This is a genomic window from Nonomuraea sp. NPDC049637, from assembly GCF_040675235.1.
Lineage (GTDB): Bacteria > Actinomycetota > Actinomycetes > Streptosporangiales > Streptosporangiaceae > Nonomuraea.
In genome coordinates this window covers 1-57,671 of the sequence record NZ_JBFAOM010000051.1, presented here as the reverse complement: position 1 = coordinate 57,671, position 57,671 = coordinate 1, and the positions used below count along the sequence as shown (strand labels likewise).

Annotated in this window: 38 protein-coding genes and 4 pseudogenes (1 of these 42 running past the window's edge); 20 read left to right on the top strand and 22 right to left on the bottom strand. The window is 71.8% G+C overall.

The genetic code is table 11. The features are described from left to right. A protein-coding gene (locus AB0J71_RS42235) for a tetratricopeptide repeat protein (protein ID WP_364419736.1) crosses the window boundary here: on the bottom strand, nt 1–3,304 show its 5' portion. 110 nt of this gene lie to the left of the window's left edge; 3,304 of the gene's 3,414 nt are visible here — the first part of the coding sequence; its start codon is at nt 3,302–3,304; its stop codon lies beyond the left edge, outside the window. Between the two features lie 146 nt (nt 3,305–3,450). Between AB0J71_RS42235 and AB0J71_RS42230 the strand changes: the two genes are divergently transcribed. Continuing rightward, the gene (locus AB0J71_RS42230; RefSeq protein WP_364419734.1) at nt 3,451–4,596 is read left to right on the top strand and encodes a helix-turn-helix domain-containing protein; all 1,146 of its coding nucleotides are present in this window, start codon (nt 3,451–3,453) and stop codon (nt 4,594–4,596) included. Here the strand turns inward: AB0J71_RS42230 and AB0J71_RS42225 are convergent. Further along, nucleotides 4,502–8,947: a LamG domain-containing protein gene (locus AB0J71_RS42225; RefSeq protein WP_364419732.1), complete on the bottom strand. Its 4,446-nt coding sequence runs from the start codon at nt 8,945–8,947 to the stop codon at nt 4,502–4,504. The genes AB0J71_RS42230 and AB0J71_RS42225 overlap by 95 nt on opposite strands. 236 nt (nt 8,948–9,183) lie before the next feature. Here AB0J71_RS42225 and AB0J71_RS42220 point away from each other — a divergent pair, with 236 nt between their 5' ends. Next, the gene (locus tag AB0J71_RS42220) at nt 9,184–15,465 is read left to right on the top strand and encodes an RHS repeat-associated core domain-containing protein (protein ID WP_364419730.1); all 6,282 of its coding nucleotides are present in this window, start codon (nt 9,184–9,186) and stop codon (nt 15,463–15,465) included. 119 nt (nt 15,466–15,584) lie between these two features. On the opposite strand, the gene AB0J71_RS42215 is transcribed toward AB0J71_RS42220, so the two are convergent. Then, a complete protein-coding gene (locus AB0J71_RS42215) occupies nt 15,585–16,040 on the bottom strand; it encodes a hypothetical protein (protein WP_352329696.1) in 456 nt (151 codons plus the stop codon). A gap of 265 nt (nt 16,041–16,305) precedes the next feature. Here AB0J71_RS42215 and AB0J71_RS42210 point away from each other — a divergent pair, with 265 nt between their 5' ends. Beyond that, nucleotides 16,306–18,855, top strand: coding sequence for a tetratricopeptide repeat protein (locus tag AB0J71_RS42210; protein ID WP_364419728.1), 2,550 nt, complete (start codon nt 16,306–16,308; stop codon nt 18,853–18,855). Between the two features lie 90 nt (nt 18,856–18,945). On the opposite strand, the gene AB0J71_RS42205 is transcribed toward AB0J71_RS42210, so the two are convergent. The 3 genes from AB0J71_RS42205 to AB0J71_RS42195 all read right to left on the bottom strand — a co-directional run bounded on the left by AB0J71_RS42205 (nt 18,946) and on the right by AB0J71_RS42195 (nt 21,279). Then, nucleotides 18,946–19,521: a GNAT family N-acetyltransferase gene (locus AB0J71_RS42205; protein WP_352329690.1), complete on the bottom strand. Its 576-nt coding sequence runs from the start codon at nt 19,519–19,521 to the stop codon at nt 18,946–18,948. Between the two features lie 392 nt (nt 19,522–19,913). Further along, a complete protein-coding gene (locus AB0J71_RS42200) occupies nt 19,914–20,387 on the bottom strand; it encodes a MerR family transcriptional regulator (RefSeq protein WP_364390168.1) in 474 nt (157 codons plus the stop codon). A gap of 19 nt (nt 20,388–20,406) precedes the next feature. Continuing rightward, entirely contained in the window at nt 20,407–21,279 is an 873-nt protein-coding gene (locus AB0J71_RS42195) for an SDR family NAD(P)-dependent oxidoreductase (RefSeq protein ID WP_364419726.1), read from the bottom strand. Between the two features lie 56 nt (nt 21,280–21,335). Here AB0J71_RS42195 and AB0J71_RS42190 point away from each other — a divergent pair. Next, a pseudogene (locus tag AB0J71_RS42190) lies at nt 21,336–21,512 on the top strand (hypothetical protein); the annotation flags it as partial. A gap of 104 nt (nt 21,513–21,616) precedes the next feature. Here the strand turns inward: AB0J71_RS42190 and AB0J71_RS42185 are convergent. Both AB0J71_RS42185 and AB0J71_RS42180 read right to left on the bottom strand, forming a co-directional pair. Then, nucleotides 21,617–22,489 carry a PhzF family phenazine biosynthesis isomerase gene (locus tag AB0J71_RS42185; RefSeq protein WP_352327294.1) on the bottom strand — a complete coding sequence of 291 codons (873 nt, stop codon included), beginning with the start codon at nt 22,487–22,489 and terminating at the stop codon, nt 21,617–21,619. A 107-nt stretch (nt 22,490–22,596) separates the two neighbouring features. Next, nucleotides 22,597–22,908: an EthD family reductase gene (locus AB0J71_RS42180; protein WP_352327295.1), complete on the bottom strand. Its 312-nt coding sequence runs from the start codon at nt 22,906–22,908 to the stop codon at nt 22,597–22,599. A gap of 182 nt (nt 22,909–23,090) precedes the next feature. On the opposite strand from AB0J71_RS42180, the gene AB0J71_RS42175 reads away from it, so the two are divergent. Then, nucleotides 23,091–23,993 carry a LysR family transcriptional regulator gene (locus AB0J71_RS42175; protein WP_364419724.1) on the top strand — a complete coding sequence of 301 codons (903 nt, stop codon included), beginning with the start codon at nt 23,091–23,093 and terminating at the stop codon, nt 23,991–23,993. 514 nt (nt 23,994–24,507) lie between these two features. Then, on the top strand, nt 24,508–24,870 hold the full coding sequence (locus tag AB0J71_RS42170; RefSeq protein WP_352327297.1) for a nuclear transport factor 2 family protein: 363 nt from the start codon (nt 24,508–24,510) through the stop codon (nt 24,868–24,870). Between the two features lie 162 nt (nt 24,871–25,032). Here AB0J71_RS42170 and AB0J71_RS42165 read toward each other — a convergent pair. After that, nucleotides 25,033–25,170 (bottom strand): annotated as a pseudogene (locus tag AB0J71_RS42165) (ISKra4 family transposase); the annotation flags it as partial. A gap of 110 nt (nt 25,171–25,280) precedes the next feature. Then, nucleotides 25,281–26,012, bottom strand: a complete 732-nt coding sequence (locus AB0J71_RS42160) for a hypothetical protein (protein WP_364419723.1) — start codon at nt 26,010–26,012, stop codon at nt 25,281–25,283. A 555-nt stretch (nt 26,013–26,567) separates the two neighbouring features. Between AB0J71_RS42160 and AB0J71_RS42155 the strand changes: the two genes are divergently transcribed. Beyond that, nucleotides 26,568–26,933 carry a hypothetical protein gene (locus tag AB0J71_RS42155; RefSeq protein ID WP_352327298.1) on the top strand — a complete coding sequence of 122 codons (366 nt, stop codon included), beginning with the start codon at nt 26,568–26,570 and terminating at the stop codon, nt 26,931–26,933. 430 nt (nt 26,934–27,363) lie between these two features. On the opposite strand, the gene AB0J71_RS42150 is transcribed toward AB0J71_RS42155, so the two are convergent. After that, entirely contained in the window at nt 27,364–27,768 is a 405-nt protein-coding gene (locus tag AB0J71_RS42150) for a hypothetical protein (protein ID WP_352327299.1), read from the bottom strand. 146 nt (nt 27,769–27,914) lie between these two features. Here AB0J71_RS42150 and AB0J71_RS42145 point away from each other — a divergent pair, with 146 nt between their 5' ends. The 3 genes from AB0J71_RS42145 (at nt 27,915) to AB0J71_RS42135 (ending at nt 30,078) form a co-directional block, all read left to right on the top strand. After that, nucleotides 27,915–28,523 (top strand): GNAT family N-acetyltransferase, encoded by a 609-nt coding sequence (locus AB0J71_RS42145; RefSeq protein WP_352327300.1) that lies wholly within the window; start codon nt 27,915–27,917, stop codon nt 28,521–28,523. A 296-nt stretch (nt 28,524–28,819) separates the two neighbouring features. After that, nucleotides 28,820–29,029 carry a hypothetical protein gene (locus AB0J71_RS42140; RefSeq protein WP_352327301.1) on the top strand — a complete coding sequence of 70 codons (210 nt, stop codon included), beginning with the start codon at nt 28,820–28,822 and terminating at the stop codon, nt 29,027–29,029. 185 nt (nt 29,030–29,214) lie between these two features. Continuing rightward, entirely contained in the window at nt 29,215–30,078 is an 864-nt protein-coding gene (locus tag AB0J71_RS42135) for a hypothetical protein (RefSeq protein WP_352327302.1), read from the top strand. 276 nt (nt 30,079–30,354) lie between these two features. On the opposite strand, the gene AB0J71_RS42130 is transcribed toward AB0J71_RS42135, so the two are convergent. After that, nucleotides 30,355–32,136: an amidase domain-containing protein gene (locus AB0J71_RS42130; RefSeq protein ID WP_364419720.1), complete on the bottom strand. Its 1,782-nt coding sequence runs from the start codon at nt 32,134–32,136 to the stop codon at nt 30,355–30,357. Between the two features lie 176 nt (nt 32,137–32,312). On the opposite strand from AB0J71_RS42130, the gene AB0J71_RS42125 reads away from it, so the two are divergent. Then, the gene (locus AB0J71_RS42125; RefSeq protein WP_364419718.1) at nt 32,313–33,449 is read left to right on the top strand and encodes a hypothetical protein; all 1,137 of its coding nucleotides are present in this window, start codon (nt 32,313–32,315) and stop codon (nt 33,447–33,449) included. Between the two features lie 83 nt (nt 33,450–33,532). Next, nucleotides 33,533–34,613: pseudogene (locus tag AB0J71_RS42120) on the top strand (IS630 family transposase). A 144-nt stretch (nt 34,614–34,757) separates the two neighbouring features. Here the strand turns inward: AB0J71_RS42120 and AB0J71_RS42115 are convergent. Both AB0J71_RS42115 and AB0J71_RS42110 read right to left on the bottom strand, forming a co-directional pair. Then, a complete protein-coding gene (locus AB0J71_RS42115; RefSeq protein WP_352327640.1) occupies nt 34,758–35,537 on the bottom strand; it encodes a neutral zinc metallopeptidase in 780 nt (259 codons plus the stop codon). Nucleotides 35,538–35,944: 407 nt separating this feature from the next. Next, nucleotides 35,945–37,459, bottom strand: coding sequence for a DNRLRE domain-containing protein (locus tag AB0J71_RS42110; protein WP_364419716.1), 1,515 nt, complete (start codon nt 37,457–37,459; stop codon nt 35,945–35,947). Nucleotides 37,460–37,637: 178 nt separating this feature from the next. On the opposite strand from AB0J71_RS42110, the gene AB0J71_RS42105 reads away from it, so the two are divergent. After that, nucleotides 37,638–40,823 (top strand): RHS repeat-associated core domain-containing protein, encoded by a 3,186-nt coding sequence (locus AB0J71_RS42105; RefSeq protein WP_364419714.1) that lies wholly within the window; start codon nt 37,638–37,640, stop codon nt 40,821–40,823. A gap of 973 nt (nt 40,824–41,796) precedes the next feature. Here AB0J71_RS42105 and AB0J71_RS42100 read toward each other — a convergent pair. Next, complete coding sequence (locus AB0J71_RS42100; RefSeq protein WP_352327643.1) at nt 41,797–42,189, bottom strand: hypothetical protein; 393 nt, start codon at nt 42,187–42,189, stop codon at nt 41,797–41,799. Between the two features lie 127 nt (nt 42,190–42,316). Between AB0J71_RS42100 and AB0J71_RS42095 the strand changes: the two genes are divergently transcribed. From AB0J71_RS42095 to AB0J71_RS42085, 3 genes are all read left to right on the top strand, one after another. Further along, nucleotides 42,317–43,216, top strand: coding sequence for an SDR family NAD(P)-dependent oxidoreductase (locus AB0J71_RS42095; RefSeq protein WP_352327644.1), 900 nt, complete (start codon nt 42,317–42,319; stop codon nt 43,214–43,216). A 9-nt stretch (nt 43,217–43,225) separates the two neighbouring features. Beyond that, nucleotides 43,226–43,795, top strand: a complete 570-nt coding sequence (locus tag AB0J71_RS42090; protein ID WP_364419712.1) for a TetR/AcrR family transcriptional regulator — start codon at nt 43,226–43,228, stop codon at nt 43,793–43,795. Between the two features lie 200 nt (nt 43,796–43,995). Then, complete coding sequence (locus tag AB0J71_RS42085) at nt 43,996–44,184, top strand: hypothetical protein (protein ID WP_364419709.1); 189 nt, start codon at nt 43,996–43,998, stop codon at nt 44,182–44,184. On the opposite strand, the gene AB0J71_RS42080 is transcribed toward AB0J71_RS42085, so the two are convergent. The 3 genes from AB0J71_RS42080 to AB0J71_RS42070 are packed head-to-tail and all read right to left on the bottom strand — an operon-like array spanning nt 44,181 to nt 49,026. Further along, nucleotides 44,181–45,554: a serine hydrolase domain-containing protein gene (locus tag AB0J71_RS42080; RefSeq protein ID WP_364419707.1), complete on the bottom strand. Its 1,374-nt coding sequence runs from the start codon at nt 45,552–45,554 to the stop codon at nt 44,181–44,183. The genes AB0J71_RS42085 and AB0J71_RS42080 overlap by 4 nt on opposite strands. Further along, nucleotides 45,551–47,626 (bottom strand): DPP IV N-terminal domain-containing protein, encoded by a 2,076-nt coding sequence (locus tag AB0J71_RS42075; RefSeq protein WP_364419705.1) that lies wholly within the window; start codon nt 47,624–47,626, stop codon nt 45,551–45,553. The genes AB0J71_RS42080 and AB0J71_RS42075 overlap by 4 nt, the downstream gene beginning before the upstream one ends. Next, nucleotides 47,623–49,026: an MFS transporter gene (locus AB0J71_RS42070; protein ID WP_364419703.1), complete on the bottom strand. Its 1,404-nt coding sequence runs from the start codon at nt 49,024–49,026 to the stop codon at nt 47,623–47,625. The genes AB0J71_RS42075 and AB0J71_RS42070 overlap by 4 nt, the downstream gene beginning before the upstream one ends. A gap of 130 nt (nt 49,027–49,156) precedes the next feature. On the opposite strand from AB0J71_RS42070, the gene AB0J71_RS42065 reads away from it, so the two are divergent. Together AB0J71_RS42065 and AB0J71_RS42060 are read left to right on the top strand one after the other, a co-directional pair. Then, nucleotides 49,157–50,332, top strand: a complete 1,176-nt coding sequence (locus AB0J71_RS42065) for a histidine kinase (RefSeq protein WP_364419701.1) — start codon at nt 49,157–49,159, stop codon at nt 50,330–50,332. Further along, nucleotides 50,329–50,982 (top strand): response regulator transcription factor, encoded by a 654-nt coding sequence (locus AB0J71_RS42060; protein WP_352327845.1) that lies wholly within the window; start codon nt 50,329–50,331, stop codon nt 50,980–50,982. The genes AB0J71_RS42065 and AB0J71_RS42060 overlap by 4 nt, the downstream gene beginning before the upstream one ends. 101 nt (nt 50,983–51,083) lie before the next feature. Here the strand turns inward: AB0J71_RS42060 and AB0J71_RS42055 are convergent, their stop codons facing one another. Next, on the bottom strand, nt 51,084–52,355 hold the full coding sequence (locus tag AB0J71_RS42055) for a serine hydrolase domain-containing protein (RefSeq protein WP_364419699.1): 1,272 nt from the start codon (nt 52,353–52,355) through the stop codon (nt 51,084–51,086). Nucleotides 52,356–53,306: 951 nt separating this feature from the next. Between AB0J71_RS42055 and AB0J71_RS42050 the strand changes: the two are divergent. Further along, nucleotides 53,307–53,507 (top strand): annotated as a pseudogene (locus AB0J71_RS42050) (IS701 family transposase); the annotation flags it as partial. 158 nt (nt 53,508–53,665) lie between these two features. Here AB0J71_RS42050 and AB0J71_RS42045 read toward each other — a convergent pair. The 3 genes from AB0J71_RS42045 to AB0J71_RS42035 all read right to left on the bottom strand — a co-directional run bounded on the left by AB0J71_RS42045 (nt 53,666) and on the right by AB0J71_RS42035 (nt 57,173). Beyond that, entirely contained in the window at nt 53,666–55,315 is a 1,650-nt protein-coding gene (locus tag AB0J71_RS42045; RefSeq protein WP_364419696.1) for a hypothetical protein, read from the bottom strand. A gap of 95 nt (nt 55,316–55,410) precedes the next feature. Continuing rightward, entirely contained in the window at nt 55,411–55,818 is a 408-nt protein-coding gene (locus AB0J71_RS42040) for a hypothetical protein (RefSeq protein WP_352330904.1), read from the bottom strand. A gap of 443 nt (nt 55,819–56,261) precedes the next feature. Beyond that, a complete protein-coding gene (locus tag AB0J71_RS42035; protein WP_364390182.1) occupies nt 56,262–57,173 on the bottom strand; it encodes an SDR family oxidoreductase in 912 nt (303 codons plus the stop codon). Nucleotides 57,174–57,294: 121 nt separating this feature from the next. Here AB0J71_RS42035 and AB0J71_RS42030 point away from each other — a divergent pair. Next, nucleotides 57,295–57,671: TetR family transcriptional regulator (locus tag AB0J71_RS42030; RefSeq protein ID WP_364419694.1), on the top strand; the 377-nt coding region annotated here is incomplete at its 3' end.

Here is a 57,671-nt window from a genome sequence, read left to right as displayed (position 1 = left end):
CGGCGGCCAGCGCCGCCTCGGCGAGCACCGTGTACGCGAGCCCCTCCAGCAGGCGGAAGGAGCGTTCGCGGGCGATCAGCAGAGCCTGTCCGGCGAAGCCGGCCGCCTCCGTGCCGGAGTCCGCCGCACCCGCCAGGCCGATGAGCGCGGCCGCCCGGACGGCCAGATGGACGTCGCCGGCCAGGAACAGCGCCTGACGATGGTGCTCGGCGGCCTCGGCCCGGCGGCCCGCGCGCCCGCAGATCGTCCCGAGGCTGTTGCGCGCCATCGCCTCCGACAGGCGGTCGCCCACGTCGCGGCTGACCGCCAGGGCCCGTTCGGCCAGGGACCGCGCGACGTCGTGCTCGCCGAGCTCGCCATGCACCTCGGCCAGGTCGACCAGGCAGGGCAGGAGGACGGCGGACGACCCGGCCGCCTCGGCCCGGGAACGGGCGAGGCGCAGGTGCCGCAACGCCTCGTCGAAGCGGCCGAGCAGGCGGCAGACCTCGCCGAGGTTGCGGGCGATCATGCCGTCGGTGTCGCCGGGACGGAGCCGCAGCGCCCTGGTGAGATGGCGGTGGGCGGACTCCAGGCGCCCCAGCCGGGCGTGGACCGCCCCCAGGTTGACGAGCTTGGGCGCCTGCCAGATCGGCGGGCCCTCGGCCTGGTCGCGAGCGATGCCCTCCCGCAGGCAGCGGGCGGCCTCGTGCAGACGCCCCATCCGCAGGTGGAGGACGGCCAGATTGTTGCGGACGGAGGAGACACCCTCCGTCCAGCCGCCCTGCTCGGCCAGGGCGAGCGCACGGGTGTAGAGCGGCAGCGCCACCGGGTCCTCCTGGAAGGCGTGCGCGTTGGCCAGGGCGAGCGTGGCGGCCGCCCGCCCGGCCAGGTCGCCCTCCTCGAACGCCGCCGCCATCGCCGAGCGCGCGCACGACAACCAGTGCTGCATGGTGCCGGTGTGCCAGAAATGGCTGCGCAGCGCGTCGGTGAGCAGCCATGCCGAGGCCCGGGGGCCCGACCGGGCCGCCTGGTGGACCGCGGCCACGAGGTTGCACTGCTCGGCCGTCAGCCAGGCGGCGGCGGAGGCCGGGTCGTCGAAGGAGCGGACGGCCACGCCCGCGGGCGCCGGGCCGAGCGGCAGCCTGGCGTAGTAGGGGTGGCAGCGGCCGACGGCGGCGCGCGTGTTGAGCAGGTACCAGGTGTGCAGCCGCTGCCTGGCCTCGGCGAGAGCGCCGGAGCTCTCCTCCGCCGCGGCCCGCTCCGAGGAGTACAGCCGCAGCAGGTCGTGGAAGCGGTAGCGGCCGGGCACGTGCTGATCGACCAGGTAGGCGCCGGTCAGCGCGGACAGCTGCCTCCTGGCGACGTCGGCGCCCGAACCGGTGAGCGCGGCGACCGCGTCGAGCGTGAAATCCATCCCCGGCACCAGGCTGAGCAGCCGGAACACCCGGGCCGCCGAAGGGGCCAGCGCCGAGTAGGAGAGCTCGAACGCCGCCTCGACCGCCGTGCCGCCGGTGCCGCCCGTGCCGTCGATCGCCAGCTCTGCCAGGCGGTCGCCGCCGCGCAGGGCCGTCACGTACGCGGCCGCCGTGCCGTAGCCGCCCCGCCGGATGTTGGCCGCCGCGATCCGCAGCGCGAGCGGCAGGTTCGCGCAGAGCCGGGCCAGCTCGGCGAGGACCTCGGGCGGCGTGTGGGCGGCGGCCGCCCCGAGGACTTGCGTCAGCAGGCCGGCGGCGTCGCCGGGGGCGAGCACGTCGAGCCGCGTGATCAGGGCGTCGCCGTGGACGTTGAGCCCCGACAGGTCGTTGCGGCTGGTGACCAGGACGGCGCTGTGGCCGCTGGCCGGGATCAGGGGGAAGACCTGCTCGGGACTGGTGACGTTGTCGAGCACCAGCAGCAGCCGCCGGTCGGCCGTCAGGGACCTGAACAGGGAGACGCGGGCCTCCACGTCGGGCGGGACGGCCCCCGGCCGCACGCCGAGCGCGAGCAGGAAGCTGGTCAGGGCGTCGGCGGCGGTCCTGGCGGCCTCAGGGGAGTAGCCGTGCAGGTTGTAGAAGAGCTGGCCGTCGGTGAAGCGCCGGCGGACCCGGTGGGACCAGTGGACGGCCAGCGCCGTCTTGCCGACGCCCGCCGTGCCGCTGACGACCGCGACCCTGGCCGCCGTGGGGGCCGGGTCGCCGGTGCCGAGATGGGCGGCCAGCTCCCGGAGCTCCCGCTCCCGGCCGGTGAACGTGGCGATGTCGGGCGGGAGCTGGGCGGGAGTGGGCGACCCGGCGGGCAGCGACGGCGGCGGACGCTCCGCTGACCGGCCGCCGCCGGACGTCACGGCCTGATCGGAGGCCACGGCAGGCGCCGGGGGCGCTCCTGGGTCGCGGGGCGCGACGGCCTCGCGGCGCAGCACCCGGGCGTGGGCGTCGTGGAGCTCGGGGCCGGGCTCGACGCCCAGCTCGTCGCGGAGCCGGCCGCGCAGCTCGCCGAACAGCCGCAGCGCCGCGGCCCGCTGACCGGCCCCGGCCAGGGCGCGCAGGACGCGCGCGTTGAGGCCCTCGTGCAGGGGCTCGGCCGCGGCCACCTCCCGCAGCCGCGCCAGCGCCGGCTCGTGCCGCCCGTGGGCCATGGCCAGGTCGGCATAGGCCAGGACGGCGGTCAGCCGCTGCTGGGACACCGCGACCACGACAGGATGGTGGGCGGCCCGCGGGGCGAGACCGGCGAGCACCTGCCCGCGCCACAACAGCAGCGCCCGCTCGTAGGCCCGCTCCGCCTCCTCCGGCGCGCCCGCCGCCAGGTGGGCGGCGGCGCCCGCCACCGTGCCGGTGAAGGCGAGGAGATCGCTCTCGTCGCCCGCCAGCCCCAGACGGTAGCCCTCGCCGGCACGGCCGATCAGCCCGGCGCCCGCGCCGGCCCGGACCCCGGCGAGGAAGCCGCGCAGCCGCGACACGTGGGTGTGGACCAGATTGTGGTAGCTGGCGGGGATCTCCTCGCCCCACAGGAACTCCACGATGTCGGCCATCGTGACGACGTGGCCGGCGCGCAGCGCCAGCAGGCCGAGGAGCCGGCGCTGCATGGGCGGCCGCAGGTCGGCGGCGCACCCGCGCACGCGCAGCGTCAGCGGCCCGAGCAGGCCGACCCGCAGCGCCGGTTCGGGGTCGGCGACGGGCAGGCCGGCGGCCTCCGCCACCAGACGGACCGACCGGGCGCGCGGATCGCGCAGCAGGCCCCGCTCGATGTCGCGCAGCGTGCGCACGCTGACGCCGGCGCGGCCGGCCAGATCCTGCTGGGTGACGCCCTCCCGTTTGCGGTAGGCGAGCAGGCTCTCCGCCAACTTCATGCCGACACGCTACTGCCCCGCGCCGACAGGATCTCCTGACCTCCTTCCGGTACGGTGCCGGTGCCCGCCGTCCCCGCAGGTCATCCGGAGGGTGGGGGCTCCAGGTGGCGTCCAGCGCCCGGCAAACCGGCTCTCCTACGCTCGGCGTGTCGATCGCAGGGGGGATGATGTTCCGGTCCGTGGTGGCGTTCGCCGCGAACGGGGTCAGCTCGTACGGGGTGAGCGCGGTGAGCGGCATCTTCGCCGACCGCTCGTACCTGGGGCTGCCCGCCTTCTCCTTCACCGTCTGCGCCGAGGCCGGCGGCCGGCTGCGGACGGACCTCGGCCTGTGCATGCAGGTGGAGCACGGCCCCGAGGCCATGGACCGGGCGGACCTGGTCATCGTGCTGCCGGCCGGCTCCGGCACCATGAAACTGGGCGAACCGGTCTCCCGGGCCCTCGTCGCCGCCTACCGTCGCGGCGCCGTCGTCGCCGCCTACTGCAGCGGGACGATCCTGCTGGCCGGCACCGGCCTGCTGGACGGACGGCGCGCCACCACCAACTGGCGCCTGACCGGCCTGCTGGCCGACGGCTACCCCAAGGTCACGGTGGACCCCGACGTCCTGTACGTCGACGAGGGACGGGTGGTGACCGGCGCGGGCGTGGCCGCCGGCGTCGACATGTGCCTGCACCTGCTGCGCCGGGAGTACGGCACCGCCGTCTCCAACGCGGTGGCGAGGGAGTCGATGGTGGCGCCGCGCGGCGAGCGCGGCCAGGTTCGGTACGTCCCGGCGCCCTCCGGGGACGCCGGGCACGCCGGGCACGGGGACGCGGGCGGCGACGGCCGCCTGGCCGAGGTGCTCGCCATGACGCCGGACCGGCTGCGGGACGTCCTGACCGTGGACGACCTGGCCAGGAACGCGCTGATGAGCCCGCGCACCTTCGCCCGCCGCTTCCGCGAGGCCACCGGCACCACGCCCCACGCCTGGCTGACCGACCAGCGGCTCGACCGGGCCGAGGAGCTTCTGGAGACCACCGCCCTGCCCATCCTGGAGATCGCCAGGCTCGTGGGCTTCAGCTCGGACGCCGTGCTGCGTGACCACTTCGTCAGGCGGCACGGCATCTCGCCCCGCCGTTACCGGCGCACCTTCAGGGAGCGGGCCGAGGCCGTCCGGGCGCGGCAGACGTCCGGACGGCCAGGGCCCTTCCCCGAGCCCGTCAGTTCTCCTGACCCCAGTCGATCCCGGCAGAGTAGAACGACGTGCCGAAACCGGCTCCGGCCGACGGCGTGCACCCCATCCCCTGGGCGGTGAGCGAGCCGGTCCTGCGGCAGTAGTCGGCCCTGCCGTCGCCGTTCACGTCCGCCCAGGACCGGCTGGCGGCGTAGCCCCAGTCCAGGTTCGCGGAGACGATGTCGGGGCCGAAGCCCGTGCCGGTCGAGGGCATGCAGCCGACGCGGGCGTCGGTGTGGTTCTGCGTGCCCAGGACGCGGCAGTAGTCGGCCTTGCCGTCGCCGTTGACGTCCGCCCAGGCCCGGCCCGTCTCCTGGCCCCAGTCGAGCGGCTGGGAGAGGAACGACGTGCCGAAACGGTCGCCGGTCGAGGGCGTGCAGGCCATCGCCTGGCTCGTGGGGGCGCCCACGCCGCGGCAGTAATCGGCCCTGCCGTCGCCGTTGACGTCGGTCCACGCCCGGTTGCCGGTGTAGCCCCAGTCCAGGTTCGCCGAGACGATGTCGGGGCCGAAGGCCGTCCCGGTGGACGGCGTGCAGGACACGTGGGCGTCGGTGTGGTTCTGTGTGCCGACGACGCGGCAGTAGTCGGCCTTGCCGTCGCCGTTGACGTCCGCCCAGGCCCGGCCCGTCTCCTGGCCCCAGTCCAGCGGCCGGGACAGGAACAGGGTGCCGAACCCGCTTCTGGAGAACGGCGTGCAGGCCACCCGCTGGGCGTCCGCGCCGCCCACCCGCCGGCAGTAGTCGACCTTGCCGTCACCGTTGGCGTCCACCCACGCGCGGTCGGCGGCGTAGCCCCAGTCGGTGTTGCCGGAGTTGACCTCAGGGCCGAAGTCGGTGCCGTTCGAGAGCGTGCAGCTCAGGTACGCGTCGGTGTGGTTCCGCGTGCCGCGGACGCGGCAGAAGTCCGACTTGCCGTCGCCGTCGGCGTCCACCCACGCCCTGCCGGTGTCCTGCCCCCAGTCGAGCGGGCCGGAGGTGACCGTGATCCCGAACCCCGTACCCGTGGACAGCGTGCACGCCAGACGGCCGTCGCCGGCACGGCGGCAGTGGTCCGCCCTGCCGTCCCCGTTGAAGTCCACGCGCCCGGCGACGCCGGGGACGGACGCGCCCGGGTTCGACACCACGCCCTGGAACAGCTGGACCTCGTCGATGTCGCCCTTGACGAAGGCCGCCGCGTAGTTGCGCCCGATCCGCAGCGGCGCCCGGGAGCGCCACGGCTGCCAGGCCGCGCTCATCGGCGTGGTGACCTTCAGCGTGCCGTCCACGTAGAGCCGCAGGTGGCGCTGCTGGGCGTCGAAGACGCCGACCAGGTTGTGGTACTCGCCCGGCGTCACCACCGAGGTGATCGCGAACGTGCCGCCGGACCAGTCGGTGGCGGAGGCGGGGAGCGCGAACACCCATTTGCCGCCGTTGATCGGGTCGTAGTACAGGTGGAAGCCCCCGGCGACGAACGTCTGCGCCCGCCCGAGGTCTGCGTGGCGCACCCACGCCGACACGGTGAACGACTGGTCGATGCCGACCACCGCGTCGGCCGGCGCCACGTAGTCGTCCACGCCGTCCAGCCGCAGGCCGGTGCCCGCGTAGCCGGCGCCGCTCTCCGGGATCTGCGCGCCGCCGTAGAAGGTCAGGTCGCGGTACATGCCGGAGGAGTCGTACGCCGGTCCAGGGCCGACCTCGTCGAAGTGCCACTCGGCGACCTTGGCGTTGATCTTCGGGTCGGCCAGCGCCGCCGCCTCGGTGTCGGCGACCACCCTGTTCCACGCCTGGACCTCGGCCACGGCGCCGTCGAACGACCCGCCGCCGACCTGGAAGTCGCCGGAGGCGTCCCAGGAGCCCGAGGCGGTCGCCGAGCCCTCCAGGGCGCCGTTCACGTAGAGGTGCACCTTCTTGGTCGCGGCGTCGTGGACGCCGGTGAGGTGGGTCCACACGCCGGCCCGCGGGACCGTGGCCGACCTGGCCGTCGCCGCGGCCGCGCCCGCCGCGTCCCGCGAGGTGACGGTCATCGCCCAGCGGTCCGCACCGGCGTCGTAGGACAGGGAGAAGGCGCGGTTGGCGCCGCCGGGCTGCGCGACCACGTCGCCGTCGGCCCCCTTGCGGGCGAGCTTCACCCACGCCGACACCGCGAAGCTCGTGCCGGTGTCCATGAAGTCGGGCCGCGCGGCGCGGTCGTCGGCGCTGTCCAGGCGCAGCGCGCCGCGCGACCTGCCGTCGGGGCCCGGCAGCAGCCGGCCCGGCTCGCCGAAGGACGCGCCGCCCCCCAGCGTGAGGTCGCGCCCGTTCCCGGTGTCGTCGGACGCCGTGGCCGTCCCCTCGGGCTCGTCGAGCTTCCACCTGGCCAGCGCGGGCGCGGGTGAGCCCACGATGAACTGGTAGGTCCGGCGCGGCGACTGGTTCCCCGCGCGGTCCACCGCGATCACGGACAGGGTGTGGCCGCCGCCTTCGGCAGGCGTCCAGCTCACCGTGACCGGCGCGCCGGGCCTGGCGGGCGTGGCGGACTCGGCCGGCGGGTCGGAGAGGCCCCATTTGAACATCGCCACGTCCGGCGAGCTCGCGAAGGTGAACGTGCCGGTCTGTCCCACGCCGCCCGAGACCGTGTCGCCCTCCTGGTAGACGTCGCCGGTCACCCGCGCCGCGTCCGGCCTGACGGTGTCGGTGACGAACTCGCACCTGACGGACTCAGCGCCGGTGGCGTGCGCGTCCGACGCGGTCGCCCAGAAGCTGTAGGTGGCGTTCTCCGCGATGCCGGAGGACGGCGTGACCACCGCGGTCGCGCCCGACGGCACGCCGTGCTGATCCAGCGGCCCCTGCCGGGGCGACCACTCGGCGGGAGTGCCGTCGTCGTGGATGAGCTGCCAGTAGAAGGAGGTCTTCAGGCCCTCGCCGTCCCCGTCGGACACGCGGGCCCGCCAGGTCGGGGTGAGCGTGCTGACGTACGGCCGCGAGGCGCCCGTCGCGCACGCCTTGCCGTCCACCGTCAGGTCGGCGGGCGCGGCCGGGACGATGTTGGTGCTGACGATCAGCCGGGCCGTGGTCGCGTCGAACTTCTTCCAGCCCGCCGACGTGCCCTCGTCGGCGGCCCGCAACCCGAAGGTGAGCCAGCCCGCGTGCTGGCGGTCCGACACCGCCCACGAGGGCAGCGCGAACTCGGTGAACGTCCTGGCGTAGTGGCAGCTGTTGTTCGCCACGCCGACGACCTCCGTCCCGCTCCACTTCCACGCGTCCAGGTCCCACGTCGTGCCGGGGCTCAGCGTCGTCGGGACGGTGTGCAGCCACGTCGTGCTGTCGGCGCACGAGGCCGAGCTCAGCAGGTCGATGGTGAACCGGGCGCCGTCGAGGATCTGCCTGCCCTGGAAGGGCGCGGCGGAGAACTGGAACATGGACCGGTAGCGGGAGTAGGCGGCGCCGTCGTTGCCGTCCGGGTAGTAGCCGACCTTGGCGCACTCGGTCTCCCAGCCGCCTGAGCAGTTGCTGCGGTCGTAGCTCCAGTACGACGTGCCCTTCGCCGCTTCGTTGATCATCGTCCAGTACGTGTAGCCGATGGTCGGGTCGACGTACAGCGGGAAGGCGGCGGCCGGGTCGGCGAGCAGGCGCGGGTCCGGCTTCAGGACCAGCCGCCCTTGCCGCACGCTCAGCCCGACGGCCGCGGTCCTGGCGTCCTCCGCGGGGGCGGCGGCGGAGGAGCCGCGTCCCGAGGAGTCCCACATCGCCGGGGCGTCGGCGGAGAACAGCGCGCGACCCGACCTGTCCACGGCGCGCGGCCCGTCCCAGGTCAGGCCCGACAGCGTGGTGGTCAGCGAGACCTCGCGCAGCGCCGGGTCGCGCGCCGCCTCGCGGGTCCTCACCACCAGCACGAAGGAGAAGCCGGTGCCCAGCGCCGTGGCCACCAGGTCGAGCCCCGGCCGCACGTCGCGATAGGTCGCCCGCGCGCCGTCCACCTCGGGCGCCGGCAGCGGCTCCGGCCAGGAGAGGGTCAGCTCGCCGCCGTCGCGCCCGGCCCGCACCAGCGGGCCGGGCCCGCCGCCCGAGAAGCGCACGTCCGCGGTGGTGGCCCTCGCCGCCAGCGTCCCGTCCGCACCCCGTGTCAACGTGGTGTCCGGCTTCGTCCAGCTTCCGTCGGCGTGCCGCACCCGCTGAGGGGAGGCGTACTGCTCGACGGTGCCGGTCCCGTCGGGGTTGGCGAAGACCTGCGTGGTGGGGGTGCGCTCGCTCTCGACCTCGACCCGGTCGTCGCACGCCCTGGCCATCGCCAGCGCGTCGGCGGCCTTCGCCGCCGACGCCGCGCAGACCGGTTCCTGGGACGGTGGCCGCGCGACGGCGGGTCCGGCGACCATCACCGTGCCCACCGCCGTGCTGGTCACCGTGGCCATCACCAGCGCCACGGCGGCGGCGCGGGCCTTGAGGCGCCGGCGCGGACTGCGTAACAGGGCTGACATTCATCCCCCATCAGTGGCGAAACGTTAGACGTGGCACGCTAACCACCGATCAGCCCAATCAGCCGACTTTGGCTCTCATCACGCGAAAAATGGCGCTCATTAGGCGTTTTTAAATGGTCGAGGGCTCTTGGCGGAAAAGAGCGCTTTTTCGGCAATAAATCTGCTTTTTGTGCTCAATCTCCGGCCGCATGATCGGGAGCATCCCTGCCCGTTCCGCCATGACAAGGATGTGCTCGATGAGACGAAGCCGAAGGTGGGCGTCCGCGGTGTCGGCGACGGCGTTGGCCGCCTCCCTGACGACCGCCGTGATGCTGGACGCCGGAGGCCCGGTGTCGGCCGCCGCGAAACCGCCGGGGGAGCGGGTGGTGGCGGTGCGCCGGCTCGAACCGCCGCCGAAACGCGCTGCGCCGGCGCTGCGGCCCTGGAAGGCAGCGGCGCCCGCGTGGCCGGGCCGGGGCTCGGCCGACGTCACGTTGCCCGCGGCGCCGCCCGCGGCCTCCGCGGCGGAGCGCGTCCCGGCCGGGCAGGCGGTGCGGGCCGGCGACCTTCCGGTGTGGGTCGCGACGGCGGGCGTCGCCGGAGCAGGCCCGTCCGAGGTCCGGGTGGAGACCGTGGAGCGGGGGGCCTTCGAACCGGCGTCCGGCCGGGGAGCACCGGGACGGCAGGCGCTGCTGCTGCGCGTCTCCCGCACCGACGGGAACGCCGCGGCCGCCCCCGTGCGGCTCACCGTGGACTACCGCCGGTTCGCCGCGGCGTTCGGCGGAGACTGGGCCTCGCGACTGCGGTTGTGGAACGTCCCCGGGTGCGCGGACGCGGCCTCGTGCCGGCCCGCCGAGCTGCCCTCGGCCGTCGACGCCCGCAAGGGCACGGTCACGGCCCAGGTGGACACAGGCTCACTGGTCGCGCTGGCCGCCTCCGCCTCCGGAGCCACCGGCGACTACGCCGCCACCTCGCTGTCGCCGTCGGCGACCTGGAACACCGGCGGCAACAGCGGCGACTTCACCTGGTCGTACCCGCTGCGGGTGCCTCCGGGGCTCGGCGGGCCGGAGCCGCGGGTCTCGCTGTCGTACTCGTCGGCCCGCGTGGACGGCCGCATGGCCGCGGCCAACAGCCAGCCCTCCTGGATCGGCGAGGGCTTCGAGTGGCATCCGGGGTTCGTCGAACGCCGGTACGGCCTGTGCTCCAGGAACATGGGCGACGGCGCGAACAACCAGGAGAAGACCGGCGATCTGTGCTGGATCACCGACAACGCGACGCTGTCGCTGCCCGGCCACTCCGGCGAACTGATCAGGAACGGCGACCGGTGGCACCTGCGCGACGACGACGGCATGAAGGTCGAGCGCAGGACCGGCGCGTCCAACGGCGACGACGACGGCGAGTGGTGGGTCGCCACCGCGACCGACGGCACGCAGTACTGGTTCGGCGGGCGCGCGGGCGCGCAGTCGACGCTCAGCGTGCCGGTCTTCGGCAACCACCAGGGCGAACCCTGCCACCAGAACACCTTCGCCGCGTCGAGCTGCCGCCAGGCCTACCGCTGGCAGCTCGATCACGTGGTGGACACGCACGGCAACACGATGCGCATCTCCTACGCCAAGGAGACCAACCGGTACGGACGCAACCTGAACCCGGCGGACGCGGCCGACTACGACCGGGCGGGCCACCCGGAGACGATCGAGTACGGCACACGCGGCCTCGACGACGCCGCGCCGATGCGCGTGCTGTTCACCACCGCCGATCGCTGCCTGTCCGACTGCGGGGTGAAGGACGCGGCGCACTGGCCCGACGTCCCCTTCGACCAGGAGTGCGCGGCAGCGCCGTGCAGGCCGCAGCAGGTGTCGCCGACGTTCTGGACGACCAGGCGGCTGGCGTCGGTGACCACCCAGGTGCGGGACGCCGCCGGGAGCGACTGGCGCCCGGTCGAGTCGTGGGGCTTCGGCCACGCCTTCCCCGATCCGGACGACCGGGGCGCCGGCAACACGGTGACCCCCGTGCTGTGGCTGGCCGGGATCTCCCACACCGGCCGCGCGAGCACCGAGCCGGGCTCGCAGGCGAACCTGCCCGACGTGCTGTTCACCGGCAAGCTGCTGGCCAACCGGGTGGACACCGCCGGCGACCAGTTCCCGGCCATGAACCGCTACCGGATCGGCGCGATCAGCACCGAAACGGGCGCCAGGATCGAGGTCGTCTACGGGCCGCCGGACTGCGTCGCGGGCGCCAGGATGCCCGCGCCGGACCACCTGCACGACCACGGCCTGCGCTGCTACCCGGTCAAGTGGACCCCATCAGGCCGCACCGCCCCGATCGACGACTTCTTCCACAAGTACGTGGTGACGCGGGTGTCGCAGGCCGAGGCGATCGGCTCGTCGCCACGGGTGATCACCGGCTACGCCTACGGCGGCGCCCCCGCATGGCACTACACCGACGAGGACGGCCTGCTCCAGGAGGAGGACAGGACCTGGTCGGTGTGGCGCGGCTACGACACGGTCACCACGACCACCGGTGAGGGCGGCGCGCGCACCCAGGTCGAGACCCGCTACTTCCGCGGGATGAACGGGGACCGGCTGCCGTCGGGCACCCGCTCGGTGCAGCTGCCCGCCGCGGGCGGCGCGCCCGCCGTCGCCGACGAGGACGCGTTCGCCGGCCTGGTACGCGAGGTCGTCACCCGCGACGTGGGCGACGGCGCCGAGGTCAGCGCGACGGTGAACCAGCCGTGGCAGTCGGAGCCGACCGCCACCCGGACCATCGGCGGATCCAGCGTGCACGCCCGGTTCGTCGGGACGGCCGTCACCCGCACCCGCACCGCCCGCGACGGCGGACGGGCGCCCCGCACCACCACCGCGACCACGGAGTTCGACGCCTACGGCATGCCCACCTGGGCCGAGGACCAGGGGGACGACGCGGTCGACGGCGACGAGAGATGCACCGCCACCGAGTACATCCGCAGGACCGACCTCTGGCTGGTCGACCGGGTCTCGCGGGTGCGCCGGTTCGCGATGGGCTGCGCGGCGGCCAAGGCCAAGGCGGCGGCGGGCACGCTGACCGAGGCCGACCTGATCGGCGACGAGCGCACCGCCTACGACGGCGCCCCGGCCTGGGACGGCGCGCCGGCCCCCACCAAGGGGGAGGCCACCCTGGTCGAGACCGTCAAGGAGATCAAGAACGGCACGCCCTCGTACGTGGCCGAGCGGAAGCGGACCTACGACGCCTACGGACGCGTGCTGACCGAGACCGACGCCCGCGGCGCCACGACCGAGACCAGGTACACGCCCGTGACGGGCGGCCCGGTCACCAGGACGGTGACGACCGGACCGCTGGGCTGGCAGACCACCACCGACCTCGACCCGGCGCTCGGCCTGCCGGTCACCACCACCGACCCCAACGGCCGGGTCACCGACCTGGCCTACGACGGGCTGGGACGGCTGACGGCGGCGTGGCTGCCGGGCAACGACAAGGCCGGCCACCGGGACCGGCCCACGATCAGCCACGACTACCGGGTCCGCGCCGACGGGCCGGTCGTGGTGACCAGCCGGCGGCTCAACCAGGCGGGCACGTACGTGACGACCTACGCCTACTACGACAACCTGCTGCGTCCCCGGCAGACCCAGAGCGCCGACGGCGCGGGCGCGGCCGACCGCGTCGTGGTGACCGACACGTTCTACGACGCCGCCGGCCGGGCCTACAAGACCCACAACCCCTACCTGGCGGGCGCGGTGCCGGGGACGGCTCTCGTCGTGCCCGCCGAGGACGTCCCCTCGGCGGAGGTCACCCTGTTCGACGGCGCCGGCCGCAGGAGCGCCGAGGTGCATATGGTCGACGAGTCGCCGGCCAGCCCGAGCGGCCTCGACGAGCGCTGGCGGACGACCTACTCCTACGGCGGCGACCGGGAGGACGTCATCCCGCCCGCGGGCGGCACCGTCACCTCGACGGTGCAGGACGCCGCCGGGCGCGTGGTGGAGATGCGCCAGTACCGCACCGGGCACGCGGCCGGTTCGGCCTCCGGGTTCGTGCGCACGTCGTACGACTTCGACCGCAAGGGGAAGCTCGCCAAGGTGACCGACGCGGTGGGCAACACCTGGCTCTACACCCACGACCTGCGCGGCCGGCTGGTGCGCAGCACCGACCCCGACGTCGGCACGCTCACCCGCACCTACGACGACGCCGGCGACCTGCTCACCACCACCGACAACGCCGGGTCCGTCGTCGCCTACACCTACGACGCGACCGGCCGCAGGACGACCGTGCGCGACGACTCGGCCACCGGCCCCAAACGCGCCGAGTGGGTGTACGACACCCTCGCCAAGGGGCAGCTCACGAAGAGCGTCAGGTACGACGGCCCCGACGAGTACGTCAAGACCATCGGCGGCTACACCGTCGGGTACCAGCCGACGCAGGTGACGTACACGATCCCGGCCGCGCAGGGCGGGGTGAACGGCGCCTACACCTACGTCCACACCTACCACCCCGACGGCTCGCCCAGGACGACCCGGCTGCCCGCCGCGGGCCAGCTGCCCCAGGAGGAGCTGAGCCACGGCTACGACGCCCTGGGGCTGCCCGACACCCTGGGCACGACCAGCACGTCCGGCGGCACGTACGTGACCGGGACGGACTACACCAGCTTCGCGGAGGTCGCCAAGATCAAGCTGAAGAACAACGCGGGCCGGACGGCCGACATCAGCCGCGTCTACGAGACCGACACCCGGCGCCTGGAGACGATCACCACCGTACGGGAGGCCGCACCGGCGGCCGTCAGCCAGCTGAGCCTGGCCTACGACGCGGCCGGGAACGTCACCCGGCTGTCCGACCTGACCAGCGGCGACCACCAGTGCTTCGCCACCGACTTCCTGCGCAGGCTGACCGAGGCGTGGACGCAGACCTCCCCGGCCTGCCCGGCCGCCCCCTCGGCGGCGGCGGTCGGCGGGACGGGCGCGTACTGGCACTCCTACAACTACGACGACATCGGCAACCGGGTGCGGATGGTCAGGCACGGCGCCGCCTCGGGCGACTCGGTCACCACCTACACCGTCCCCGGCGGTGCCCACCAGCTCAGCGCGTCCTCGACCACCGACGGCACGGGCACGCGGACGACGTCCCAGACCTACGACGCCGCGGGCAACATGAGGACCAGGGCGACGGCGTCCGGAACCCAGACGCTGACCTGGGACAGAGAGGGCCACCTGACCGCGGTCCAGGACGCCGCCGGCACGACCGGCTACGTCTACGACGCCGACGGCGAGCGGCTGATCCGCAAGGACCCGGGCGGCACGACGCTGTACCTGCCCGGCCAGCAGATCCGGTACGCAGCCGGAGCCAGGACCGGCACCCGCTACTACAGCCACGGCGGGCAGGTCGTCGCCGTCCGCTCCGGCGGCACGGCGGCGGGCGTGAGCTGGCTCAGCGGCGACCACCACGGCACCACCGGCGCCGCGATCGCCAACACCGACACCCAGGCCGTCGCCACCCGCCGCCACACGCCCTTCGGCGAGCCCCGCGACGGCGGCGCCGGCGCCTGGCCCGCCTCCATGGACCGCGGTTTCGTCGGCGGGACCACCGACGGCACCGGCCTGACCCACCTGGGCGCCCGCGAGTACGACCCGGGCACGGGCCGGTTCGTCTCGGTCGACCCGCTCGTGGACGTCCAGGACTCCCAGCAGGTCAACGGCTACACCTACGCCAACAACAACCCGCTGGCGCTCAGCGACCCCGACGGGCGGATACCCCGCTCCTGCCCCGACGGGGTGTGCAACGACGGGAAGGGCGGCGGCGCCCACCAGAACCGGGAGAACAACCCGGCCGACTCCTACAACCCGCCGGTCGGCCGGGGCGTCAGGGGCGGCCCGTGCGGCGCCCGCCCGTGCGCGCCCGCCGACGGCCAGACGGCGACCCGCCCGCGTGGTGACAACCTGCTGCCCAAGGGCGGCCCGTGCGGGGCGCGCCCGTGCCGCGAGTACGAGCAGGCGCCCTTCGTGTGGCATCCGAAGAAGTACCACAAGACGGTGGAGTCGTCGGGGTTCTGTGACGGCTTGTTCAACTGCGCCTGGGAGGTCGGCTGGCGCGGGGCCGCGGCCACGAACCCCCTCACCCTGGTCGGGCAGGCCACGGCAGACCTGACCGGGACGAGCCTCACCCCCGACTACGTGACGGTGGACGGGAACTTCCCCTTGGTCCCGTCGCTCGTCGGGTACGGGCTGACCGGCGGGATCACGATCAGCAAGTACGGCCAGGTGACCGTCAACGCGCCGCTCGGCTCGGGGGGCGTCTCGGCGCCCGGCGGGAGCGCCCGCATGGGATGGACGAACGTCGCCGACGACAGGGCGGCGGTCAACGGGTTCCTCCAGGGGGCCGCGGTGGGCCTGGGCGGCAGCGTGCCGTACATGCCTCCCCTCGCGCTCGCAGGAGGGATGGTGATCTCCATGTCCAGCCCCGACCAGATGGCCTTCGAACTCGGCGCCGCGGTGCCGAGGGGCAGCGGCGTCGGCCTGGCGTCGACGTACGGCATCGTGGTGTGGCCCGGCTGGTGACCACACCGAGGTGAAGGGCCTCCCCGTCCTTCCAGGGCCTCCCCGTCCTGGCAGGTTCGGGGAGGCCCTGCGGTTGCCCGCCCCTGACCGGCTCCGGACCGTCGGCCCGCTGACGTCGTCTACCCGCCCAGGAGGAGGGTCACGACGACGCCGGCGACGAAGAAGAACGCTCCGCTGACGATGTTCAGCCACATGCCTTGCTTGAACGATTTCCTGCCGCTCTCCTCCAGTCGTGCCGCCAGCCGCGCATCGAGCATCTTCTCGACGGCAGCCTGAGCGTCCTTGTGCATCGAGGCGATGCTCTCGGCGTGTCGGGCCTCGGCTTGCAGCTCACGGACTGTCGCGGTGCGTGCCTCCATCTCCGCCGAGAGTTCGGCGAGCAACGCCGTCGAGCGCTTGAGGAGATCAGCCAACTCGTCGGCCCGCTCCTCGATGCCGGGAGCGCTCTGTGCTGGGGACTCCTCCGCGCTGCCAGGCCGTCTGAGTCTGCTCTGCACCTTTTCCAAGGCGCCTGATCCCAGCCCGCTGAGCACGGCGCCGACGATGGTCGAGATGAGAAGGGGGTCCACGTCCACGCGGGCAGGTTAGGAGCGGCGACCCGACATGCGCGCCACAACGAACAAGCGGTGATCGGATCGATACATGCAGCCACGTCACGGCGCACCATGAGCTCACCCGTCGACGAAGTGAGCCCCGCACCACCTCCGGGCCGCCCGCTTGCCCGGCCCCCCTCCCAGCCCACCTGCGGTGACAACGGCCCTGCCGGCCGTGCAGTGGGCGGTCCCACCGGAGCTCACCGAAGCCGCCCGCGCGGACCGGACGATTACTTAGAGTACGGACATGGATCCCGTGAGCGTTGTGGGGGTGTTGACGGGAGTGGCCGCGGCCGTCATCGCAGCCCTGCAGTTGCACCGGACTCCCCGCCGGAGGAACGCGGTGCCCGTCGTCCCGCCGTCGCTCGTCGTGCCCGCGGTCGAGGGACAGCCGGGAGCGCTCGTCGTCCCGGTCCTCCGTGCACCGGTGGGGCGGCTTCCTCAGGTGCACGGCAGGCAGGGCCTGCTGCTGGACCTGGAGCAGCGCCTGACCGAGCCGGACGGAAACTTCCATGTGCTGGGCGGTCTCGGGGGAGTCGGCAAGACCACGGTCGCGCTGGCGCTGGCCGAGCGGGCTCAGAATGCGGGGCGGCCCGTCTGGTGGATCGCCGCCACGGACGTGCAGGCCGTGACGTCCTGCCTGCTGGCGCTGGCCGCCGAGCTGGGCGCGTCGGCGACCGAGATCGAGGAGGCGCGAACCGGACGGCGCGATGCCGCCGACGTCCTCTGGGGGCGGCTGGAGGAGCGGACCGGCTGGCTCCTCGTCCTCGACAACGCCGACGACCCGGCGACGCTGGAAGTGGCGGGGGCGCCGGTGCGCGACGCGACCGGCTGGCTGCGGCCCACCACGTCCGGGCTCCTCGTCGTGACCAGCCGCACCGTCGAGCAACGCGTCTGGGGCCGGTACGGCCGGGTCCACCACCTGTCGTGCCTGTCCGAGGACGACGGGGCACGCGCACTGCTGGACCTCGCCGGGCACGCCGGCAGTCCGGAGCAGGCCCGCACGGTGTCCAGACGGCTGGGTGGGCTGCCGCTGGCGCTGTCCCACGCAGGCAACCACATCGCTTCTCCCTTCAGCACCGAGCAGACCTTCCCCGACTATCTGCTTGCCCTGGACGACCGCTTCCCCAGGCTCCTCGGCAGCAGCGGCGCGGCACCATCGATCGCCACCACCTGGGAGATCTCCCTCGACGCCCTCGCTGAGCGCGGGTGCGCGCAGGCCCGGCCGCTGTTGCGGGTGCTCGCCTGCCTCGCACCCGCCGTGGAGATCGACGCCGCGCTGCTGGACGACACCATGCTGGGCGAGATCTGCGGCGGGGAGCACCAGGTGCGCCCGGGGCTGGAGGCGCTGAGCTCCATGGGCCTGATCGAAGTCCGCGGGCCCACCCGTACGGCGCGTTCGGCGCTGGTCGTTCATCCCCTGGTCGCCGAGGCGAGCCGGACGCACGTCACATCGGTGATCACCACCGTCGCGATCGCCCTCATGCGTGGCGCGGTGGACGGCAGACGGCATGACACGCCGTCCGACTGGCCCGTCTGGCAGCAGCTGATGCCTCACCTGCGTGCCCTGCTGTCCCTGGCCCCCGCCGTCCTGGAAGAGCGCGCCCTGGGGGAGCTGGCGGGGGTGGTGAGCCGAGGGGGCGGCGCGTTGCGGGCAAGCGGCTACTACGCCGCCGCCGCGGAACTTGCGACGCTCTCGCTACGCCAGGCCGACGTCCTGGGGGCGGATCACCCGCGGGTTCTGGCCCTGCGCCATCAGCGCGGTGGCGCGTGGGCGTCCATGGTGCACGCCGTCGAGGCGGAGGCGGAGCTGGCCGACGTCCTGCGGGCCCGGTCCGCCGTCCTGGGCGAGGAACATCCCGACACGCTGGCGAGCCGGCACGAGTTCGGTTTCGCCCTGTTCGAGCAGGGCCGCTACGTCGAGGCTCATCGTTGTTACGAACAGACGCTGTCCGTCAGGGCGCGGGTCCTGGGTGCCGACCATCCGGACACCCTCGCCACCTGGCACGAGATCGGCCGTGTCCTGTCCATCCGCGGCCTCCTCGACGAGGCGGAGGCGGTGTGCCGGAGCGTGGTGGAGGCGCGCGCCCAGGTTCTCGGCCCCGAGCATCCCGACACGCTGGCCAGCCGCTTCTACCACGTGCGCGCCATCGGCGATCTCGGCGACTACGCGATGGCGGAGAAGGGCTACGCCGAACTTGTCGCCGCCCGTGCCCGCGTGATCGGCCCGGATCACCATCTCACCCTGCGTACGCGGTTCAACATGCTGATGAACGTGGCTCTTCAGGGGCATACGGCCGAGGCGGCGACGGGCATGGCCGACCTGGCGGCGCACCAGAGCCGGGTCCTCGGCCCCGGGCATCCCGATATCCTGCTCACCAGGTCGAACAGGGGCTGGATGCTTCGTGACCTCGGCCGGCATGCCGAGGCCGAACACGAACTGGGCACGCTCGTGGCATCGGCCCGGCGGGTGTGGGGCGATGACCACATCTACACCTTGGACATACGTTACGAACTCGCGCGGACGTGGCGGGTCGCCGGCGCCCCCGATCGAGCCGAGCGCGAGCTGCGCGACGTCCTGCGACGGCAGGTCCGGGTGCTGGGCCCGGCGCACCTCCAGACGATCGCGACCCGTTACGAGATCGCCCGCGTCCTGGAGGAGCGCAACCTTCAGGAGCAGGCGTGCCGCGAATACCGCGCGGTGATCGAGCTGTACCGGGGCACCTGCGGGCCCGACCATCCGCAGACGAAACGTGTGGAGGAACGACACAGATGTGCGTCCCTGCAAGCCCCGTAGACGATGGCCACTTCGAACCGCCCAAATCCGGGACGAACGGCACCCACTGCCACCAAGGTGGCTGAGGGCTCCCAGGCGTCTTCGCCGCAATCACTCGTGGGCGGGCCATTCCTCGGCCAGGAGCGCGTACGAGAGACCGTCGATCCATCCCTTGGTGCGGTGGAGCGAGTCTCTCACCGTGTGCTGTTCACGGCGCATCCCGACCCGCTCCATCAGCCGCCACGAGGCTTCGTTGTCGTAGAAGCAGTCCGCGTGCAGGCGGCGCAGGCCGAGCCTCCTGAAGGAGATGTCGATGAGGGCGCGTACCGCTTCGGTGGCGTAGCCCTTGCCGCCGTAGGCGGGATCGAGCGTCCACCCGAGCTCTCCTTGGACGCCTTTCGCCTGGTCGGCGACTTCTTCCTGGGCCCAACCGTCCTGGATCCTCAGCGTCAGGTCGCCGATCACCCGGCCGTCCAGTTCGATGAGGAGCAGGTCTGCGAGCCGCTCCTCGCTGAGGAAACGCTCACGGTAGTCGTCGTAGGTCTGTGTGGCGGCCGCGATCCATTCGTGAGTCTCCGGCAGTTGCCGGAAGGCCCAGGTCGCGTCCAGGTCGTCGGGGGCAGCCCGGCGCAACAGCAGCCGCTCAGTGGAAATCGGCCAGTCCAGCGTGTCAAGAGGGTGACTCATGGGCCTTCATGGTGACAGCGGGCTGTGGTGACACACAAACGGATTTCCTGCGGACGACGTCGGTAGAAGACCTCGGGATCACCTTCGTCGAGGCCGTGCACCATCCCTGCCGGCCCCGCCGGCCAACCCGCTGGAGCAGCTGCTGCACGGGATGGTTGGACAGGTTCGTTGAGGTGAACAGCTTCGCGGTCCGGCATGAGCTGCTGCTTCCTGGAGCCGGAAGCCCACGTTGATCGCGGCCTGGCCGTCAAGGAGGTGCCGTCCGGCCTCGCTCTCCACGATGCCGACCGCGACCGACAACCGTGCTGAGAGCGCGGCCACGAGCAGCGCGAGGACGGCGACGCCGTACCATCGTCCGTGGATCACGGCCACGCGGTCACCCCGGCCGCCGGTCAGCCTTCCGGGTGCCCGTCGTAGACGCGGATCTTGTATTCGGTCGTCTCCAGGGCGAGAGTGAGCTCGCGGATCTGCCGCACGATGCGGTCGCGCTGGTCGAGCATGATGCGCCGGCGTTCCGGGACGGTGCTCGGGCCCTGCTCGACGAGGGCGATGTAGCGCTTGAGATCCTGCATGGTCATTCCCGACAGCCGCATCCGGGTGAGGAAGACGAGGCGGCGCAGGTCGAACACCGAGTATTCGCGGTAACCGGAGGCGTTGCGGGCCGGCCGCAGCAGTCCCTCCTGCTCGTAGTAGCGGAGGGTGTGGGGGGACAGGCCGACCAGGCGGGCGGCCTCGGCGACGCTCCTGGGCGTCGCCGAGGCCTCGATCGTGGTGTCGTCGAGGAGGTCGTGCAGCGCGTCGATGACCGATGCTGACGGTTCGTCACCGGCGGCGAGGATGCGCTCGATCAGGTCTTCGGTGGCCATGTTCGACAGGCTACGGAGCTCAGAACGCGCGTAGCGCCGGCGGCATGCCGGGAAAGTCGGCCGTTTGGCTGACATGCGCCCACTTCTCGACGTCGCTGAGCGCGTTCCGGTAGGCGCGGGTGAGATTGCGCACGGCCTCGGCGCCGAGCGGAAGCCTGAGCGGCGCGTCGGGCGTGTCCAGCATGTCGCGGATGGCCGAGGCGGCACGTGCCGGGTCGCCCTCCTGGATGCCGTCCGCCTCGGCCATGTTCGCGCGGACGGCGCCGAGCACGTCGTCGTAGACCGGGTGATGGTCCACGGTCCTGAGCACGTCGGCGGAATTGAAGGCGGTGCGGAAGCGGCTGGGCTCGGCGATGAGGACGCGCACGCCGAACGGCGCGACCTCGCCCGCCAGCGCCTCCGACCAGCCTTCGAGCGCGAACTTGCCGGCCGAGTAGCTGCCGACGGCGGGGAAGGACATCCGCCCGCCCTGACTGCTCATCTGCACGATCGCACCGGAACGACGCGCACGCATGTGCGGCAGCACCGCGCGCACGTAGGCGGCCGGGCCGAAGAGGTGCTGCTCGAGCATGTCGCGCAACTGCGCGTCCGTGACCTCCTCCGCGGCGCCCACCTGCCCGGCTCCGGCATTGTTGACAAGGACGTCGACGTGCCCGAATGCGTCGAGCGCGCGCCGTACGACCGCCGCGGCCGCGTCCGTGTCGCGCACGTCGTGCTCGACCGGCAGCAGCCGGTCACCGTACTGAGCCCGGAGCGCGTCGAACCGGTCGGCACGCCGCGCCGTGCCGGCCACCTGCTCGCCCGCGGCCAGCGCCGCCTCGGCCAACGCCAGGCCGAGCCCGGAGCTCGCACCGGTGATGATCCAGGTCTTGGTCCCGTTTGTCGTAGTCATGACGGCGAAGATAGACATTCGAGCGCGCTCGAAGGCAAGCAGGCCTCACCCGCCAGGCAGGCGTCGCGATCGGCACGCTCTACGGCCACTTCTCCAGCCGTCGCGCGCTGGTCGGCGCGCTGCTCCGGGAGCGCGACGAGACCCCGTTCGCGTACGGGGACCGGTTGGCTGCCCTCGGACGCCAGGAATACCGCTGGCGGCACATGCTCACTGTCGCCCAGCGGAACTGGTGACCACGAGGTCGACCAGATGCGATCTGCCTCCGCGGTTCTCGACCGACCAGCAGCCCACCGCCCGGCAGAACCTCGTCCTGGACGGGACCGCAGAAGTGGACGGTCTAGTTGTCGCCGTCGCGGACCACCGCCAACCCGCCGACCCGGGTCGTGATGCCCGCCGGTCCGCGTCGGGCCGAAGCGAGCACGCTGGCCGGTCGCCCCAGGGCGTCGCCCTGCTCCACCTCGATCGCGAGCGTCTGTGCCCCTGTCGTGTCGAGCAGGTGGGCGGCCAGGCAGCCGGTGCTGTTGGCGTTGGCGACGTCCTCGTCGACACCGATCGCCGGCGCGAACATCCGCGCCGCCCCCGGGCGTTCGCCCACCGGCGGTACGTACACGAAACAGCCGAGGAGCCCGTACCGCCGGCACGCCGCCGTCAGCCTGCCGAGGTGCGGGTGGATTCGCAGTAGCGCCGACCGGTCGCGGACCGGTACCAGCATGCGCGGCGCGCCGGGCGCGGCGATCCGTGGCGCGTCGGTCGGATGCGGGTCGTCCGCGGTGAGCCCGAGCGCGGTGACGATCGCGGCGCGTTCGTCCGGTGCCGGGTGACGCAGCTCGACGATGCCCTGGTCGAACCACACCTCGATGCCGGCGGGGCGGCGGATCGCGACGGTGTCGAACGTGCGCCCGCCGGTGTGCTGGCGGTCGTTCAGCTCGCCCAGCGTGGTGCGGGCCAGCCGGACGGCCTGCGCGGCAACGGTGCCGTGGCCGCAGCCGGACAGTTCGGCGGTGGCGGTGAAGAACCGGACCGGCCGGCCACCGTCCGGCGTCCGCCCCGGGCCGAGGAACGCCGCGTGCGAGGTGCCGGCCGCGGAAGCGACCGCACGCCGGTCCGCGTCCGTCGCGGCCGGGTCGTCGTCGGTGACGGCGGTGGGGCTGCCGCCCCGGCCGTCGCGCCGCACGCACGCGTCGACCACCGTGACATCCGGCCAGGTCATCGGCCCTCCTTTGACGCTCGGCGAACCGGCACCCGCGAACGGCGTCCGCCGACAGCCGGGCTTGGCCGGCGGCCGACCGGACGTGTCCCGGAGCGTACCGTCCTGCCTCAGCCGGTGCCGTCCTGCACCGGATAGTGGATGACGACCGCACCGCCGGTGGCGTAGTTGGCGACATCGGCGGTCAGCCGCTGCCCTTGCGGCGACGACTGGGCCGCGGCCATGGCGGCGGCGTCCGCGAATTCGGCCTCGAAGACCGCGAAGTACGGCTTTTCTCCCCTGGTCGCCGCCACGTCGAAGCTGTAGCGCCACGCAAGCAGACCGGGCCATTCCATGACCAGCGGAAGGTGCTTGGTCACGTAGTAGTCGCGGAAGTGGTCAGGGTCGGCGGGCTCGGGATACAGGACCAGCAACTTATGCATGACGACCTCCGTCCAGAGCCGTGAGGGCGGACTCGAAGTCGGCGGTGTGCGTGGGTGCGAAGTCCCGTATCGCGGTCAGTTCTGTCGTCATATGCGCAGGTTAGGGCTTGATGTGCGGTCGAGGGAAAGATCGGTACGGGATAGACTCAGAACGGATCGTTATCAATCGGCGGGGAGGCCAAGTGGCGCCGGATACGGTGAGCCTGCGGTACTTCCTGGTGCTGGCGCAGGAGTTGAACTTCACCCGCGCGGCCGCACGGATCGGTATCGCACAGCCCGCACTCAGCGCCCGGATGCGCCGACTGGAGGCCGAACTCGGTACGGCCCTGCTGATCCGCAACACGCGTAGCGTCGTACTGACCACGGCCGGTGCGGCTTTGACGGAGTCCGCGCCGCCCGCGCTGGCGGCGCTGGACCGGGCATGGGACGCCGCCCGGAGCGCGGCGGCCGGTGAACTGGGCACGCTGCGCATCGGATACAGCCTCAGCACCGGGGCCGAGACGGCTCCGGCCCTGGTGGACAGGCTGATTCGCGACAACAGCGGACTTGAGGTCAGCGCGGTCCCGATGGCGACACCGGAGATCTCCCCGGCGGTCGCCGACGGCCGCATCGATGCCGGGATCACCCGCGGTGAACAGCCGGGCCGTGGTGTGCGCCGGTTCCTGCTGCGGCGTCAGCGCATCGGGGTCCAGCTGGCGCAGCACCATCCGCTGGCCGTACACCCGGAGATCGAGATCGCCGACGCGGCCGCGTATCCGCTGCGACTCCCCGACCGTGCGGCCAACCCCGTGATCCACGATCAGCTGGCCGCACTGTTCCGAGACACCCGACCCCACCCCCGGTTCCACACGCCCGCGGTCTCTTTCGACATGTCTCAGCGCGACCTGCGCGACGGGCTCACCCTCGCCCCGGCCGGAGAAGCCGCGGTCGCGGCATCACCGGCCGACATCACCTGGCGACCGCTACGGGGCGCCCCCAGCCTGACGATCCACCTGGTCCTCCCACACGACCCGTCGCCCCTGCACCGCCGCGTCCGTGCCGTCGCCAGAACCCTGGCGTACGAACTGCACTGGCTGCCGGGCTGACGCGTAAAAGATCAAGCGAGACGGACGTCCAGTGGCGAGGCCGAAGACCTTGCGCTCAGCGGACTTCCCCTGCGCCGTGTTCGGCATCGACGACAAGACCGCCATCCGGCCACGCCAAAGCCGCCCGCCACCTCCTGCAAACGCCACGGAAACGCCCGAACCACCGTGACACCATGGCGTCGTGCCCCCCGCGGATGAGCTTGTCAGCCGGAAGCTGCTCCAGGTGACGGTGTCCTGGCACACCTTTCCAAGCGATGATCACGGGTCACTGGTGCACATGTGGTTACACCTGAGCGATCTCGGCCCGGTTCGCTTCCACACCCCCCCCCGACTCCCGGCGCAGCTCACCGTCGGTCCCGCCGCAGAGAACTCTCTGATGAGCGGATGGCCAGTCGATCCGAGCCGTTCACCGCATCACGGCAACGGCCTGTCGGGAAGCCTTCTGGACTCGCGAAGATCAGCCGAGCGTGAACGCCCTGGCACGGATGCGGCCCCGGCTGGGAGGGTGGACCTCATGACGGAGGACTTGCGGGACGCCGAGCGCCGGCTCCAGGCCGCGCAGCTCGCTGGAGATGTCGAGGCGCTGGATCGGCTGCTGGATGATCGGCTGATCTTCACCTTCGGCGCGAACACTGCCACCAAGGCGGACGACCTGGAGCTGCACCGCACTCGGACACAGGTGATGACGAAGGTGACCGAGGAGGATTTGACCGTGCTCGCCGACGGGCGCACCGGAGTGACGTGGTTTCTCGGCACCGTCGAAGGGACCGTCTCCGGTACGCCGTTCGCGGCCAGGATGCGCTACACCCGTACCTGGATATACGACGAGACACACGGCTGGCGAATCATCGCCGCGCACGCCAGCACGGCCGATTGACCTAGCCGACGAGTTGTCCGATGACCAGCCGGCCGGATGGTCGTCGGAAAGGATCAAAGCCAGAGCGAGACCGGGAGAAACCGTGGGAACGGGTCAGGCCGCGAGGCTGAGTGCTTGATCTGAGCCGGGGTACCAGCGGGCGAAGCCCGCTTCAAGGTCGCGGTTGAGGACGCGGGTACGGATCTGCAGGAGGAGGTGGGCGCCGCGGGGTGTCCATCTCATCTGCTGTTTCTTGACCATGCGGCGGCTGATGACGTGGTTGACGGTGGCTTCGGCGGTGGCGCTGGAGATGGCTTCGCCGTTGCGGTGGCGTTCGCCGTAGTTGGGGATCTCGTGCTGATTGCGGTCGATGTAGGTGCGGAACTCGGCCAGCCGGGTGTGGAAGGCGCGCTGCTTGTCGTCGGGCTCGTTCACGCAGAGGAGTTCGTAGTCCTCGACGTCCGCGGCCGGCGGCCGAAGGGAGCGGGTGCTCTGTCGCAGGACGGTGAGGCGCATGGTGATGTGGAACCAGTCGAGGTAGTGCTCGGCCTGGGGGTTGAGGTAGCGGGGCAGGTCGCGGATGTCCTCGCCGCCGCCGGTGGGGTGGAGCGGCCGGTGACGGCTTCGAACCAGCCGTCCCGCCGGGAGGTCTGGTTGCTGGAGTGGACATAGCCGCCGTCCAGGGCGACGACCAGCGGCAGGTTGGGGCGGGGCATGGTCTCCAGGTCCCGCGGACAGGTGTCGATGAAGCTGAAGCGTTCGTCGCCGAGTTCGTTCTCCAGGCGGGTCGCGGTGCGCTCGACCTGCTGGCGGATCGTGGTGGCGTGCAGGGGCCGACCGAGCGGGAAGGCCTCGGCGAGCAGGGTCGCGGCGGTGCCGTAGGAGGTGAGCGCGGCGTACTTGGCCTCCCACAGCAGCAGCTCCGGGGCAGTGCGCTCGGGCAGGGCCGCGGCGATGGGTCTGAACGTCGCGGCCTCCGACGGCGTGCACGGGCAGGTCTTCATTCGTGGGCTGTCCAGGCGGAGGGTGCCGAACAGGGTGCGGAGCACGATCTGCCGGGTGTCCTTGCGGGCGCGGGCCCGGCCGCAGTGGGCGCAGTTCTGTTCGGCGTCGACGGCGGCCTGGGCCTGGGCGGTGAGGAGGTGATGCTGGAGGCCGGACACCACCTCGTGCGCTTCGGCGAGCGCCAGCCCGGCGGTCGCGAGGCTGAGGTCGTCGCGGGCGAAGTGTAGGGGCCGGGACCGCAGGCTTCGATGATCGCCGCGCGCGCGGCTTGCACGAACTTCTCGACCCGGTCTCCCAACAGGTCCGCGGTCGAGTAGGAGTAGGTCAGCTGCTGACCGATCGCGGTCTCCAGGTCGACGGACCGGTTCACGGTGCGTGCCGAGCACGATCTGCTGGACGTGCTCGGCACGGCCATCGAGGTCGAGGATGCCGCCGTTGCGGGCGCGGCCGCCGGGTCGCGCAGGCGGTGGCGAACGTGTTCGACGCGGTCAACCTCGGGCGGCGGGCCATGTATGGGGGCGGGCCATGTATGGGGGATGGTAAGAATCCCTCCGCAGAAGCCCTGAACGAGGGGAGAAGCCCCCGTTAGGCTGCTTGACGTGAACCAGCCCCCATATCGGCAGTATCCCGCGCCAATACCGCCGCCGGGTCACCGTCCGGTCCGGAAGCGGCCGGGGCTGCTCGCTGTGATCATATTGGCGGTTTGTCTCGGCGTGAGCCTCATGGGCGTCGGCGGATATCTGGTCGTCCGCGCCATGACCAAGCCAGCTCACAGCGACGTGACCGCAGTCATCTTGCAGCCGACCGCCTCGCAATCGACAAAGGACGCGATCAGTCGGCGCCTGGTGTCGATGCCGCAGACTGATACGGTCTACTACGCTTCACCCGACGAGCTGCCTGAGTGGTTTCCCGGCAGCCATCCATGGGGCGCCACTCACCCTGATGCGTATCTGGTGAAGCTGCGGCCGGGCATCGATCCCGACACCGTGCAGGCGAGCCTGCGCGCCTGGCCGGGGGTGTTCATGGTCACCTACGTGACGGTCACTGATCTGACCATCGGCACGGGCGGGACCGAGTGAGCACCGGCTACTGTCGCACGATCCGACTCACGCGGGTCACAGGCCGTGACCGGCTGCCATCCCTCTCGCTTGAGGCTCCTGCCACGATTCTTACGATCATCTCGTGTAGGTAGCCGAACGAGATGAGCGTCAGTGCCATGATGCTGTGTGCGGTTGAGGCGAGGCTGGTCAGCGAGGTCAGCGGCGTCGGGACCGTCGGCGTTCGGTTTCCGACAGGGCGGCGCGTCGAGCTCATACAGCCGCTGAGGGTCGGCGTCCGGCAGTTCCCGGAACTCGGGGCTGGCCAGGAACTCGGCCTGGACCTCGGGCCGCAGCTTGCGCAGCAGCGCCACGGCGATGCGGTCGATGTCTCCCTCCGCCATGTCGATCCCTCCTTCCGCAGGCCGGGGGCCCGTCCCCGGCCTGACGTCTTTGCGGCGTCCGCGGCTGGTCAGGCCGGCGTGTCGCGCTGGCGCAGCAGTGCCAGGAGCTCGCCGACGCGGGCGTCCGCCTCCCGGGCCGATGCCTGCGCGGTGGTCTTGGCCTCCTCCAGAGCGGCCGCCCGGGTCTCGGCGACCTCCGCCCGCGCCGTGGCGGCCTGGGCCACGGACTGCGCGTCGGCCAGCTGGCCGCGCGTCTCCTCCAGGCGCCGCGCGGCGACGGCCAGGTCCTTGCCGAGCTCCCGGTTCGCCCTGGTCAGCTCCTGGTTGCTGCGCTGAAGCTGCTCGGCGCGCTCCCACTCCTTCTGCTGTTCCTCCTGGGCGTGGACGGCGGCGGCGGTCTGGCTGGCGGCCTTGCTCTCGGCGGCCGTCCGCGCGCTCTTGTGCTCCAGGGCCGTGGTCCAGGCAGCGTTCACCTCCGCACATCAGCAGCCACGGGACCACAGGCAAGCCGTGTCCCCGTGGCGGGGGCAACCAGGCAGCCAGCGGGATTCAGGGTCCTGCGCTCGGATTCATGCGAAATCGGATCGCTTCGCCGCCGACAATGTGCGACGGTCACTGCATGCCTCAACCGATCTTGCGTACCGAGCGTGTGCTGCTGGTCCCGCTCGCCGACCGGCACCTCGACTTGGAGGTTCGACTCGACTCCGATCCCGAGGTGCTTCGCTATCTCGCTGGACGGCCGCCGACCAGGGACGAGGTGGTAGCCGCTCATGCGCGGCGGATGGCCCTGACGCGCAAGGTGGACGGCTTGGGTTTCTGGATGGCCTTCGTCCGCGATGGCGGGGGGCGAGGTTCGACGCCACCGGAACGGGAGGAGGAGGGGGAGTTCATCGGACTCATGATGCTGCCACCGGCGCATGGTCCCGATCAGCCCGACGATCCCACCGTCTCGGATCTGGGGTATCGCCTCGTTCGCCGGTACTGGCGTCGAGGCTTGGCCAGCGAGGCGTCCCTGGCGCTTTTGCGGCATGCCTTCGACACGGTCGGGCAGAGTCGCGTGATCGCGCAGACCATGGCCGTCAACGCCGGATCCCGGGGGGTGATGCAGGCCATCGGCATGCGGTACGTACGCACGTACTACCCGCAGTTCGACGATGCGCTACCAGGTACGCACCTGGGCGAGGTCGAGTACGAGATGACCCGCGCCATGTGGGAGAGGATTCGCTGAGCCGGAGACCCCAGGTGTCAAGGTCACCCAAAGCGACCTGCGGTGATGCCCCCCGTTTGGGCCGTGTGGCACGTTTCTTACTGGCACCCGGTATCGGCCGGGCCGCCCGCTTCCGCCAGTCGCAGGACGTCGTGCGGGGCGCTCATGACGACGACGTATTCAGCAGGCTCGTCGGCCAGCCCGCGCGCGCGCCGCTGAGCCGCCGGGCCCCGCCGACGCCAGCAGGACGGGTTCCAGGTGGGCGGTCAGGCCGAGCGGGAGCCGGATCGGGGCAGCCAGGAACTGGAGGCCGGGCAGTGCTCAACCAGCTGCGCAGCGAGGGCGAGACGGCGCATCGCGAAAACGTCGCCATCATGTCGCCCTACCAGGAGGACAACGTACGCCGCTTCGACGACTACATCCACGACCTGAACGCGCCACTGGAGGTTATGGAGACCCGCGACCGCCGAGATCATCGACACCGTGTCCCGGATTCTGGCGGACGCGTCGCGCCCGGTGGTGATTGAGGTGAACAACGCCACGAGCCGCGTGCTTCGCCGGTTCCGCGGCTCCCACGCGCACGGCGCGGCAGGCCCTGAGGCGGCGGAGCAGGCAGCCCGCGATGTCCGCGGGGTGGCCGGTGAGCGGGAACGCCGAGCAACCACATCACCCGTTGATACGTCTACCGGATATGCGGATCTTTCCAGCCGTAGTGCTCCTCGTGCTCACGGCGGCCTGCGGCTCCGACGCGTCGGTCAGTGCTGACCCGTTCACCGGCCGGGCCCGGCACATCGCCGAACGCTGGCGGAACTCGGTCGAGCGCGGGCCCTGGACCGAGGGATACGTCCCACTGCGCAACTTGACCTTGGAACTCGATTGGGCGCACATGCCCCACTGGGTCGGACAGAGCATGATGAACAGCGCCTGGAAGCTGGAGACCGAACTGCCGGCCGAGGTGCCCGCTCCTGCCGAACTACGCTGGGCCGACGGCGGCACCATGAGCGTGCCGGTGCTGGCCGCCACGGCCGTCTACGCAGGCCTCAGCAAGCCCAAGTCCTTCGTCGACGAGGAGTGTCCCGCTAACGGCTGCCGGCCGCTGCGCGTGATCGCGGTCGCGCGCGGCGAGGCCACAACGCCCAGCAGCCGGGGAGACGTGCGGGTGCCCACGTGGGAGTTCACCGTGAAGGGTATGCCGGCGCCGATCCGGCGGGTCGCCGTGGACCCGGCCGCGATGGGCGGGCCACCGCGACCGCTGGCCGACGGGATCCAGGAGGTGGAGACGTACGAGGTGCGCGCGCCGACGAATCTTCAGCTGAGCTATCTGCACGGCACCTGCGACACAACGTACGGCTCGCGCGTTCATGAGACGGCCGAAGCCGTAGTCGTGGACGTCGACGTCCGGCAGGACGAGGTGGAATTCTGCAATGCGATGGGGAAGATCGACCGGATCGGCGTCACGCTGCGCGAGCCCCTGGGCCGCCGTGTGGTCCTGGACTCCAGCAGCGGGCTCCCGCTGCTCCCGCGGAGCGACATTCGCCTGGCTGAATTCCGGAACTACGACCCACGCCGTTCCTGACCGGCGCCTCGGCGCCGACGCACCCGTCCTCCTGCCCTCCCGCGGCGAGAAGCGCCTCGGTGGCCGGCATGCGCTCGATCCACGTAACGCACAACATCACGTCCGGGTTCTCCGCGAGCAGCTTGCGATAGTGCGTCCGCGCATCGGAGTCCGATGTCGTCTCCCGGCGAAGAGAAAGGGCCCGGCCCACCGAAGAAGCCGGAGGCCGGGCCACACCCTAGACGAAGGACGGACGGTCAAGAAGCGCTCCGGCGTCCTCCTGCCGTGGCAGGCGGGTCAGCCCGTGACGTGGGCTATGTAGACGCGCATCTTCGGGTACTGCCGCCACTTGGCGTTCAGGTGCACGTTGTAGGCGTTCTTCGTGTGCTGGGCGTACCAGATGTGGTTGTCCTTGACGCCATTGATGATGGCCGCGTGGTCGATGGAGCCGTTGCCATTGAGGTCGAAGTAGAGGATGTCGCCCTTCACGGCCTGGTTGAAATACCTGCGGAAGACGGCGCGCCGTTTCTTCCACATGTGGTTCCAGTTATTGTGGGCGGCGTACCAGGTGAACGAGCCGTAATTCGGCCAGACGCCGTTGTACCACCAGTAGCTGTCACTGCGATACCAGCCGCGCCGCATCTTCAGCCCGCCGTGACGCATGGCCTGGGAGACGAAGTTCGTACAGTCGGTGCCCGATTTAACCTTGTACGATTTGTTGCGGTTGTAGGCGTATTTCCAGGCGTACCAGGCGATCGCGTCGGAGCTGACCTTCGTCTGGAGCAGCGGCGGGCCCTCGACGAATCCGTTCTCGTCCATGGCCAGGGGCTCCGGCGGCGGTCCGTCGTCGTCGTCCTTCGTCGTGATCCCGGCCGGCGGGAGTCCTGAGTCGGGGGCGGCGTCCTCGGTGGTCGCCGCGGTGAGCACGGGCGGGGCGGCCGAGGCCGTGCGGGCGGCGGCGGGGGTGGCGAAGGTGAAGGTGAAGCGGTTGCCGTCCTCCTCCGTGACCTGCTCGGTCTGGCCGTCCTTGTAGGTGGCCTGCTGGGTGAGGTGCTCGGTGACGGTGGCGTACACGGTCACCGCGCGGCCGTCGGCCGAGGGCACCACGGCGACGTCGGACAGGCCGGAGTCGTAGCCGGCGTAGCGCAGCTTGGCGCGGCTCTGGTCCTCGCGCTGGTCCACGGCGGTGGGCCCGTTGGCGAGCACGACGTCGCGGATGGCCTCGCCGTACGCGCCGGCTTCGGCCGCGTCCTGCGGCGTGGTGGCGGCGCCGGTGAGCAGTCTGCCCTGGGCGGTCAGGTACTCGCCGGCGACCTGGGTGTACAGCTCCGGCTGCTGCGGGGCGGACGCGGGCCGCGCCGGCGCCGATTGGACGAGCGGTCCCGCGTGCCAGTCGTTGAGCGCGGTGACGGTGTAGACGTAGTCGCCGTCGGCCAGGCTCGTGAAGGCGGCGTAGTTCTGGGTGCCGGGCACGACGACCTGGGCGATCGCGGGCCCGGAGCCGTTGGCCGGCAGGGCCTCCAGGACGTAGTTGCCCACGCTCGCCGCGGGGCCGGGATCGGCGGCCTGCCAGGTCAGGTAGGCGCCGCCGACGGCGGGAGCCACGGTCAGGCCCTCCACCGCGCCCGGGGTGGGCGGTTCGGCGGGGATGTCGGCGCCGTCCACGGTGTCGACACCGATCGGATGGAACTCCGACCAGGCGCCGACCGCGCCGCCGTCGGTGACGCGGGTGCGCCAGGCGTACTCGGCGGTGTCCACGAGTTTCCCGGCGGGGACCGTCCAGACGACCCGGCCGGTGGTCGTGCGCGTGCCCGTGCCGGTGGCCAGCGCGGCCGTCCGGTCGCCGTCCCAGATCTCGAAGTCCACCTTGGGGACGGGCCTGCCGGGACGGGCAGGGGCGTGAACGGAAAGAGCGGGCGTCGCGGACTTGCTGGCGCTGTCGTCGCTCGGATAAGGACCGTTCGAGATGAGGTTGGCGGGCGGGGCGGCGGCCGACGCTCCGGTCGCGGCGAACTGGTCGGTGACGAGCAGCGCGGCGAGCAGGCAGAATGCCGCGGGAATTCGCATTCGTAATCGCACGGATCCTCCTCGGGATCAATTGCCGACGCTCCAGAATTGAGTCGGTGGCAATTTTTGTCAAGAGCCTGCATTTGTTTGAAAGAATTCATCGTCCGGACATCGTTCGTGCATTGACAGCGCTCTCCCCGGTGCATTCTTCTGTTTCCGACACAGAAAACGGAAAGAGGAAATTCAACATGTCGGAAACCTCGCGACGGCGCATGCTCGCCGTCGGCGCCGCGGGGCTCGCCGCGGGCGCGGCCGCCGCCTTACCCTCGGCCGCCTCGGCCTCCGCCGGCGACCCCCTGCTGGTGGGCCGGACCAACGACGCCGGCACGGACGCCGGACCCACCACCCTGGTCACCAACTCGACCAAGGGCCACGGCCTGCACGTCTGGCAGAAGGGCACCAAGTACGGCCTGCTCGGCCAGGCCCAGGCCAGCTTCGGCGCCGTCGGCCGTACGGAGAGCGGGGCGAGCTGCGGCCTCTGGGGCACCAACGCCGGGACGGCGGCGGACGCAGGCGCCGGCGTCCGAGCCACCGGCAACCTGCAGCACGGCCTGGAGGCGACCACCGCCAACGCCGGGCGCTGGGCCGTGGTGGCGACCAACGCGGCCACCCAGGCGGCGGGGGAGCCGGGCGGCGCGGTACGGGCGATCGGCGGCGAGTACGGCGCCGGCGTCAGCGCCGAGGGCTCCGACGGAGTCGTGGGCATCGCCGTGTCGCCGCTGGGCTTCGGCCTGGTCGGTCATGCCCCCGCCGGCACGGAGGGCGCCGCGCTGTACGCGCGCGGCCCGTCCATCCTGCAGGGCTTCACCGCCGTGGACACCGGCCTCGACACGCTGGGCCCGGTCACGTACCTGGAGAACGCGTTCCTCATCCCCCACCCCGCCGCCTCCGACCGCTACCTGCAGCACGCGGGGGTCCACGCGGCGGAGCGCAAGAACCTCTATGACGGCACCGTCACCCTCGACGCCGCCGGCGCGGCCACCGTCGTCCTGCCCGCCTACGTGTCGGCGCTGAACGCCGCCTTCTGCTACCAGCTCACGCCGATCGGCGCGGCCGCGCCGAACCTGCACGTCAGCCAGGAACTGGCGGGGGACAGGTTCGGGATCGCGGGCGGCGCCCCCGGGCAGAAGGTCTGCTGGACGCTCACCGGCGTGCGCAAGGACCGATACGCGGCCGACCATCCGTTCCGGGTCGAGGTGCCGCCGGGGACCGCCGCGGCGGCCAGCCGCTCGCAGGACGCGCGACATCGACTAGCGGCCCGCGCCACCGCCACCCGCCTCACCCTGACGACGCCCCCGCTCATCCCGGTGCCGCAGCCGTCCTGAACCCCGCGTCGAGCGCGGCCCGCTCGGCCGCGCGCTAGGGTTCTGAGTCGTTAATTCGATGAATAAATAGGCATGATGTCTGCATGGCGAAGCGTGGCAGACCTCGACGGCCCTTGCTTGTCAGCGAAGAGGATCGGCGCGTACTGGAACAGGTCGCGCGCCGGCGAACATCGGCGCAGGTCATGGCACAGCGCGCACGCATCATCCTGCGCTGCCAGGTACCGAGGTCGCCCGCGACCTCGGTACCTGGCAGCAGACGGTCGGTAAGTGGCGCAACCGCTACATCGACGGCGGCCTACAGGCACTGTCCGACAAGGACCGCCCCGGCCAGCCGAGAAAGATCATCGACAGCCACGTCGAGGACGTCATCAGGCAAACCCTGGAACAACCCCCGCCCGACGGCGGCACGCACTGGTCGACCCGGATGATGGCCGAGCGCACCGGACTGAACCAGACCGCCGTCTCACGGATCAGGCGGGCCTTCGGACTCAAACCCCACCTGGTCGACAAGTGGAAGCTATCTGACGACCCCTTCTTCATCGAGAAGGTCCGCGACGTCACCGGCCTCTACCTCAGCCCGCCCGAGGCGGCCCTGGTGCTGTGCGTGGACGAGAAGTCCCAGATCCAGGCGCTGAACCGCTCCTCGCCGGTGCTGCCGATGATGCCGGCGGTCCCCGAGCGCCAGACCCACGACTACATCCGGGCGGGCACCACCACTCTGTTCGCGGCCCTGGATGCGGCCTCGGGCAAGGTGATCTCCGCCCACCGCCGCCGGCACCGTTCGGTGGAGTTCCGCACGTCCTCGACCAGATCGACCGCGAGACACCCGCCGAGCTGGACGTCCACCTCGTCTTAGACAACTACGGAACGCACAAAGCACCGGTCGTCAAGGCTTGGCTGCTGGCTCACCCCCGCTTCCGCCTGCACTTCATTCCCACCTACTCCAGTTGGATGAACCTGGTGGAGCGGTTCTTCGCCGAGATCACCCGCCGGATGATCCGGCGCGGGTCCTACACCTCGGTCACCGATCTGGAACGCGCACTCAAAGCCTGGATCGACACATGGAACGACAATCCCCGGGCGTTCGTCTGGATCAAGACCGCAGAGGAGATCTTCGAGACCATCGCCGCATATCTCAATCGAATTAAGGACTCAGAACACTAGCTGCTGGGGTCTACCCCCAGACCGACTACACGGTCATTGAAGACGCCAGGCCACGGCCCTTTCCGCCGGATCTTTCCCGAGGACTACGGCAACCCTCCTATGGCGATCAGGCTGTTTTGGACAGCCGGGCCGGGGTGAATCGCGTCAGGAGACCTTGGACGAGGCTGCCGCCCAGGTGTTGCAGGAGGCCGGGTCGGCGGTGCGGAAGCCGGCCTTGACCCACCGCTTGCGGTTGGCGGCCTTGCCGTACTCGGCGGAGTCGCGGTAGAAGGACGCCGCAACCTTCTCCCAGTCCCGCTCGGTCTTGCCCGGCAGCGGCCAGACGCTCTTGGTGAAGGCCGCGCCCAGGCATTCGGCCTGCTGGTGGATGCGCCGCCCCTGCTCGAGGTGCTCGGCTTTGCTGGCGGCTCTGAGGTTCTCGCCGGCGTCGTAGAGTCCGGCCTGCTTCTGCACGTGGTAACTGTAGGTGCCGGCGACCGTGTTGAAGAGATCGAGGCCGGTGATTGGCCCGAGGAGCCAGTACTTGCCGATCTTGAAGGACAGCGTGCGGTCCCAGTCGCAATACCACACCTCGGACGCCTGGATCGTCCTGCCGTCCTCGGACCCGCAGTAGTTCTTCGGCAGGCGGGTCACGTACCGCACCTTGACCGGCTCATAGGGCAGGCCGGCCTTCTGCAGGTGCTGTCCCCAGGTGTTCTCCAGGCAGCGCAGGGCCTCGTTGATGTAGGTGCGGGCCTCGGCGGGCGTGGTGGGCTCGTCCGGCAGGTTGTCACAGGTCGTGGTGGGCAGCGGCCCGGCCTGGTACAACGCGTTCTTGACGAGCACGGGGTTCGTCACGGGATACGCCGAGGCGTGCGCGGCCGCCGTGACGGTCAAGGGGGTGAGGACGACGCAGGCGAGTGCCGCGATCTTGAGGGGCTTCACGATGGGCGACAATAGGGCTTGCGGGGTTGGAGCGCCATATCGGTACCGGCCCGGAGCCGAAGCCATTGATCCGCGACGCACGCCGGACCAAACAGCTGAGCCCACACCAGCCGCAGCCTCGGCGCCACGATCGCCGCTCGTGCGGTCGGGCCTCGTCTCACCGCGCTCCGGCAGCGGTCTCCTCCAGCCACCGCCGCGCTGCTGTGCAGCCGGTCTGCGTGGCCTGGCATTCCGGGCAGCGGCACCCGTACTGGCTGTACGTCCGTGGCGAGCCGTGCCGCAGCGACGGATCGCGCCGTTCCGGTGGCACCCCTGGAGAGGCCCGACGGAGTGGTCAGCCAGGCAGCTGGCCTGACCCTCAATTTCGTCAGGCGTCAGCTCTCACCGCCTCGGCACCGCCCGGACGATCAAGCGCCGCGCTCACCGGCCCCCGCGGTGGGCGAGGTCGGGACGCCCGTTCCGGGCAGGCGGACGTAGCGGTAGCCCGTCCAGGGGCCGGTGTCGGTGCCGTCGTCGCCCCTGACGCGCCAGCGGTACAGGACGTCCGGTCGCAGCAGTGCCCGGTCCACGGTGACCGTGCCCGGCCGTCCGGCTCGGGTCGAGGCACTGCCCCGCCAGATCACCATGCCCGTACTCGTACTCGTGCCGTGGGCCGGAGCCACGGAGAGCTCGAACTCGGCGTCCAGCCATTCGCCGTCGGGGTCGGCCACGGCGGCGCTCAGGGTCAGCGAGGTGCCGATGGACTGACCGAGCATGGACGGAGTCCCGGGGACGGCGTTGTAGACGATGTCGAGCCGGGGCGCCGCGCCCTCTTCGCCGCGCTCACCGGCGTAGAACCTGCGCCAGGCGTGCGGGTCGTCCTCGTCGTGGGCGCGTACCTGGAGGCCGTCCTCGGGCTCGCCGGCCGTCCACGCCCGGACGATGCCGGTGACATCGAAGCGCAGGTAGCCACCATCGCAGTGCGGGCCGCCGTGGGCGGCGCGGCTGACCGCCGCTCCCTCGGTGGTGGTGCCGGGCTGGCGGCCAGGCGTGAGAGTGCTGTCCGACCAGGAGGAGGTCACGCGGCGGACCTCGATCCCCCCGTCCAGGGCGGCCCCACAGCCGGGTGAGGCGTGGTTCCAGAGCAGCAGCCGGGCGCTCTTCACGCGCCTGCCCGTCGCCGGTGGCAGGTCAAAGGCGAGATAAGCGCGGTACGAGGCCCCCGCCTGGAGCGTCGTGCCCGTGGCCAAGACGCGGTCGCCGGAGACCGACACGTCGAGCCTGGCGGCCACCTCGACGTTGGCGGCGGGGGCGGCCTTGGCGGGTGCGAGCGGCGCCGCCCGGGTGGGAGGGAAGGCGGGCGCGGGATGGTGCGGCGGTCGTGTGGTGCTCACGGAGTATCCCCATACCAGAACGCCCACCAGAAGGATCGCCGTCATGGTGTGGCGCCGCGTCCGCCGCCCCGGCGAGGAGCCCTTCACCTCGCGCGGGACCGTCGCAGGAGCACCACCGACGACCTCCGGGACGGCGGCGGGGACCGTCGTGGGAGCTCCGGGGTCCGGTGAGGGCGGCGGGGGAGGGGGCTGGCCGGTGGCGGGGCGGGCCAGGCGGCGCCAGGCGGTGACCCAGCGCTCCACCTCGGGGCCGCTACTCGCCGGGTCGCCGCAGGACGCCAGGCAGGCCCCGACGAACCCCCGTACGAACTCCAGCTTGGGCAGCCGAGGCAGGCCGCGCCCGGTGAGCACGTACGACATCGTGCTCGGCGCCAAGGCGTGCACCTTCGCCCCCGAGGGCGCGACAACGAGGCCGCCGAGCTGGCGCAACCGCCGCAGGGACGGGTTGCCGCACCACAGCCGCAGCTCGTTGAGAAGGGCGACATAGTCGTCCGGAGTGCGGGCCTGAGAGGGATCGGGTGCCCGGTCGGCGAGACGATGATCGGTCATCGGCGTCCCCTGTGGCGTCTGCCGGCTGACGAAGGTACGTGCTGATCGCTGTGCCGCCGCCAGATCTACCCGGACGAGAGCGTGCAATACCGTCCATTTCTGTTCCATCCCTTGCGGCGGTCCAGACCTGGGCTGATCTTCAGGTGTCCCCACCCCCTCCGTGAAGGAGTTCGCGCCCATGCGCCTGCGAACGCTGTTGTGCGCCGGTGTCGTCACCGCGCTCATCACCGCTCTGGCCCCAGCCGCGCCGGCCGCGGCCTTCTGGCCGCCGCAACCTGACCCTCCCGTGGGCACCGGCCCCACACGCAACGGCACCTTCCTCACCTACCAGGTCTCCGACCACGTGGAGGTGAAGGTCAACGTCGGCTCGGGCAACGCGCTCGTACGCACCGCGGACCTGACCCAGCCCGCGCTCAGCCGCACCGTCACACTCGGGGCCGTCTACAACAGCCTGCTGCTCGGTCACGGCATGGACGAGGGCCTGCTCGGTAACGGCTGGCGTACCCGCGAGGGGTTCGAGCAGCAGTTGTTCGAGGCCGAGGACGGCGCGGTCCTGCTGGTGGACGGTGACGGCGTGAACGGGAAGTTCACTCTCAAATCGGGCTCGACCACCTCCTACGCCTCGCCCAAGGAGTTCAAGGCCGACCTCACCAAGAACTCGGCGGGCGACTGGACGCTCACCTACCACGACGAGGGCCGCAAACTGCTGTTCGACAGCTCAGGACGGCTCGACTCCAACAAGGATCGTAACGGCAACTACACCCACTTCTCCTACGTCGACGGCGACCCGGTGGACGTCGAGTTCATCGCGCGCGGCACTCTGTCGGCCGCGGCCGCCCGCGCGGCGGCGGGCGACGACCCCGGCCTGGTGTACGTCACCACCAACGCCGACGGCACCATCAGCGGATACCGGCAGAGCGACGGCACCGGCACCACCCGCACCGTGACCTACGCCTACAACTCCGGCAAAGAACTCGCCTCGCTGACCGACCCCACAGGTGCACGCGTCGAGTTCGGCTACGCCTCCGGCCACCTGCTCACCTCGATCAGGAACGCCCGGGGCAAGGAACTGCGGCTGGCCTACGACGCCGACCGGCGGGTGACCTCCGTCACCCAGGTCAACGACTCCGGGGCACCCTCGATCACCAGGCTGACCTATCCTTCCGCCACGCAGACCCTGGTGGCCGACGCCGGTACCGATCAGGCGCAGCCCGTCTCCTCGGTGCCGCACACAACGTACAAGGTGAACTCCTCAAGCAAGCGGATCACCGAGACGACCGACCCGGCAGGGCACACCCGCAAGCGGGCGTACACACCCTTCTTCGACGTGGCCTCGTCGGTCACGGCCACGGGCGGCACCACAACCAACACCTACGGCGCCAACAACGGCGAATCGATGACCACCAGCAAGGCCGCGACCGGCGCCACCACCACGCTCGCCTACGCCAACCCGGCCACCTCGACCAACCCGACCGCCGCCTTCCAGCCCTCCTCCTTCACCGACCCGCAGAAGAACAAGACGACGCTGACCTACAACGGCGCCGGCAACCTGAGTTCCTCCGCAGACGCAACGGCCGCCAAGGCCAAGGTGGACTACAACGACGACGGCACCGTCAAGTCCTCCACGGACCCCAAGAACGGCAGCAACTCCACCACGTACGCCTACGACACCGACCCGTGGGACGGCACCCCGTTCCGTACCCTCACCAAGATCACCCCGCCGACCGGCAACAGCCTCGGCGTACGGACCTTCACCTACGACGGCTTCGGCCGCCTGCTCACCGGCACCGACGGCGCCGGCCGCAAGGCCAGCTACGAGTACGACCTGAGCGACCGCATCACCCGGGCCTCCTTCTCCGACGGCACCCCCGCCGTCGCCTACGTCTACGATGCGGCGGGCAACCTCACCACCCGCACCGACGCCTCCGGCGCGACCACCTGGGCCTACGACGCCCGCAACCAGGTTCTCACCCGGACCTCCGCCTCCGGCGGAGGCACTCTGCGCTACGCCTACGACCTGGTCGGCAACCTGATCTCCCTCACCGACGGCCGCGGCACCACCACCTACGCCTACGACAGCCGCAACCTCATGTCGTCCATGACCGGCGCGAGCGGCCACAAGTGGCGCTTCACCCATGACGACGACGGCCGCCGTACCGGCACCTCCTTCAACTCCCCCGACGACTCCCACTACGCGCTGCGTACCAAGACCTCCTACGACGATTCGGGCCGGATCAAGCGCATCACCTCCACCCGCGCCTCCTCGGACTCCGACGTCGTCTCCGACCTCTCCTACTGCTACTCGGCCGGCACGCCCTGCGCCACCACCTCGGGCAACGACAGCGATCTGCGGTACTCGGCCAAGGACGAGCAGAGCGGCGAGGTCACCGTCTACAGCTACGACAAGGCCAACCGGCTGACCAAGGCCACGAACGTCCACGGTCACGACTACACCTACACCTACGACGCCGACGGCAACCGCACCACCGACAGCAAGGACGGCGCCCAGCAGCACTCCTACACCTTCAACTCGGCCAACCAGATCGACGGCGACAACGCCGCCTTCGACGGTGCGGGCAACCAGACCACCAGCGGCTTCCTCGGCACCATGACCTACAACGCCGCGGGCCAGCTCACCAGCCGCGGCAAGGACGGCACCACGACCACCAACCGCTACGCCGACCGCGGCAACACCGAGCTCGTGTCCGCGGGCGCCTTCAGCCTGGTCTACGGCAAGAGCGACCAGAACGAGCAGCCGTGGCTGCAGTCGTACGCCAACGGCTCGGTCACCAACTACGTGGAGCGGGACGGCCGCGGCACCCCGCTCGGCCTGATCAGCTCCTCCGGCGCCTACGCTTACGTCCTGGACGCCCTCGGCTCGGTCACCGCGGTCGTCGACGCGTCCGGCACGGTGGCGGCCACCCACTCCTACGACGCCTACGGCCAAACCGTCGCCACCACCGGCAGCGTGCCAGGCACCAACATCCTGCGCTACGCAGGCGGCCTCAACTTGGCCCCCGACATCTCACCGGTCAAACTGGGCCAGCGCTGGTACAACTCGGCCACCGGCCGCTTCACCCAGCAGGACTCGCTGACCTTCCTCGGCGACACCAAGCGCGGCAACCGTTACGCCTACGCCGCCTGCAACCCGGTCAACTACACCGACCCGACCGGGCGGGTGCTCAGCGAGACCCAGAACTGCGCCGTACAAGGGTTGATCTGGGGCGGGGCCGCCGCCCTGGCGGGCGGCATCGCCGGAGCCTTCAGCGGAGGTCTCGGCATCGCGGTCGGCGTCATCGGAGGCTTCACCACCGGGCTGGCCGCCGGCGCGGGAAGCTGCCTGGTCTCCTACGCCTCCGAATGACACCCTCCACGCGGGCACGGCAAGCGAAGACATGTCCCACGGGGCACTGAGCTCCTGCCGGCACGTGCGGGCCGCCGCAAAGCGGACCCGCACGTGCGCCGGACGCGATCGTCCGGCGCGCAGCCCCCGGGAAGCGCCCGCGGGTTCCAGTCCTCGTCGTAGCAGGCCCCCGCTCGGGTCGGCAGGCTGCGGCCGACGCTGCTCACCGGGGATGGCACTGGGCCACTGCCAGCATCGTCATCGGCCTCGTATGCCTGGTGGCGACGCCCCTGCTCCTACCACGAAGGAAATGCGTGCCGCGGCCGAAATCCTCGAGGGAACGAAGAGGCTCCCAGCCGAGACAGACGTGGAGATCGAGTGCAGCGACACCGTGTTGGCGATCACCCGCCGGCGGTCGCTGTGGGGACCGCTCAGTCGTCATGAAGTCCTCCGACAAGGAGCGGGAGGAGGCGTTCAACGAAAGCGCGTTATCGTGGCTTCTTGCCATCTTGTCGCAGGTCAGAGACCGATGAGCTTGTCAGGCACGTCAGGCACGTGGGCCGGGTTCTCACAGCACGCGGTGTGGCCGCGATCCAGCTCACCATGATCGACGGTCAACTCCGGTACCGAAGTACTCAAGCACGTCAGATTCCGCGCCGTTCCCGCCTCCGTAAGTTGGTGGTCACAAGAGAGCAGGATCACTGAGGAGAACGACATGAGCGACATGAACGAGTTAGTCCAGCGCTACCTCGCCGCGTGGAACGAGACCGACGCCGCCGCGCGGCAGGCCGTCCTGGCGGAGGTCTTCGCGCAGGACGCGGTGTACACCGACCTGCTGGTCTCCGTGCGGGGCAGGGACGGGCTCGACGCCACCATCGCGGCGGCCAGGGGGTGCGCCTCACCGAGGCCGGCCGGCGTTTCCTGGAGCCCGCCCGGCAGGCGCTGGCCGCCGCCGACATGGCCGCCCTCCCCGCGATTGTCCTCCGCCGGTTCCCTACCAGAGGGTGGACGGTCCCGCGAGGACCCAGCCGGCGTCCGTGGGCTTGACCCAGAAGCCCAGCGACACCTCGATCGTCCGCGCGCGGTAGGTGACCTCGGCGCAGACATGGCTGTCGGTGTGACCCCAGCGGATGCCTCCCAGGTCGAGCTCGCCGAGCCAGGACAGGTCCCGCTCCTCCTCGCCGGCGGCGGGGCCGCGATCCGCCTCCTCCGCATCGGCGTCCGCTCCGGCCGAGCCCGTCCACAGCGCCCTGAGCACGTGCCGGATCGAGGAGTGGTCGACGAGCTGCTCGGCCTCGGCGATCCGCCCGGCCCGGAGCAGGCCGAAGTAGCGGCGGACGACCGCCTCGACGTCGGTTCTGCCAGGGCGCTCCGTCCATGTCCGCACCGCGCGATCATAAGCGGCTGCCGGCCTGCGGTCCCCCACAGGCCCCCCGCGTAAAGCGGATGGGTCATCCGGATAGGTGCTACAGTGCCAATAAATGGATGACTTATCCGGTATGAGGGGGCAGGGCATGAACAGGACCGCTGTGGTGACGGCCGGGACGGGCGGGATCGGGCTGGAGACGGCGTCGGGGCTGGCGAGGGCGGGGTTCGCGGTCACCGTGGTCGGCCGTGACGCCGGGCGGGGCGCGCAGGCGGTCGAGCAGATCAACGCCGCGGGGGCGGCCCACCCCGCCCGGTTCCTCGCGGCCGACCTCGGCTCGCTCGACCAGGTCCGCATGCTCGCCGCGCGGATCACCGACGCGCATCCGGAGCTGACGGTGCTGGTCAACAACGTCGGGGCGATGTTCCCCGACCGGCAGGAACGCGACGGGGTCGAGGCGTCGTTCGTCGTCAACCACCTCTCGCCGTACCTGCTGACCGAGTTGCTGCTGCCCGCCCTCGCCGCCGGAGCCCCGAGCCGGGTCGTGAACGTCACCTCGGGCGCGGTCGTCGCGGCCAAGCGGGTGTTCGACGCCGCCGAGCCGCCTGGCGGCTACTACGGCTTCCACTGGTACGGCCGCGCCAAGCTCGCCAACCTGGCCTACACCCTCGACCTGGCCGCACGCCTGGACGGCACGGGCGTGTCGGTCTTCGCCGCCGACCCGGGCGGCGCCGCGACCGGCATGACCGACGGCACCATGACCGACCCGAAGATCGTCTCGCCCGCCCTGCGGCTGCTGTGGCCGCTGGTGCGCCGCAGATTCGAACGCTCGACGTCGGGCCCGGCCTCCGCCGCCGCCCGGTCGTCCGTCGTCGCCGCCACCGACGAGGCACTGAAGGGCCGGACCGGGGTGGTCATCGGCCCGCACGGCGGCCCGGCCGCGCCCTTCCGCGTGGCGACAGACCCCCGCATCGCCGACGCGGTACGCGCGCTGAGCGAACGCCACGCGCCGCTGACCCGGCCGCAACTGGATGGACGATCCGGTTAACCTGGGCCCATGACGACGCCACTGCGCAAGGACGCGGCCCGCAACTGGGACAGAATCGTCACCGTGGCCCGTGCCCTGGTCGACGAAGGCGTCCCCTTGCAGCTCAACGACGTCGCGCGCCGCACCGGCGTCGGGGTCGGCACCGTCTACCGCCACTTCGCCACGCCCGAGGCGCTGCTGGAGACCGTCGCCACGCCGTGCCTGGAAGCCCTCGCCGCCCACGGCGAGCGGGCGCTGGCCGAGGCCGACGCCTGGCGCGCGCTGGAGGGCTTCCTGATGCGTACCGTCGAGGCCCAGGTGAGCGACGCCTCCCTGGCTCCGGTCGCCGCGGCGCCGGCCGACGCGCTGCCGCGTACGACGGAGCTGAAGAAGGCGTTGTGGTCGGCGGGCGACACGCTGCTCCGGCGAGCGCGGGAGGCCGGAGCGGTCCGGCCAGGCCTGGCCGCCGACGACCTCGTCCCGCTGATGTGCGGCGTCGCCTACGCCGCGCAGGTGCACGGCGGGGCGACCGCCGACCGGGCCGCCACCGCCCGCCGCTACCTCGCCACGCTGCTGGAGGGCCTGCGGGTCACGCCGTGAACCAGGGCGAACGTGAGCCGATGAACTATCGGTCCTTCGGCCGATGCGGCCGGTCCGAAAGGCCGATGGCGGGGGCCGGTGGGCCGGAGACGATCTAGATCATCAAATGGCCCCCTCTCGTCACGGGCTTGGCGCTGATCGCGGCAGCGGTCCCGGCGGCACCCGCCGCCGGGACGGCCCAGGCGAGCCGAGCAGTACGCGTGACCAGTAAGGACGCGATCGACTGGCGAGCCTGCGGGAAGGAGCCGGGAGCCGAGTGCGGCACCCTCGCCGTGCCGGTGGACTGGGCGAAGCCGGACGGGCCGCAGGTCTCGCTGAACATGACGCGACGCAAGGCCACCGGACAACGGATCGGGGCGCTGTTCTACAACCCCTCCGTGCCGGTCTAGCCGGCAGTCCGGCCCAACGGTCCTCGCAGGGGATCGCGTACGTTCAGCCGTCCGGTGTGCAGGTAGCGGGCCCGGCCGTCGTCGTCGCCGACGAAGGCGACGGCCGCGTGCGTCCCGCCTCTCGCCTGCGCGAACACGAAGGTGTCGCCGCGCAGCCTGGCCAGCTCGAACGTCTGCGGCGCGCCGTGCTCGGCCATCGCGCCGAGCGGCGTGACGGTCACCCACAGCCGGCCCTCGGCGTCGCCGGTCACCTCCCATGCCGTCACCTCCGAGACGTAGCGCCCGGCGTAGCGGCCGACGTCGAAGGGTAGCGGGGGCACGGGCGGCTTCACGGGCGGCGGCGCGCTGATCCCGGCCAGGCGGCCGAGCACGGGCGTCAGCAGCTCGGCCACCAGCGGGTCGGGGTCGCCGCCGTTCGTCAGCAGCACCGCGGCCACCCCCGCCTCCGGTACGAGCTTCAGCGTGGCGGCCTGGCCGGGGGTGGAGCCGTCGTGCCCGACGACCGTGCCGCCCGCCCATTCCTGCACCTCCCAGCCGAGACCCCAGCTGGAGGGCCGGCCGAGGTCGGGGAGGGCGACCTGCGGCTCCCGCATCGTCCTGGCCAGTTTCGCGGGCAGCACCTGCGCGCCGTCGGCCAGATGGGCGCGGGCGAAGGTCAGCAGATCTGCGGCGGTCATCGCCAGGCTCGCGCCCGCCGGGTCGTTCGAGCGCATCAGCGACCAGGTGGAGACCGGCTCGCCGGCGGCGTGCCCGACCGCCGTCCCGTACAGGATGGCCTCGTCGGCGCTGGTGGCGGTGTGCGTGAGCCCCAGCGGGCCGATCAGGTGCGCGCGCAGCGCCGCGTTGAACGGCAGGCCGCGCAGGACCTCGACGACACGCCCGAGGACGACGTACCCGGCGTTGTTGTACGACCAGATCGCGCCCGGCGGCGACAGCTGCGGCACGTCGGCGAGCAGCGCGACCAGCTTGTCGACCGCGTCGTCACCCCTGCCGGTGTCGGCGAAGACGTCTCCCTCGAACCCGCCGGTGTGCGCCAGCAACTGCCGGATGGTCACCGGCTCCGGCAGCGCGAGCCCGGGCAGCACCGACTGCGCGGTCTGGTCGAGGTCGAGCCGTCCCTCGCCGACGAGCTGGAGCACCAGGGTCGCCGTCCACGCCTTGGTGATCGAGCCGATCTGGAACAGGGAGTCGGTCGTGACGGGCTGGCCCGTACGGGTGTTGAGGACTCCCGTAGCGGCGGCGGCCACCTCCGCGCCAGCGGTGGAGCCGGCGGTGAAGGCGAGGACCGCGCCGGTGACGCCGTGCTCGCCGGCCAGCGCGTGGAGATCGGCCCGCAGATCGGGGAGCAGGTCGGGAAGGGCGGCGCTCATGCGGCGGCTCCGAAGGTCGGGTCGATGCGGTATCCGGCGGGCGGCTCCGCGCCGATCAGGTGGCGGGTGAGGAAGTCCCAGGTGCGGCGCAGCACGTGCGCCTCCGCGTGCAGGTAGCCGTGGGCGGCGTTGGGCACCATGAGCATCTCGAAGTCGGTATCGGCCTCGACCAGCGCATTGACCAGCCGCAGCGACAGGCCGGGATGGCAGTTGTCGTCCATCTCGCCGAAGATGATCAGCAGCTTGCCGGCGAGCGCGCCGGCGTGCGGCAGCATCGAGCCCGCGGCGTAGTCCTGCGGCGGCGGCCCCTGGTACGTCTCGCCCCAGACGGCGTAGTAGCCGTCGTGCTCGTAGTCGCCCGCTGAGGCGACGCCCACGTGGAAGAAGCCGGGATGGGTCAGCATTGCTCTGGCCGTGGCCGCGCCGCCGCCGGAGTGCCCGGTGATCCCCACCCGCTCCAGATCGAGGTAGGGCCGTTCGGCGGCGAGTTGCGTGATCGCCGCCACGTGGTCCTCCAGCCCGGCCGTCACCGCCGGGTCGCCGTAGGAGACGTCCTGGAACGCCTTCCCCCGGTATGGCGTGCCGCGCCCGTCCAGCACCACGACGGCCATGCCGAGCGCGGCCAGCGACGGCGCGCCGCCCGCCGGATCGAGCAGCCACGGGTCGAGCGTGTAGCCGCGCAGGGTGGTGCGCAGTTGCCGGGTGATCTGCGGCCCGTTGTAGATCGAGTCGAGGACGGGATACCGCTTGCCCGGGTCGAAGTCGCCCGGCAGGAACAGCAGCCCGTGGACGTCGGTGACGCCGTCGGCGGCCTTGACGGTGAAGCGTTCGGGCGCCCGCCACCCGGCCTTCTCCAGCAGACTGAGGTCGGCCTGCTCCAGCTGCATGACGAGCGCTCCGGCTGCGTCGCGCAGCACGGTGACGCTCGGCGTGCCGGGTGTGGCGTAGGTGTCGACGAGCCATCGGCCGTCGGGGGAGACGTGGACCTGGTGGTCGGCGTCCTCGTGGGTGAGCACGGTGACCTCGCCCCCGTCCAGGTCCGCGCGGCACAGGCGGCGGTCGTAGGGGTTCGACCCGTGCCCGCCCGACAGGAACAGCACCTGCCTGGCCGTCCAGTCGACCTGAAGCAGCTCGCGGACGAGCCATTCTCCGGTGGTGACGGCGTTCGCGAGCTCGCCGCCTCGGTACAGGTACAGGTGGCCCCAGCCCGACCGGTCGGAGTACCACAGCACCTCCTCGCCGCGGGTGCGCACGAGGGGCGCGACGACGATCGTCGGGGCCGTTGCCACCACCGTCTCGGCGTGCTCCTCCAGGACGACCTCGACGCGGCCGGTCCTGGCGTCGACGCGGTGGAGTACGGCTCCCCGGTTGCCGCGGGTGCAGTGCAGCAGCCACAGCGTGTCGTCGTCCTCCCACCAGATCCGGTCGAGGTTGAGCGGGGCGTCGTGCGTGAACGGCAGCGGCCCGAGCGCGACGTCGACCCGCTCGCCCGTCTCCGCGTCGAAGATCGCGTGCGTGACCGTCGGCAGCGGGTCGCCGGGCATCTCGTAGTGCAGGGTGTGCGCCAGCGGACGGCCGCCGCCCGGGGGGCACGACTGCGTGATCGTCAGCGTGGGCACGTGCCGCTGGTCCACGCGGTGGGTGACGAACCGGCGGCCGTCGGGCGCCCAGGCCAGCAGCGGGGGCGTGGTCATGCCCTGCTGGGCGGCGACGATCGGCATCCGGTTCTGGTCGCTCGGCAGGCCGTAGGCGTGGCCGGGCTCGCCGTCGCGGGTGACGCGCGTACCGTTCACCAGCAGGTCGCCGGCCTCGCAGGTCACGGTGAAACGGCCGTCGGGCGAGGTCTGGGCACCGGTGAGCTCGGGCGGGAGCACCGGCTCGGCGGCCGGGGCCGGGCCCTCCACCCGTTCCTTCCGTTCGGGGAAGACCCTGACCTGGCGGGGGCCTTCGGGGGTGCTCACCAGGTACCAGAAGGAGTCCTCCTCCCAGACCGGCGTCACGGCCGAGCGGTGCACGAGCTTCGCCTCCCGCGAGACGTGCAGCGCCTCGGCGCGGCGATAGGCGTCGATCACTTGGTTTCTCCGATCGCGTGGTCGATGAGGGCGTCGAGATCGCCCATGAGGGTCTTGCGGATGGTCGCGATGAACCATGACCCGAGGACCGCGGGGACGAGCAGCAACAGCAGCGCGCCGCGCAGGTCGAGGAAGGCGGTCGCCAGGGCCAGCAGCCCGGCGCCCACCAGGCCGCCGGCCGCGATGATCAGACCGAGCGCGGCCATGGCGTGCGGACGGTCGGCGGGCCGTACGACCGAGAGGGCGCCGATGAACAGGCACGGCCCGATCACCGCGAGGAAGGCCTGGCCCAGCGCCAGCAGGGCCAGCATCACCCACAGCACGGGCACCACCGCGGACAGGGCGAACGCCGTGGCCGCCGCGGCCAGCGCCGCGCCCGACAGCGCCATGAACCGCGCCGGACCCGCCCGGTAGGCCGCCTCCGCCCTGGTCCCGAAGGCGGCCAGCGCCGCGATCGAGACCGCGGCGGCGGCGCCGGTGAACAGCCCGCGCTGGCCGGGCGTGAGCGCGTACTCCTGCTCCAGCAGGGTCGAGACCACCACCCCGTACGGCGCGGCCAGCGCCCCTACCGCGGTGAAGCCGACGCACATCCGGCGGACGGTCGGGATGCGCAGAGTCCGCGCGAACGCCGCCCGGAATCCGCCGAACTCCGCCGTCCCCGCGTCCGCGGCCGGTACGGCGCTGCCCGACCTGGCCTGGAGCTCGGCCACGTCCCAGCGGCCCAGCACGGGCTCGCGCAGCCGCAGCGCGTACAGGCAGGCCGCCAGCGACAGCCCGCCGAACGTCGCGAACACCGCCCGCCAGTCCATGCCGAGCCACGACACCAGTCCCGCCACGACCAGCGGCGCGAGGACGCCGGCCAGCGGTGACGAGGCCGAGTACAGCGACATGACCCGCATGCGGGCGGGCGGCGGGTAGGCGTCCACGAGAAGCGGCGGGTGCAGCACCGCCACCGTGCCGGTGGTGGCCCCGTTGACCAGCATCAGCACGGCCAGCGAGACGGGCCCGGCCACCGATCCGGTGAACAGCGTGGTCAGGCTCCAGGCGAACCCGGTGCCCACCGCCAGCCGTACCCGATGGGGGTGGCGGCGCAGCAGGGCCGCCACCGCGAACGGGGCGATCCCCGTCGCCACGCCCTGAGCGGCGACGATCCCCGACAGCGAGCCCGCGTCCATCCCGAGCGAGGCGGCGATCTCGGGCGCGAGCACGCCGAACACCTGGGTCTGGAAGTTGTCCACCACGGCCAGCACGGTCAGCGCGACCAGGAACGACAGGCCGACGCCGTGCTCCCTGAGCGTGCGCAGCAGGGGAGCGGTGTCGCCCTCCTTGCCGGTGACGCCCAGGATCGCGCGGGCGTCCTGCCTGGTCAGGGAGGCGTGTTCGCCTGGAAGATCGTTCACGCATCGAGGATCACGCGACGCGGCAGGCCCGCACGAGCGCCGAACGGGGGCTGTCCTGTGGGGATCGTAGGCACCGGCATCCTACTTTCGTCGGATCCTTCCGGCCTGCGCGGATCGATAGCGTGGCGGTATGAACGCGCGGGTCAGAAGGCTGTCGGGGGACGTCGCGCTCGCCACGGCCGTGGGCGTGGTGGGCGTCGGCAGTGATCTGGCCATCAGCGGCGCGGTGCCGATGGCGCTGGTGCCCGACGTGCCCTGGCAGGGGCTGTGGGTGCAGGCCGTGGCAGCGGTCGCGCTGCTCGGCCGGCGGCGCTTCCCCCTCGCCGTCGCGCTGGCGATGATCCCGCTCGGCTTCGTCGAGGTGCCGGTGGCGATGCCGTTCGCGCTGTACTCGCTCGGCGCCCACCGCGGCGACCGGCGGCTGCTCGTGGCGGTGGCCGGGCTGGCGCTGGTCGTCCTGAGCCACCTGTGGGAGGCGCCCGACCTCGCCACGGCCCTGAACCTCGTCGCGATCTGCGGCCTGGTAGTGATCCCCGCGACGCTGCTCGGCCTCTACGCCGACAGCCAGCGGCGGCTCAACACCGCGCTCGCCGAACGCGCCGAACGCGCCGAACACGAGCAGCGGTTGCTGGTCGAGCAGGCCAGGCTGGAGGAACGCACGCGGCTGGCCCGCGAGATGCACGACGTGGTCACCCACCACGTCAGCCTGATGGTGCTGCAGGCCGGCTCGTTGCGGATGGCCGCGCCCACGCCCGAGGTGCGTACGGCCGCCGAGGAGCTGCGCGCCACCGGCCGGCGCGCGCTCGGCGAGCTGCGTGAGGTCGTCGGGGTGCTGCACGACCGGCAACCGGCCGATCTCGCCCCGCCGCCGACGCTGCTCGACGTCTCCCGCCTGGTCGCCGAGTCGGGGCTGCCGGTGTCGCTGAGCCAGGACGAGCGGATCGAGCTGTCGGCGCCGCTCGGCCGTACCGCCTACCGGGTGGTGCAGGAGGCGCTGACCAACGTGCGCAAGCATGCGCCGGGCGCGCCGGTCTCCGTCCGGCTGAGCCCTCGGGACGGCGGGGTCCGCGTCGAGGTGCGCAACCATCCGGCCGACCCGGCGCGCGCCGAGCCGATGCGCCTGAGCCTGCCGTCGTCCGGCACCGGGCTGCTCGGCCTGCGGCAGCGGGTGGAACTGGTCGGCGGCGCGTTCGCCGCCGGGCCGACCGAGACGGGAGGATTCGAGGTGCTGGCGACACTGCCGGCCAGACTGCCCGGGCAACTGCCCGGACACCTGCTCGGAAAGGGGAGGGGAAGCGCCCGATGATCAGGGTCCTGCTTGTGGACGACGAGCGGATGGTCTGCGCCCACCTGCGAGCGATCCTGTCCCGCGCCGCCGACATCGAGGTGGTCGGTGAGGCGCACGACGGCGCCGAGGCCGTCGAGGCGATCGTCCGGCTGGCGCCGGACGTCGTGCTGATGGACATCAGGATGCCCGGCGTCGACGGCCTGACGGCGACCGAGCGAGCCTGCCGGCTGCCGCGCCCACCGAAGATCATCATCCTGACCACATTCGACCTCGACGAGTACGCGGTCCGGGCGCTGCGCGCGGGCGCGGTGGGCTTCCTGCTCAAGGACACCGACCCCGAGGACATGACCGGCATCGTCAGGGTCGCCGCCGACGGGCACGCCGTCGTCTCGCCCGAGCTGACCAGGCGGCTGGTGGCGGCCTTCGCCCCCGCCGAGCCCGCGAGGCGGGCCGCCAGGCGACTGGTCGACAGCCTGACCGAGCGCGAGACCGAGGTGCTGGTCTGCCTGGCCGAAGGGCTGTCCAACTCCCAGACGGGCAGCAGGCTCTACCTCAGCGAGACGACGGTCAAGGGCTATGTGTCACGGCTGCTCGGCAAGCTCGGCTGCGCCAACCGCACCCAGGCCGCGCTGCTGGCCCACGACGCGGGGCTGGTCGGCCGGGCCTGAGCCCGCGACGCCGGACTGGTCGGGCGGGCCTGAGCCCGCGACGCCGGACTGGTCGGGCGGGCCTGAGCCCGCGACGCCGGGCCGGTCGGCCGAGCCTGGGCTCAGGCGATGCGGCGGGCGGCGAAGCCGCCGTTGAGCAGGCGTACCGCCCGGCCGTCCTGGACCGCGAACGCCAGATCCCAGCCCCGCCCGCCGGACAGGTCCTGCTCGGGCAGGAACCGGTGCTCGTCCAGCGGCAGCAGCGCCACCGGCGGGCTGACGGCGCCCGAGGCCACGTCCTCCAGCGTGATCGTCAGCACCCCGTCCACCGAGGTCACCTCGTAGCGCAGGTCGCAGGCGGCGTATCGGCCCTCGTACGGGCCCGCGTCGGCGGTGAGCCGCGTCACCGGCTCCACGTCCACGGCACCGGCTCCCAGGAGCTCGCGGGTCACGGCGGCCGCAAGCGGATAGCCCGCGTGCGGGCTGTTGCACACCACCGCGACGACCACGCCGGTGGACGGCACCCACAGCAGCGTCGAGGAGCCGCCCAGGTTCGTCCCGCTGTGACCGAGCACGGTCGTTCCCCCGAGATCGCGCTGGTAGGGCCCCAGGCACCAGCGGTCGGCGAACCTCCTGGTCGGCAGCGACACCTGCGGCGCCTGCATGGCGGCGCACGCCTCCGCCGACAGCACACCGGCCCCCGCCCGTACGAACAGCTCGCCGAACCTGACCAGATCGGCGGCCGTGGAGCACAACGTGCTCCCCGCGGGCCCCGAGGCGCGCGAGAACGTCCACGGCCGTACCACCGATCCGTCGGGCGCGTGCCCGACCGCGACCCGGTGATACGGCAGCTCCTCCCACGACGTCAGGCTCTCGCGCAGCCCCAGCGGCTCCAACACCCTGCGCCGCAACGCCTCGTCCCAGCTCGACCCCGTCAGTCGCGCCACCAGCGCGCCCGAGACGACGGTGGAGGCGTTGCTGTAGGAGTAGCCCTCACCCGGGGCGAACAGCATCGGCATACCGGACAGCGTCGCCAGGTAGTCGGCCGGGTCGTCGTAGAACCCGTTGTCGATCCCGCTGGTCATGGACAGCAGGTGACGGGCCGTCACCGACGCGGTGGCGGCGGCGTCGGACAGCCGCAGCTCCGGCAGCCGGCGTACGACCGGCGCGTCCAGGTCCAGCACACCCTCGTCGACCAGCGTCATCACCAGCACCGCGGTGTGCAGCTTGGTCGTCGAACCGATCTGGATCAGCGTGCGGGGGTCCATCGGCGTGCCCAGCTCGGCGTTGGCGACCCCAGTGGCGGCCTCACGCAACTCGCCGTCGGCGAGCACGGCGACCTGCGCGCCGGTGACACCCAGGCGGCGAGCGGCCTCGGTCAGCATCTCTTCCATGGCGACCGAGTCTCGGCCGCCCTGCCGTGCCCGATCAAGGAGATGGCGGGCGAAGCCGACCTTCGGCACGGCAGGACCGTACTTTGGTGGGCGTTCGAGCGCGGCGGGCGGGGACGGTCAGCTGGGCTGGCCGGTGGGCATGATGGTGACCTGCTGGAGGTTCGCCCGGGGCGGCAGGCTCGCGATGAACCCCACGGTCTGCGCGACGTCCTGCGGCGTGAGCCACTCCATCGTCACCTTGGAACCCTCCGCCCACGCCCGCGCGCCCGGCATCGAGCAGACAGCAGACCTTAGCCCACGGGGGCTCCCACATCGGCACCCCGCCGACGCGGAGTGAACGTCGTTCACCCTGATCAGCCTCGCAGTCACGTGGTGTCTTCAGCGGCCCCCCATGGGAAGACCAGCATCGGCCACGTGCCCTCAAAACTGTCGGGCATCCTCAATCAACTGATCCTGCTTCCTGGCCGGGACATGCGGGGGCGTAGGCGCGACCTCGACTCGCCTACGCCCCCGAACCTTCGCCGCACAGGGCTCACACAAGAAGCTCACCAGCATGAATCTGTGTCAGGGACTTCACCCTCCTCGTCCGCGGCCGACCTACCGAAAGGAACACCCATGCCCTTCTCCGGCAAGGCAGCGCTCGCCACGCGAGCACTGGTCGCGCCCTACACCACACCGCCGCCACCGCCGCCCGCCACCGTGGCCGGCTGACGTCGGAGCGGCTTAGACGGCCTGACGGCGATCGTCGGTCGAAGCGGCCCGTTGACGAAGGAGTTGATCCACGTGGTCGAGACCAGGCCCCGAAGCCCCGGCCATCCCGCTACGAAGCCGATCATGGGGGACATCAACTACCTACAGGCAAGGGGGCAGGAGAAGTGAAGTTTCGTCGGCATGAGGACCATGAGATTCCGGCACGGCTCACGCCGGCCGAGCGCCGCCTGGTGCGGGGCATTGGTCAAGATCGCCGGTATCCGCTGGGCGGGCGAGGAGTCCTTCCAAGCCGCCAAGGGCCAGGTCGGGCTGGACCACTACCAGGTCCGCGGCTGGACGGCCTGGCAGCGGCACATCACCCTGGCCATGCTCGCCCTGGCCCTCCTGACAGCCAACGCCGCCGCCCAACCGCCCAGGGTCACCGACGACCGCATCCCTTGACCTTGCCCGAGACCCGCCGGTTGCTGACGGCACTCGTATCGCTCGACGTGCAGGAGCGCGGTCGCGGCCGAGCCTTTGGCCAGTGACTGCCGCTCCACCTCGCGCGGTCGGATTCCGGCCGAGGTGCCCGGCCCGGCGGCCGGGCACCGGTTGTCCGGTTACTTGACGATGATCTGATGGGTGGCCTGGGCCGGTCCGGTGCCGCCGTCCCCCGCGTAGCTCGCGAGGTAGCTGTACCTGCCGACGCTGGCGGGCGTGTCGGTGAACGTGTACGTGCCGTCGGCGTTCACCCTCACCGCCGGGAGCTTGACGGTCTTACCGCTGGTGCCCTTGACGTACAGGGTGCGCTGCACGGTGAGCGTGGCCCCCGGAGAGGGCTGCCTGCCGCCCTCCGTCAGGACGCCGCTCAGCTCCACGGCCGTGCCGGCGACGCCGGACTGTGGCCCTGTCAGGGTGAGCGCGGCTTCGCGCTTGACCGTCACGAGGCCGGAGACGCTACTGCGGCGGTGGCCGTCGTCGCCGTCCCAGAACACCCAGTAGATCACCTCGCCGACGTACGGCGGCAGCTCGAAGACGGGCGTGTCCTGGAAGGTGAACGTGCCGTCCTGCCGCGTCGTCACGCCGGTGATCGGCAGTTTCGTCCAGCCGGGCAGGTACTGGATCACCGTGAGCGGCCTGAGCCCCAGTGCCTCGCCATCGGCGCCGGTGAGCCGCCCCTCGACGGTGATCGGCGAGCCGACGTACGCGACTGCGGGGGCCGTCACCGTGAGCTTGGTGGCCGGCAGCGCGACGCCCGTCACTCGCCACAGCAGCAGCCGGTCCGTGGAACTGCGCAGCAGCGCGAAGACGTCCGTGCCGGAGAACGCGACGCCGTCCGGGAGCAGTTCGGCGTCGGGCTGGTCGGCCGCGAACAGCTCCGCGCCCGTCGCGGCGTCGTAGAGCGTGAGGTCGGTGCTGCCCCACGGGCCTCCGGCCGCGACGTACGCGCCGTCCGAGCCGAGCGCCACGGCGGACAGGTACCCGTTCCAGCCGGCGCCGTAGGTGCCGGTCGCCGCCAGGGTCCTGGTGTCGTACCTGGAGAGGTGACCGGGAGCGTCGGCCGCGCTGAACAGGGTGCCGCCGTCGGAGCTCAGGGTGAGATCGCGCAGGGAGTCGATGTGCGACTCCTCGCCCTCGATCGTGCCGCGCAGCGCGGGGGCGCCCTCGCCCAGGTCATACACCAGCACGTCGGCGTCGTGCAGGGCGGTCTGGCCGACCACGAGCGTGTCGCCGGCGGCCGCAAGCACGGGCGGCCGCAGGTGCTCGCCCCCGACAGCCACGGGCGCCGGGACGCTCGCGCTGAGATCCAGGCCGACGACGCCGCCGGTGCCGTTGTCGCATCCGTGCCCCACCCACAACCGCTCGCCCAGCAACGCCAGGGTGGACGGGCAGGGGTGGGCCGACAGGTCGATCCGGCGGGTGACGGCGAGGCTCGCGGTGTCGATCTCGGCGACCTCGTTCGAGGCGGTGAGAGCGGCGTACAGGCGGGTGCCGTCCACGTTCACGGCCAGTTGTTGGACGCCGGGCAGGCCGGTGACGACGCCGCCGGTGAGGTTTCCGTCAGTGTCGGCCACGATGATGCGGTCGCCGGCGGGAACGAACACCCGGCCGCCGCCGACGGCCAGGTCCGCGGCGTAGGAGTCGGCGACCCCGAGGTCGGTGGGGGTGCCAGCTGCCGAGGCGGCGGGGGCCGTGACAGTAAGCAGGCCGGTGATCAGGCCGGCGGCGCCGCAGTAAGCGGCTAATCGGCGAACCAGGGATGGAAACACGAGAGCCTCCCGCCAACATGGGAACATGTGTTCTAATAACGTCTCATGGGTGCTCCCACGTCAAGATCATCCGGTCGCGCGACACCAAACCGTGATCAAGCACCCTCCGGCGTTCGAGACCGGAACGATGGTCGGTGCTCGCAGAAGGCGTCGATGCCCAGCGTGGTGGCGTTGGTGCCGTCGGCGTCCATGACCACCAGGTCGCTGCTGGCGGCATAGACGATCTGGGTGCCGCCGGCGGAGAAACCGGCGGGGCCATTGGCCGCATCGGAGCCGCTGGTGAGCTGGGTGACGCCGGTGCCGTCGGGATTGACGGAGTAGATGTCGCCGTTGCCGGTGAGCTGATAGTAGTAGATCTTGCTGTTGGTGCCCGGGAACGCGGCGTGTGCCGGCACAGTGAGAGCGGGCCTGCCCGCCAGCGCCAGCGCCAGAGCGGCGGCCAGGGCAAGCCGGCGGCCGAACCGTCCGCGGGCACGCCGAGATGAGGACAGGGACAAGCGCACTACTTCTCCTCGCCCACCGTCACGGCCCGTCCTGCCGGCCGGAAACATCCGTGACAGTGCTGCCTTGGGGCGAAGACCCACGTCCACTCGGCGCAAACGACGCAGGCGAAGATCGCTCACCTGAACCGGCACGCAAGCGACCAACCCCCTAGCAAGGCAGACGCTCCGCTTGCTCGCGAAGGCGGACGTGACCTGCAGGTCGGGCCTGAGTCGTGCCCGGTCCTCGGCGCCGGCGACGGCCCGTACTCGGCCCCCGGGCAGGCGACAAGCCAGAAGGTGCCCCGGCCGCACCGTCGAGGACTTGTTCCGCGACTGCCTGGACCGGATCGTCCACGGCCCCGCCGTGAGGCCGGCCCCACGCCCTGACCTGCCGGCCGTTCCGTGACACGGCCATGACACCACGCGGGCGCCGTCCCAGCAGGTGCCGTTCCGCAGCGACTTCCTCAGTGCTGCGGGGACCTCAGGTAGTCGCCGTGCTCCAGGTCTTCGAGCAGGGTCGGGTGTACGGGTGACCAGCCGAGCAGCTCCTGCGTGCGGAAACTGGAGACAGGCCCGTCGAACCCGTACGCGACGGCCATGAACGGGCTGACGAAGTGCGTGGCGGCCTCGGCGGGCGTCAGCGAGACCGCAGGCACCCCCAGGCCCCGGGCGATCGTCTCGGCGATGCTCCGCAAGGTGACGCCGCTTTCGGCCACCCCGTGCAGCACGCTGCCCGCGGGCGCCTGCTCCACCGCCAGGCGGAACAGGACCGCCGCGTCGAGCCGGTGCACCGCGGGCCACCGGTTGGTGCCGTCTCCCACGTAGGCGGATACGCCGGTCTTCCGCGCGGTGGCGATGAGCATGGGGATGAAACCATGATCTTCGGGACCGTGAACGGTGGGAGCCAGGCGCACCACGGCGGCGCGTACGTCCCTGGTGGCGAAGTCCAGGCACGCGCGCTCCCCGGCGAGGCGGAAGGCGGCGATCCCGGTGGCGTCGGGCTCGTCCTGCTCGGTGCTCTCCCGGCCGGCGGGCATGACCAGGGTGCCCGAGGTGACGACGAGCGGCTTGCCCGAGTGTTCCAGCGGCCGGCCGAGCGTCTCGATCGCCGTCCGGTCGCGCCTCGTCATGTCGTCGAGAGCGGAGAAGTCGCCGCCGTAGGCCATGTGCAGGACTCCGTCGGCGGCCTCGGCGCCGCTGCGCAGGCTGTCGAGGTCGTCCAGGGAGCCGCGGTGGGGTGTGGCCCCGAGCGAGGCCAGCCGGGCGGCCGCGGCGTCCGAGCGCGCCAGAGCGGTGACGGTGTGACCGGCCGCGATGAGTTCGGTGACGACGGCGGGGCCGGTCTGGCCGGAACCGCCGGTGACGAAGACATGCATGAGACCTTCTCCCTTAATGCCAGTGACTGGCGCTACGTAGCGCCAGTCGCTGACTGTAGGTAACGCCAGTCGCTGGCGTCAAGTAGCGTCAGTCACTGGCATATGCGGTATCCTGCGGAGCGTGCCAAGGAGCGGAGCAGAAGCGCGCCGCCGCCTGCAGCAGGCGGCCCTGGAGCTGTACCGGGAACGCGGGTTCGACCGGACCACCACGGCCGAGATCGCCGCCCGGGCCGGCCTCAACGAACGCACGTTCTTCCGGCACTTCCCCGACAAACGCGAGGTGCTCTTCGACGGCGAAGCCGACCTGCGCGCGTCCCTGGTACAGGCGGTGGCGGAGGCACCCGACGGTCTCCAGCCGCTCGACCTGCTGCTCTACGCCTTCCGCAAGGTCGAGCACCTCCTCGAGGACAACCGCCCCTTCGCCGAACCACGCCTGCAGGTCATCGCGGCGACGCCGGCACTGCGCGAGCGGGACCTGGCCAAGGCCGCGTCGATCGC

What these genes read in the sequence shown, in the direction of transcription:
- AB0J71_RS42170 (WP_352327297.1), top strand. Translation starts at nt 24,508, where the DNA reads ATGACGGAGGACTTGCGGGACGCCGAGCGCCGGCTCCAGGCCGCGCAG.
- AB0J71_RS42055 (WP_364419699.1), bottom strand. Translation starts at nt 52,355, where the DNA reads ATGGAAGAGATGCTGACCGAGGCCGCTCGCCGCCTGGGTGTCACCGGC.
- AB0J71_RS42035 (WP_364390182.1), bottom strand. Translation starts at nt 57,173, where the DNA reads ATGCATGTCTTCGTCACCGGCGGTTCCGGCCAGACCGGCCCCGCCGTC.
- AB0J71_RS42125 (WP_364419718.1), top strand. Translation starts at nt 32,313, where the DNA reads ATGTCGGAAACCTCGCGACGGCGCATGCTCGCCGTCGGCGCCGCGGGG.
- AB0J71_RS42200 (WP_364390168.1), bottom strand. Translation starts at nt 20,387, where the DNA reads ATGGCCACCGAAGACCTGATCGAGCGCATCCTCGCCGCCGGTGACGAA.
- AB0J71_RS42195 (WP_364419726.1), bottom strand. Translation starts at nt 21,279, where the DNA reads ATGACTACGACAAACGGGACCAAGACCTGGATCATCACCGGTGCGAGC.
- AB0J71_RS42225 (WP_364419732.1), bottom strand. Translation starts at nt 8,947, where the DNA reads ATGTCAGCCCTGTTACGCAGTCCGCGCCGGCGCCTCAAGGCCCGCGCC.
- AB0J71_RS42080 (WP_364419707.1), bottom strand. Translation starts at nt 45,554, where the DNA reads ATGAGCGCCGCCCTTCCCGACCTGCTCCCCGATCTGCGGGCCGATCTC.
- AB0J71_RS42185 (WP_352327294.1), bottom strand. Translation starts at nt 22,489, where the DNA reads ATGACCTGGCCGGATGTCACGGTGGTCGACGCGTGCGTGCGGCGCGAC.
- AB0J71_RS42095 (WP_352327644.1), top strand. Translation starts at nt 42,317, where the DNA reads ATGAACAGGACCGCTGTGGTGACGGCCGGGACGGGCGGGATCGGGCTG.
- AB0J71_RS42090 (WP_364419712.1), top strand. Translation starts at nt 43,226, where the DNA reads ATGACGACGCCACTGCGCAAGGACGCGGCCCGCAACTGGGACAGAATC.
- AB0J71_RS42065 (WP_364419701.1), top strand. Translation starts at nt 49,157, where the DNA reads ATGAACGCGCGGGTCAGAAGGCTGTCGGGGGACGTCGCGCTCGCCACG.
- AB0J71_RS42145 (WP_352327300.1), top strand. Translation starts at nt 27,915, where the DNA reads ATGCCTCAACCGATCTTGCGTACCGAGCGTGTGCTGCTGGTCCCGCTC.
- AB0J71_RS42205 (WP_352329690.1), bottom strand. Translation starts at nt 19,521, where the DNA reads ATGAGTCACCCTCTTGACACGCTGGACTGGCCGATTTCCACTGAGCGG.
- AB0J71_RS42180 (WP_352327295.1), bottom strand. Translation starts at nt 22,908, where the DNA reads ATGCATAAGTTGCTGGTCCTGTATCCCGAGCCCGCCGACCCTGACCAC.
- AB0J71_RS42110 (WP_364419716.1), bottom strand. Translation starts at nt 37,459, where the DNA reads ATGACCGATCATCGTCTCGCCGACCGGGCACCCGATCCCTCTCAGGCC.
- AB0J71_RS42105 (WP_364419714.1), top strand. Translation starts at nt 37,638, where the DNA reads ATGCGCCTGCGAACGCTGTTGTGCGCCGGTGTCGTCACCGCGCTCATC.
- AB0J71_RS42060 (WP_352327845.1), top strand. Translation starts at nt 50,329, where the DNA reads ATGATCAGGGTCCTGCTTGTGGACGACGAGCGGATGGTCTGCGCCCAC.
- AB0J71_RS42210 (WP_364419728.1), top strand. Translation starts at nt 16,306, where the DNA reads ATGGATCCCGTGAGCGTTGTGGGGGTGTTGACGGGAGTGGCCGCGGCC.
- AB0J71_RS42220 (WP_364419730.1), top strand. Translation starts at nt 9,184, where the DNA reads ATGAGACGAAGCCGAAGGTGGGCGTCCGCGGTGTCGGCGACGGCGTTG.